The sequence below is a fragment of the Pseudomonas sp. GP01-A4 genome (genome assembly GCF_058780865.1).
The window spans coordinates 1-55,358 of record NZ_JBYSWF010000010.1; the positions used below are offsets into that span (position 1 = coordinate 1).

The 55,358-nt window shown below is 61.1% G+C and carries 58 protein-coding genes (1 of these 58 running past the window's edge); 27 read left to right on the forward strand and 31 right to left on the reverse strand.

Annotated features, from left to right (window positions below):
- Positions 1-81 precede the first annotated feature (81 nt).
- The 4 genes from AC3WKX_RS08725 to minC all read right to left on the reverse strand — a co-directional run bounded on the left by AC3WKX_RS08725 (position 82) and on the right by minC (position 2,821).
- Positions 82-717 (reverse strand): RluA family pseudouridine synthase, encoded by a 636-nt coding sequence (locus AC3WKX_RS08725; RefSeq protein ID WP_008432172.1) that lies wholly within the window; start codon positions 715-717, stop codon positions 82-84.
- Between the two features lie 96 nt (positions 718-813).
- Positions 814-1,068: a cell division topological specificity factor MinE gene (gene minE / locus AC3WKX_RS08730; protein WP_003175252.1), complete on the reverse strand. Its 255-nt coding sequence runs from the start codon at positions 1,066-1,068 to the stop codon at positions 814-816.
- 3 nt (positions 1,069-1,071) lie between these two features.
- The gene (gene minD, locus AC3WKX_RS08735) at positions 1,072-1,884 is read right to left on the reverse strand and encodes a septum site-determining protein MinD (protein WP_003209098.1); all 813 of its coding nucleotides are present in this window, start codon (positions 1,882-1,884) and stop codon (positions 1,072-1,074) included.
- A gap of 199 nt (positions 1,885-2,083) precedes the next feature.
- Positions 2,084-2,821: a septum site-determining protein MinC gene (minC, locus tag AC3WKX_RS08740; protein ID WP_003209099.1), complete on the reverse strand. Its 738-nt coding sequence runs from the start codon at positions 2,819-2,821 to the stop codon at positions 2,084-2,086.
- Positions 2,822-2,939: 118 nt separating this feature from the next.
- On the opposite strand from minC, the gene AC3WKX_RS08745 reads away from it, so the two are divergent.
- Complete coding sequence (locus tag AC3WKX_RS08745) at positions 2,940-3,875, forward strand: lipid A biosynthesis lauroyl acyltransferase (protein WP_003209101.1); 936 nt, start codon at positions 2,940-2,942, stop codon at positions 3,873-3,875.
- 32 nt (positions 3,876-3,907) lie between these two features.
- Complete coding sequence (locus AC3WKX_RS08750; RefSeq protein ID WP_087694783.1) at positions 3,908-5,059, forward strand: patatin-like phospholipase family protein; 1,152 nt, start codon at positions 3,908-3,910, stop codon at positions 5,057-5,059.
- Positions 5,060-5,171: 112 nt separating this feature from the next.
- Here the strand turns inward: AC3WKX_RS08750 and AC3WKX_RS08755 are convergent, their stop codons facing one another.
- The 8 genes from AC3WKX_RS08755 to puuE form a co-directional block, all read right to left on the reverse strand.
- Positions 5,172-5,957: an outer membrane protein OmpK gene (locus tag AC3WKX_RS08755; protein WP_102606291.1), complete on the reverse strand. Its 786-nt coding sequence runs from the start codon at positions 5,955-5,957 to the stop codon at positions 5,172-5,174.
- Positions 5,954-6,349: a hypothetical protein gene (locus AC3WKX_RS08760; RefSeq protein ID WP_146013743.1), complete on the reverse strand. Its 396-nt coding sequence runs from the start codon at positions 6,347-6,349 to the stop codon at positions 5,954-5,956. Before AC3WKX_RS08760 ends, AC3WKX_RS08755 begins: the two co-directional genes overlap by 4 nt.
- A gap of 43 nt (positions 6,350-6,392) precedes the next feature.
- Positions 6,393-7,745 carry a nucleobase:cation symporter-2 family protein gene (locus AC3WKX_RS08765; protein WP_087694784.1) on the reverse strand — a complete coding sequence of 451 codons (1,353 nt, stop codon included), beginning with the start codon at positions 7,743-7,745 and terminating at the stop codon, positions 6,393-6,395.
- 196 nt (positions 7,746-7,941) lie between these two features.
- On the reverse strand, positions 7,942-9,249 hold the full coding sequence (locus AC3WKX_RS08770; RefSeq protein WP_102606292.1) for a urate hydroxylase PuuD: 1,308 nt from the start codon (positions 9,247-9,249) through the stop codon (positions 7,942-7,944).
- Between the two features lie 50 nt (positions 9,250-9,299).
- Complete coding sequence (locus AC3WKX_RS08775; RefSeq protein WP_003209110.1) at positions 9,300-9,803, reverse strand: ureidoglycolate lyase; 504 nt, start codon at positions 9,801-9,803, stop codon at positions 9,300-9,302.
- A 137-nt stretch (positions 9,804-9,940) separates the two neighbouring features.
- Positions 9,941-10,936, reverse strand: coding sequence for an allantoicase (gene alc, locus AC3WKX_RS08780; RefSeq protein ID WP_003209112.1), 996 nt, complete (start codon positions 10,934-10,936; stop codon positions 9,941-9,943).
- 80 nt (positions 10,937-11,016) lie between these two features.
- Positions 11,017-11,532: a 2-oxo-4-hydroxy-4-carboxy-5-ureidoimidazoline decarboxylase gene (uraD, locus tag AC3WKX_RS08785; protein ID WP_102606293.1), complete on the reverse strand. Its 516-nt coding sequence runs from the start codon at positions 11,530-11,532 to the stop codon at positions 11,017-11,019.
- Positions 11,529-12,455, reverse strand: coding sequence for an allantoinase PuuE (puuE, locus tag AC3WKX_RS08790; RefSeq protein WP_008432189.1), 927 nt, complete (start codon positions 12,453-12,455; stop codon positions 11,529-11,531). Before puuE ends, uraD begins: the two co-directional genes overlap by 4 nt.
- Positions 12,456-12,917: 462 nt before the next feature.
- Here puuE and uraH point away from each other — a divergent pair, with 462 nt between their 5' ends.
- Positions 12,918-13,271 (forward strand): hydroxyisourate hydrolase, encoded by a 354-nt coding sequence (gene uraH, locus AC3WKX_RS08795; RefSeq protein ID WP_003209117.1) that lies wholly within the window; start codon positions 12,918-12,920, stop codon positions 13,269-13,271.
- Between the two features lie 126 nt (positions 13,272-13,397).
- On the opposite strand, the gene AC3WKX_RS08800 is transcribed toward uraH, so the two are convergent.
- The 3 genes from AC3WKX_RS08800 to AC3WKX_RS08810 all read right to left on the reverse strand — a co-directional run bounded on the left by AC3WKX_RS08800 (position 13,398) and on the right by AC3WKX_RS08810 (position 16,060).
- Complete coding sequence (locus AC3WKX_RS08800) at positions 13,398-14,024, reverse strand: LysE family translocator (RefSeq protein WP_008432192.1); 627 nt, start codon at positions 14,022-14,024, stop codon at positions 13,398-13,400.
- 63 nt (positions 14,025-14,087) lie between these two features.
- A complete protein-coding gene (locus AC3WKX_RS08805) occupies positions 14,088-15,434 on the reverse strand; it encodes an NCS2 family permease (protein ID WP_003212843.1) in 1,347 nt (448 codons plus the stop codon).
- Positions 15,435-15,625: 191 nt separating this feature from the next.
- Positions 15,626-16,060 carry a MarR family winged helix-turn-helix transcriptional regulator gene (locus AC3WKX_RS08810; RefSeq protein ID WP_003212841.1) on the reverse strand — a complete coding sequence of 145 codons (435 nt, stop codon included), beginning with the start codon at positions 16,058-16,060 and terminating at the stop codon, positions 15,626-15,628.
- An 82-nt stretch (positions 16,061-16,142) separates the two neighbouring features.
- Between AC3WKX_RS08810 and AC3WKX_RS08815 the strand changes: the two genes are divergently transcribed.
- Together AC3WKX_RS08815 and AC3WKX_RS08820 are read left to right on the forward strand one after the other, a co-directional pair.
- Complete coding sequence (locus AC3WKX_RS08815) at positions 16,143-17,309, forward strand: aminotransferase-like domain-containing protein (RefSeq protein WP_003212839.1); 1,167 nt, start codon at positions 16,143-16,145, stop codon at positions 17,307-17,309.
- 10 nt (positions 17,310-17,319) lie between these two features.
- Entirely contained in the window at positions 17,320-17,922 is a 603-nt protein-coding gene (locus AC3WKX_RS08820) for a glutathione S-transferase family protein (RefSeq protein WP_008432197.1), read from the forward strand.
- 101 nt (positions 17,923-18,023) lie between these two features.
- Here AC3WKX_RS08820 and AC3WKX_RS08825 read toward each other — a convergent pair whose 3' ends face one another.
- Positions 18,024-18,920 carry a LysR family transcriptional regulator gene (locus AC3WKX_RS08825; protein WP_102605285.1) on the reverse strand — a complete coding sequence of 299 codons (897 nt, stop codon included), beginning with the start codon at positions 18,918-18,920 and terminating at the stop codon, positions 18,024-18,026.
- A gap of 131 nt (positions 18,921-19,051) precedes the next feature.
- On the opposite strand from AC3WKX_RS08825, the gene AC3WKX_RS08830 reads away from it, so the two are divergent.
- From AC3WKX_RS08830 to AC3WKX_RS08840, 3 genes are read left to right on the forward strand one after another with little or no spacing between them, the layout of a single operon-like run.
- Positions 19,052-20,344 (forward strand): CitMHS family transporter, encoded by a 1,293-nt coding sequence (locus AC3WKX_RS08830; protein WP_003213142.1) that lies wholly within the window; start codon positions 19,052-19,054, stop codon positions 20,342-20,344.
- A gap of 1 nt (position 20,345) precedes the next feature.
- The gene (locus AC3WKX_RS08835) at positions 20,346-21,677 is read left to right on the forward strand and encodes an acyclic terpene utilization AtuA family protein (protein WP_102605284.1); all 1,332 of its coding nucleotides are present in this window, start codon (positions 20,346-20,348) and stop codon (positions 21,675-21,677) included.
- The gene (locus AC3WKX_RS08840) at positions 21,674-21,994 is read left to right on the forward strand and encodes an AtuA-related protein (protein WP_102605283.1); all 321 of its coding nucleotides are present in this window, start codon (positions 21,674-21,676) and stop codon (positions 21,992-21,994) included. The genes AC3WKX_RS08835 and AC3WKX_RS08840 overlap by 4 nt, the downstream gene beginning before the upstream one ends.
- Before the next feature lie 107 nt (positions 21,995-22,101).
- Here the strand turns inward: AC3WKX_RS08840 and AC3WKX_RS08845 are convergent, their stop codons facing one another.
- The 5 genes from AC3WKX_RS08845 to AC3WKX_RS08865 form a co-directional block, all read right to left on the reverse strand.
- Positions 22,102-22,473: a glutathione S-transferase N-terminal domain-containing protein gene (locus AC3WKX_RS08845; RefSeq protein ID WP_063031984.1), complete on the reverse strand. Its 372-nt coding sequence runs from the start codon at positions 22,471-22,473 to the stop codon at positions 22,102-22,104.
- Between the two features lie 102 nt (positions 22,474-22,575).
- Positions 22,576-23,121 (reverse strand): GTP cyclohydrolase I FolE, encoded by a 546-nt coding sequence (folE, locus tag AC3WKX_RS08850; protein WP_003204506.1) that lies wholly within the window; start codon positions 23,119-23,121, stop codon positions 22,576-22,578.
- A gap of 79 nt (positions 23,122-23,200) precedes the next feature.
- Positions 23,201-23,758 (reverse strand): Smr/MutS family protein, encoded by a 558-nt coding sequence (locus AC3WKX_RS08855; RefSeq protein ID WP_003213135.1) that lies wholly within the window; start codon positions 23,756-23,758, stop codon positions 23,201-23,203.
- A gap of 75 nt (positions 23,759-23,833) precedes the next feature.
- Complete coding sequence (locus AC3WKX_RS08860) at positions 23,834-24,154, reverse strand: hypothetical protein (protein WP_003213133.1); 321 nt, start codon at positions 24,152-24,154, stop codon at positions 23,834-23,836.
- Between the two features lie 130 nt (positions 24,155-24,284).
- Complete coding sequence (locus tag AC3WKX_RS08865; RefSeq protein WP_008433198.1) at positions 24,285-24,875, reverse strand: cysteine hydrolase family protein; 591 nt, start codon at positions 24,873-24,875, stop codon at positions 24,285-24,287.
- A 240-nt stretch (positions 24,876-25,115) separates the two neighbouring features.
- On the opposite strand from AC3WKX_RS08865, the gene prmB reads away from it, so the two are divergent.
- Positions 25,116-26,024 (forward strand): 50S ribosomal protein L3 N(5)-glutamine methyltransferase, encoded by a 909-nt coding sequence (prmB, locus tag AC3WKX_RS08870; protein ID WP_003213129.1) that lies wholly within the window; start codon positions 25,116-25,118, stop codon positions 26,022-26,024.
- Between the two features lie 147 nt (positions 26,025-26,171).
- Here prmB and AC3WKX_RS08875 read toward each other — a convergent pair whose 3' ends face one another.
- The gene (locus AC3WKX_RS08875) at positions 26,172-26,975 is read right to left on the reverse strand and encodes a hypothetical protein (protein WP_003213127.1); all 804 of its coding nucleotides are present in this window, start codon (positions 26,973-26,975) and stop codon (positions 26,172-26,174) included.
- 100 nt (positions 26,976-27,075) lie between these two features.
- Positions 27,076-28,038, reverse strand: a complete 963-nt coding sequence (locus AC3WKX_RS08880; protein WP_003213124.1) for an alpha/beta hydrolase — start codon at positions 28,036-28,038, stop codon at positions 27,076-27,078.
- Between the two features lie 143 nt (positions 28,039-28,181).
- On the opposite strand from AC3WKX_RS08880, the gene aroC reads away from it, so the two are divergent.
- The 4 genes from aroC (at position 28,182) to AC3WKX_RS08900 (ending at position 31,667) form a co-directional block, all read left to right on the forward strand.
- On the forward strand, positions 28,182-29,273 hold the full coding sequence (gene aroC, locus AC3WKX_RS08885) for a chorismate synthase (RefSeq protein WP_093200005.1): 1,092 nt from the start codon (positions 28,182-28,184) through the stop codon (positions 29,271-29,273).
- Positions 29,274-29,421: 148 nt separating this feature from the next.
- Entirely contained in the window at positions 29,422-30,573 is a 1,152-nt protein-coding gene (locus AC3WKX_RS08890) for an MFS transporter (protein ID WP_173883069.1), read from the forward strand.
- A 28-nt stretch (positions 30,574-30,601) separates the two neighbouring features.
- A complete protein-coding gene (locus AC3WKX_RS08895; RefSeq protein ID WP_102605282.1) occupies positions 30,602-31,147 on the forward strand; it encodes a 1,2-dihydroxy-3-keto-5-methylthiopentene dioxygenase in 546 nt (181 codons plus the stop codon).
- A 235-nt stretch (positions 31,148-31,382) separates the two neighbouring features.
- Entirely contained in the window at positions 31,383-31,667 is a 285-nt protein-coding gene (locus tag AC3WKX_RS08900) for a response regulator transcription factor (RefSeq protein WP_003216779.1), read from the forward strand.
- A 54-nt stretch (positions 31,668-31,721) separates the two neighbouring features.
- Here AC3WKX_RS08900 and AC3WKX_RS08905 read toward each other — a convergent pair whose 3' ends face one another.
- Positions 31,722-32,000: a DUF3509 domain-containing protein gene (locus tag AC3WKX_RS08905; protein WP_003216777.1), complete on the reverse strand. Its 279-nt coding sequence runs from the start codon at positions 31,998-32,000 to the stop codon at positions 31,722-31,724.
- 398 nt (positions 32,001-32,398) lie between these two features.
- Here AC3WKX_RS08905 and AC3WKX_RS08910 point away from each other — a divergent pair, with 398 nt between their 5' ends.
- The 5 genes from AC3WKX_RS08910 to AC3WKX_RS08930 all read left to right on the forward strand — a co-directional run bounded on the left by AC3WKX_RS08910 (position 32,399) and on the right by AC3WKX_RS08930 (position 38,153).
- A complete protein-coding gene (locus AC3WKX_RS08910) occupies positions 32,399-34,225 on the forward strand; it encodes a long-chain-acyl-CoA synthetase (RefSeq protein WP_102605281.1) in 1,827 nt (608 codons plus the stop codon).
- Positions 34,226-34,321: 96 nt separating this feature from the next.
- The gene (locus AC3WKX_RS08915; RefSeq protein ID WP_003216773.1) at positions 34,322-34,837 is read left to right on the forward strand and encodes an ankyrin repeat domain-containing protein; all 516 of its coding nucleotides are present in this window, start codon (positions 34,322-34,324) and stop codon (positions 34,835-34,837) included.
- A 41-nt stretch (positions 34,838-34,878) separates the two neighbouring features.
- Positions 34,879-35,409, forward strand: coding sequence for a hypothetical protein (locus AC3WKX_RS08920; protein ID WP_102605280.1), 531 nt, complete (start codon positions 34,879-34,881; stop codon positions 35,407-35,409).
- Between the two features lie 68 nt (positions 35,410-35,477).
- The gene (locus AC3WKX_RS08925) at positions 35,478-35,669 is read left to right on the forward strand and encodes a PLDc N-terminal domain-containing protein (RefSeq protein ID WP_003172956.1); all 192 of its coding nucleotides are present in this window, start codon (positions 35,478-35,480) and stop codon (positions 35,667-35,669) included.
- 396 nt (positions 35,670-36,065) lie between these two features.
- Positions 36,066-38,153 (forward strand): LTA synthase family protein, encoded by a 2,088-nt coding sequence (locus tag AC3WKX_RS08930; RefSeq protein WP_008433215.1) that lies wholly within the window; start codon positions 36,066-36,068, stop codon positions 38,151-38,153.
- 60 nt (positions 38,154-38,213) lie between these two features.
- Here AC3WKX_RS08930 and AC3WKX_RS08935 read toward each other — a convergent pair whose 3' ends face one another.
- On the reverse strand, positions 38,214-38,366 hold the full coding sequence (locus tag AC3WKX_RS08935) for a DUF3309 family protein (protein WP_003216767.1): 153 nt from the start codon (positions 38,364-38,366) through the stop codon (positions 38,214-38,216).
- Between the two features lie 329 nt (positions 38,367-38,695).
- Between AC3WKX_RS08935 and AC3WKX_RS08940 the strand changes: the two genes are divergently transcribed.
- On the forward strand, positions 38,696-39,517 hold the full coding sequence (locus AC3WKX_RS08940; protein ID WP_102605278.1) for an SDR family oxidoreductase: 822 nt from the start codon (positions 38,696-38,698) through the stop codon (positions 39,515-39,517).
- 268 nt (positions 39,518-39,785) lie between these two features.
- Complete coding sequence (gene csrA, locus AC3WKX_RS08945) at positions 39,786-39,995, forward strand: carbon storage regulator CsrA (protein WP_008433220.1); 210 nt, start codon at positions 39,786-39,788, stop codon at positions 39,993-39,995.
- Between the two features lie 3 nt (positions 39,996-39,998).
- Here csrA and AC3WKX_RS08950 read toward each other — a convergent pair whose 3' ends face one another.
- The 5 genes from AC3WKX_RS08950 to mnmC form a co-directional block, all read right to left on the reverse strand.
- Positions 39,999-40,226, reverse strand: a complete 228-nt coding sequence (locus AC3WKX_RS08950; RefSeq protein ID WP_003192759.1) for a YheU family protein — start codon at positions 40,224-40,226, stop codon at positions 39,999-40,001.
- A gap of 59 nt (positions 40,227-40,285) precedes the next feature.
- Positions 40,286-41,470 carry an osmoprotectant NAGGN system M42 family peptidase gene (locus AC3WKX_RS08955; protein ID WP_003216760.1) on the reverse strand — a complete coding sequence of 395 codons (1,185 nt, stop codon included), beginning with the start codon at positions 41,468-41,470 and terminating at the stop codon, positions 40,286-40,288.
- Between the two features lie 170 nt (positions 41,471-41,640).
- Positions 41,641-43,386 (reverse strand): N-acetylglutaminylglutamine synthetase, encoded by a 1,746-nt coding sequence (gene ngg, locus AC3WKX_RS08960; RefSeq protein ID WP_102605277.1) that lies wholly within the window; start codon positions 43,384-43,386, stop codon positions 41,641-41,643.
- Between the two features lie 3 nt (positions 43,387-43,389).
- Positions 43,390-45,162: an N-acetylglutaminylglutamine amidotransferase gene (locus tag AC3WKX_RS08965; protein ID WP_102605276.1), complete on the reverse strand. Its 1,773-nt coding sequence runs from the start codon at positions 45,160-45,162 to the stop codon at positions 43,390-43,392.
- A gap of 154 nt (positions 45,163-45,316) precedes the next feature.
- Positions 45,317-47,305, reverse strand: coding sequence for a bifunctional tRNA (5-methylaminomethyl-2-thiouridine)(34)-methyltransferase MnmC2/FAD-dependent 5-carboxymethylaminomethyl-2-thiouridine(34) oxidoreductase MnmC1 (gene mnmC, locus AC3WKX_RS08970; RefSeq protein ID WP_102605275.1), 1,989 nt, complete (start codon positions 47,303-47,305; stop codon positions 45,317-45,319).
- A gap of 141 nt (positions 47,306-47,446) precedes the next feature.
- Here mnmC and pap point away from each other — a divergent pair, with 141 nt between their 5' ends.
- The 3 genes from pap (at position 47,447) to AC3WKX_RS08985 (ending at position 51,395) form a co-directional block, all read left to right on the forward strand.
- Positions 47,447-48,964, forward strand: a complete 1,518-nt coding sequence (gene pap, locus AC3WKX_RS08975) for a polyphosphate:AMP phosphotransferase (protein WP_102368465.1) — start codon at positions 47,447-47,449, stop codon at positions 48,962-48,964.
- A 102-nt stretch (positions 48,965-49,066) separates the two neighbouring features.
- Positions 49,067-50,251 carry a thiolase family protein gene (locus tag AC3WKX_RS08980; RefSeq protein ID WP_003216747.1) on the forward strand — a complete coding sequence of 395 codons (1,185 nt, stop codon included), beginning with the start codon at positions 49,067-49,069 and terminating at the stop codon, positions 50,249-50,251.
- Between the two features lie 187 nt (positions 50,252-50,438).
- The gene (locus AC3WKX_RS08985) at positions 50,439-51,395 is read left to right on the forward strand and encodes a DMT family transporter (RefSeq protein ID WP_003216745.1); all 957 of its coding nucleotides are present in this window, start codon (positions 50,439-50,441) and stop codon (positions 51,393-51,395) included.
- Here the strand turns inward: AC3WKX_RS08985 and AC3WKX_RS08990 are convergent.
- Positions 51,392-52,780: a class II fumarate hydratase gene (locus tag AC3WKX_RS08990; protein ID WP_003216744.1), complete on the reverse strand. Its 1,389-nt coding sequence runs from the start codon at positions 52,778-52,780 to the stop codon at positions 51,392-51,394. The two genes, AC3WKX_RS08985 and AC3WKX_RS08990, sit on opposite strands and share 4 nt — an antisense overlap.
- A 193-nt stretch (positions 52,781-52,973) precedes the next feature.
- Here AC3WKX_RS08990 and AC3WKX_RS08995 point away from each other — a divergent pair, with 193 nt between their 5' ends.
- The 4 genes from AC3WKX_RS08995 to AC3WKX_RS09010 all read left to right on the forward strand — a co-directional run.
- Entirely contained in the window at positions 52,974-53,492 is a 519-nt protein-coding gene (locus AC3WKX_RS08995) for a DUF2059 domain-containing protein (protein WP_003216742.1), read from the forward strand.
- A 6-nt stretch (positions 53,493-53,498) separates the two neighbouring features.
- Entirely contained in the window at positions 53,499-53,792 is a 294-nt protein-coding gene (locus tag AC3WKX_RS09000; protein ID WP_003216739.1) for a BolA family protein, read from the forward strand.
- Positions 53,793-54,066: 274 nt separating this feature from the next.
- Entirely contained in the window at positions 54,067-55,011 is a 945-nt protein-coding gene (gene trhO / locus AC3WKX_RS09005; protein ID WP_003216738.1) for an oxygen-dependent tRNA uridine(34) hydroxylase TrhO, read from the forward strand.
- A 3-nt stretch (positions 55,012-55,014) separates the two neighbouring features.
- Positions 55,015-55,358, forward strand: the 5' portion of a protein-coding gene (locus AC3WKX_RS09010; protein ID WP_008433236.1) for a DsbA family protein. It continues 292 nt past the right edge of the window; the window shows 344 of its 636 coding nt (coding positions 1-344); the start codon lies at positions 55,015-55,017; the stop codon falls past the right edge of the window.

A 55,358-nucleotide genomic window follows, 5' to 3' on the forward strand; every position in this document is an offset into this window, starting at 1 on the left:
GTGTGTCAGTCGCCGAATGAGCTAACTGATCCACCGCATTCGCGAGCAAGCCCGCTCCCACATTTTAATTGCGTTTACAGGTTAAAACGGCGCGGGGCACTCGAAGCGCAGACGCTCGCCGCTCTGGGGATGGGTGAAGCTCAACATGCTGGCGTGCAGACACAGGCGTGGCCAGGCAGCCAAGGCCTGTTCATGGGCGTACAAGCCATCGCCCAGCAACGGATGCCCGATGGACAGCATATGCACGCGCAGTTGATGTGAGCGGCCGGTGATCGGTGTCAGCTCAACCCGGCACCAGTCGCCGCAACGCTCCAGGACTTTCCAGAAGGTCAGCGCGTTCTTGCCGAACTCGTGGTCCACCACGTGCCGTGGCTTGGTCGGTGGGTCGTAGCGCAAGGGCAAGTCGATGCTGCCGCTGTCCAGTTCCGGTTGGCCCCAACAGAGTGCGGTGTAGGCCTTTTCGGTTTCCCGGTCATGAAACTGGCGGGACAGTTCACGGTGGGTATCCGCGTCTCGGGCCAGCAGGATGATCCCGGACGTTTCCCAGTCCAGGCGATGGACGATGCGGGCTTCGGGATAGCCGTTTTCCTGCAGGCGGGTGATCAGGCAGTCCTTGTTGTCGTCGGCGCGACCGGGCACCGAGAGCAGCAGGGTAGGCTTGTTCACCACCAGGACAGCAGCGTCCTGATGAAGGATATGGACATTGGACAACGGCATTAAAACAGCCTCGTAACAAACGCCAACGGCGGCTCGCTCACCCGGCCCCGTGAGGGGAGCCAGGTAACCGAGCCGCCGTGGCGACCGCCTTTTCGATCAACGATCAGGCAGGGTGATATTGAGTTCCAGAATCGAGCAGCTGCCGTCATTTTCCAGGGCGACATGCACGTCATCGTTACCGATGTTGACGTACTTGCGGATCACTTCCACCAGTTCCTTCTGCAGGGCTGGCAGGTAATCCGGGGTGCTGCGTTGGCCGCGTTCGTGCGCCACGATGATCTGTAGACGCTCTTTCGCTACCGACGCGGTACTTGGCTTTTTGTTGGCGCGAAAGAAGTCGAGAAATTTCATTGTTTAGTTGCCTCCAAAGATACGCTCGAAGAATCCCTTCTTCTTAACATCGAGGAAGCGATGTTCCACGGTCTTGCCCAGCAAGCGATCTACCGCATCGCTGTACGCCTGGCCGGCGTCGCTCTGGTCGTCAAGAATCACCGGCACACCTTGGTTGGATGCCTTCAGGACGGCCTGGGATTCCGGGATCACACCCAGCAGGGTCACGGCGAGGATTTCCTTCACGTCTTCAACGCCGAGCATTTCGCCATTGCTGACGCGCTCAGGGTTGTAGCGGGTCAGCAGCAGGTGTTCCTTGATCGGATCTTCACCTTTCTCGGCGCGCTGGGACTTGCTGGCCAGCAGGCCGAGCATGCGGTCCGAGTCACGTACCGAGGAGACTTCAGGGTTGGTCACGACGATGGCTTCGTCGGCGAAGTACATCGCCAGGTGAGCACCGGTCTCGATACCCGCCGGGGAATCGCACACCACGTATTCGAAGGTTTCCTTCAGTTCGGCGAGGACCTTGCCCACGCCTTCCTTGGTCAGCGCGTCTTTGTCGCGGGTCTGGCTGGCGGCCAGTACATACAGGTTCTCAAGGCGCTTGTCCTTGATCAGGGCCTGTTGCAGGTTGGCTTCGCCATTGACGACGTTGACGAAGTCGTAAACCACGCGGCGTTCACAGCCCATGATCAGGTCGAGGTTACGCAAGCCGACGTCGAAGTCGACGATAACTGTCTTGTGGCCGCGCAGAGCGAGGCCGGTACCGATAGCGGCGCTGGTGGTGGTCTTACCCACACCACCCTTGCCGGATGTAACCACGAGAATCTTGGCCAAGGTGTTTCACCCCTAAGGAAAAAGGACTTTTTAGTCCCTGAAAAACATCTCTTGTCACTCGCTGCAGGCGGGCAGCTCTTGTAGGAGAAAGCACGGTTTGCCTGGGCAAACCCCACCTTAAAATTATTCCTACACAAGTTTTGCCGTTTTCGCTGTGCTATCAGAGTCCAGAGATGCTTGGAAAATGCGGCAGTATCCGTTAAAGACGAACGATGTTCAACACATCGCCCGACAGGCTGACTTGTACCCCGGCCCCCCACAGCGGATCGCGGCGCAAATCTTCCGAAACCTTGTACTGGCCTGCGATGGACACTAGCTCAGCGGTCAACTGCTGGCAAAAAATACGGGCCTTGGTGTCACCTTTTATGCCGGCCAGGGCACGACCACGCATGGGGCCGTATACATGGATGTTTCCATCGGCGAGAAGTTCCGCCCCCGGGCTGACCGGGGCGATGACGACAAGGTCGCCACCCTGGGCGTAAATCTGCTGCCCGCCCCGTACGGGAGAGGTGATGATCTTTGTCGGCTTGATCGTCGGCTCCGGCGGTTTCTCCGGTTTTTTCTTCTCTTCGCCGACCAACGGGTCGAGCGGACGCTCGCGGGCACCCGACGGCGGCAGTACTGGCAGTTCAATGGCGATTGCCGCGGCGATGTCTTCGATACGGCTGGCACGGATCGCCAGGGTGCGCAGGCCATGCTGGCGGCACACGCGCATCAGCCCGGGCAGGTCGACCGCGCCCTGGCCGGCCGGGAGCTTGTCCAGGGCCAGCACCAGCGGTGCATTGTTGAAGAAGTTCGGCGCCAGGGCGACCTTGGCGGCGAGCTGGCGGTCCAGGGCATCAAGGTCGTTGCGGGCCAGTTCCAGCACGGTAATGGCGAGCATGCTGCCTTTCAACTGGAACACGGGATCTTGGTCTAGCGGTTCGGTTTGGCTCATGGTCGGCAAAGCGGCTTGTCACGAAAAGTGTCGAGACTTATAACGAGAACATCCGCTAGCCGCAAGCCGGGTCGAACCGTTGTAGAATGCGCGGCCGTTGTCTTTACCGGAATCTTGAATGGATCGCCCGCGTTTTCGAGCTGTATTTTTTCATCCGCGCTTCTGGCTGTTATGGCTGGGGCTGGGTTTGCTGTGGCTGATTGTGCAGTTGCCGTACCGGGCTTTACTGGGGATTGGCCGTGCCTTGGGGGCGGGAATGTACCGGGTGGCCGGTGAACGTCGACGTATCGCCGCACGAAACCTGGAACTGTGCTTCCCGGAAAAGTCCGCTAAAGAGCGTAAACATTTGCTCAAGGAAAACTTTGCCTCCACCGGCATCGCGTTCTTCGAGATGGCCATGAGCTGGTGGTGGTCCAAGCCGCGCCTGGCGCGCCTGGCCCATGTCGAAGGGCTGGAGCACCTCAAGCAGGCGCAACTGGAAGGCAAGGGCGTGATCCTCATGGCCCTGCATTTCACCACCCTGGAAATCGGCGCCGCCTTGCTCGGGCAGAAGCACACCATCGACGGCATGTACCGCGAGCACGGCAACCCCTTGTTCGATTTCGTCCAGCGCCGTGGCCGCGAGCGGCACAACCTCGACTCCCTGGCCGTAGAGCGCGAAGACGTGCGCGGCATGCTCAAGCTGCTGCGGGCCGGTCGTGCGATCTGGTACGCACCGGACCAGGACTACGGCGCCAAGCAAAGTATCTTCGTGCCATTGTTCGGCATTCAGGCCGCCACCGTGACCGCCACCAGCAAGTTCGCCCGCCTGGGCAAGGCTCTGGTGGTGCCGTTCACCCAGGAGCGCCTGGCCGACGGCAGCGGTTATCGCCTGGTGATCCATCCGCCGCTGACCGACTTCCCCGGTGAAACCGACGAGATCGATTGCCTGCGCATCAACCAGTGGGTCGAAGCCTCCGTGCGCGAATGCCCCGAGCAATACCTGTGGACGCACCGCCGCTTCAAGAGCCGGCCGCCAGGTGAACCTAAACTGTATGAAAAACGCCGCCGTTGATCTGAAGTCCCCAAGCACCATGGAGTGATGCAATGCGCCCAGCTGAACCGGTCACAGGCTTGATTCTTTCCGGCGGCGGGGCGCGGGCCGCCTATCAGGTGGGGGTACTGGCGGCGATAGCCGAGCTGTTGCCGCCGGGCGCGGCCAATCCGTTTCCGGTGATCGTCGGCACCTCGGCCGGGGCGATCAATGCAGTGAGCCTGGCCAGTGGCGCCATGGACTTTACCGCCGCCATCCAGCGCCTGACCGCCTTCTGGCAGGGCTTTCGCAGCCACCTGGTGCTGCGCAGCGACTGGCCCGGGGTGATCAGCCAGGCCAGTCGATTCCTTATCCACAGCTTGCTGGGGATGGGGGCGCAGGTGCCAGTGGCGCTGCTCAACAGTTCGCCGCTGCGGGACTTGTTGCGCGACAAACTGCACCTGGAAGGCATCGCGCAGTCGATCCGCGAGAAACACCTTCATGCTGTGGCGGTGACCGCGTTCGGGTACGAGTCCGGGCAAGCCGTGACCTTCTATCAGGGCGGCGGCACCATCGATGCCTGGTTGCGGCATCGGCGCATCGGCATTCCCACCCAATTGACCGTTGAACACTTGCTGGCCAGCTCGGCGATTCCGTTGCTGTTTGCGCCGGTCAAACTCGGCCAGGAATATTTTGGTGACGGGGCGGTGCGCCAGTCGGCGCCGATCAGTCCTGCGTTGCACCTGGGCGCCAGCCGCGTGCTGGTGGTGGGGGTCAGTGGCAACCCGCGTGGTAACGATCCATCGAACCCGGCGCGCACCTTCACCGGCCAGGAGCCGACGTTGGCGCAGATCGGCGGGCACATGCTCAACAGCACGTTCATCGACAGCCTGGAAAGCGATATCGAATTGCTCGAGCGCCTGAACCAGTTCAGCCACGTGTTGCCGGCCAACGCGGCGATACAAGGTTTGGCGCCAGTGGAAGTATTGGTGATCGCTCCCAGTCAGCCAATCGACGAAATCGCGGCACGTCACCGCCAGGAATTGCCGGCGGCATTGCGCCTGTTTCTGCGCGGGCCGGGGGCGACCAAAACCAGTGGCGCGGGAGTGCTCAGCTACCTGCTGTTCGAGGCGGGGTATTGCAGCGAATTGATCGAATTGGGAAGGCGGGATGCGCTGGCCAAGCGCGAAGAGTTGCAGCGGTTTCTAGGCCTGACACCGGACTGAATGTGGGAGCGGGCTTGCTCGCGAATGCGGTGTGTCAGTCGCCAGATGTATTGACTGACCCACCGTATTCGCGAGCAAGCCCGCTCCCACATACAGAGGATAGGCGGTGTGGTTAGAAGTGGTACTTCACCAACAGGCTCGCAGTGTCCTGGTTGGTCTCGAACGCGCCGCTGTCCTGGATCCCGTACTTGTTCTTCCAGTAGTCGTATTCGATACCGACATACAACTGCTTCTCGCCCCAATGCAACGCCTTGCCCAGGTCATATTTGATCTGCGGGTTGAAGTGCAGGTTGGCGTGGTAAGTGCCGCGGGCGTTCTTGTCGTTATCCACCACCCAGTCCATGAAGCCGTCGATCAGCACATTGGAGTTGCCCACCGGGATCGTGTACGACCACACCGGTGTGATCTGCCATACGCCGTCACCCGAGCGATTGCCTTCGGTCTGGCGCTGGTAGAAGTTCAGCTGGAAGTAGTCGAAACCAGGGATTGCCAGGTCGAAGCCCGGGCCGAGCAAGTACGACTCGTTGTCGCCTTCGCCGAGCTCGTAAGTGAACGCCAGCAACACGTCCTTGATCGGACCGAACGACAAGTCCTTGTCGAAAATCTTGCCGAACGACAAGCGTGGGCTGAACTCGCCGTAGTAAGTACTTGGGCCGACATTGCCGTCTTCCTTGCCGTTGTAAAAGATGCGGTCGAGGAAGAAGAAGTTGTCGCCGTACTTCCACGCATCGGCGTGTTCGAAGGTCACGGTTTGCTGGATCTGCGGGTTAACAGTGAAGTTCTTGCCCCACAGATAAGTCAGGCTGTTGTTCTGCCACTGCAGCAGATCACCGGCCATGGCCTGGCCCCCGGCCAGCAGGGATCCTGCCAGCATCAGGCTGTTCACGGTACGTTTCATTCGGTTGCTCCCGAGGTAAAGGTTTCTGGTTTTTTTTCTAAGCGGACGCTCTGGTGTGGCGTCTTTTGGCTTGCCGCAAAAATCGTCTGTTCGGTCAGCTTTGATGCTTTTAGCAAGAGCTGCGCCAAGGTGTTTAAAAAGCCAAAAAATCCCCGTCGGCTGTGATGAACACAGTCGAATTCGGAGAGTTTTTGCACACGTTGGCTGCGGACGTGGGGCCGGGATAAGTTGGCCTTGCAGTCAGCTTTTACATTCGCTGTTTTTTTTTGAGTCGATTTGAGCGGGCGCCGAGAATACTGACTCCCAGGCCTGTGCTCAAGTGCGCCGTTAAAGAGCGCGCGGGGCGAGAATGGGGCACGGCGCGTGGCCGGCCACGGGTGAATGGCGTACATGGTGTGTTCCCTGATCGTTATTGTTTTTGTTGTGACGCAGGAATCAATGTGGGTGTGCGTGAGCGCTTGGGGCAGCGCGTTCGGCGCCACCCAGGATGTTGAATAACAGGTTCAGCGACAGCGCGCTGATCGTGGCCATGGCGATGCCGCTGTGAGTGATCGGGCTCATCCATAGCGGCAACTGTGCAAAGAATTCGGGACGTACCACCGGGATCAATCCCATGCCGATACTCACCGCCACCAGCAACTGGTTACGACGGTCGGCAATGTCGGCTTCCTGGAGGATCTTGATCCCGGTGGCTGCCACCATGCCGAACATGGCAATCGCCGCCCCGCCCAGCACTGCGGGTGGAATCGACGCTACCAAAAAGGCGGCCTTGGGCAGCAGGCTCAGCACAATCAGGAACGCGCCGGCCACGATCGTCACCGAACGGCAGCGCACGCCGGTCATCTGCACCAGGCCGATGTTCTGCGCGAACGAGGAGTGGGTGAAGGTGTTGAAGAACCCGGCAAAAAACGATGCGCCGGCGTCACACAACAGGCCACGGCGGAGCATTTTCGGCGTGACTTCCTGGCCGGTGATCTTGCCCAGGGCGAGGAACATCCCGGTGGACTCGACGAAGATGATCACCACCACCAGGCACATCGACAGGATCGGTGCCAACTCGAACTTGGGCATGCCGAAATGCAGTGGCGTCACCACTTGCACCCACGGGGCGCGCGCCAGGCCGCTGAGGTCGACCATGCCGATCATCCCGCACAGCCCGTAGCCGAGGGCCATGCCGATCAGCACCGAGATATTCACCCAGAAGCCGCGCATGAAACGGTTGATCAGCAGGATGGTGGCCAGCACCAGCGCGGCAATCGCCAGGTAAATCGGTGAGCCAAACGTGGACGCCGCTGCGCCACCGCCGGCCCAATTGACCGCGACGGGAAACAGCGAAAGACCAATGGCGGTGATCACGGTACCGGTCACCAGCGGTGGAAAGAAGCGCACGACCTTGGACATGAACGGCGCGATCACCATGCCGAAAAAACCGGCGGCGATGGTCGCACCGAAGATCCCCTGCAGACCGATGCCGGGCATGCCGGCCATGGCCACCATGCTGCCGACAGCGGCGAAACTGGCGCCCATCATCACCGGCATACGAATGCCTACCGGGCCGATACCGAAGGACTGGACCATGGTTGCGATGCCCGCCACCAGCAGGTCGGCGTTGATCAGGAAGGCGATTTCTTCACGGCTCAGGCCCGCGGCCTGGCCGATGATCAAAGGCACGGCGACGGCGCCACCGTACATCAGCAAGACGTGTTGCAGGCCTACCAGAATCAGTTGCAAGAGGGGCAGCCGCACCATGGCGGGCGCGGCAGGAGTCTGCGTTTCTAGCTGGGACATGCAACACCTCGGATCTTTTTATTGTTGTGTTGTTCGGCATTCAATTGCCGGGTGGAACTCATTCGTCAAAGCACACCGCAGATCCCATGTGGGAGCGGGCTTGCTCGCGAACGCGGTGGTTCAGTCACCTGAAGTGTTGAATGACACACCGCATTCGCGAGCAAGCCCGCTCCCACACTAGTCCTGCGTTAATCAGTCAGTTGGTACGCGCCCCCTGAGTGATCCAGGTGCCAATCAAGTCCCGTTCCTGCTGGGTCATCTGGGTGATATTGCCCAGCGGCATGATCTGGCTGGCCACGGCCTGTGCCTGGATGCGCGGGGCCATTTGCTGGATCTGCTGCGGCGTATCAAACATCACCCCGGCCGGTGCGGTGCTGAACAGCGGGCTTGTCGGTTTGGCCGAATGGCACACCGCGCAGCGCTCCTGGATCACCCCGTGGACCTTGTCAAAATCAATCGAGGCCTGGGCCGGTGCTGCTTCGGCAGGTGCCGGTGCAGGTGCCGGTGCCACTGGAGCAGCCGGTTTAAGCCCGCCACCCAACGCCGTTTCCGGCAGCGGCTGGTACTCGATGGCCGCTGGCGCCTTGGCCACTTCCGGTGCAGTCGCCACCGGTTTTGGGCCGGTCACGTAGGCCAGGCAAATCATTGCCAGTGCGCCCACCGGCAAGGTCCAGGCGTATTTCTGGCTGTTGTGACGGGTGTTGAAGTAGTGACGCACCAACACCGCCGCCACCGCGATGCCCGCCAGGATCAGCCAGTTGTATTGGCTGCCGTAGGTGCTCGGGAAGTGGTTGCTGATCATGATGAACAGCACCGGCAAGGTGAAGTAGTTGTTGTGGCGCGAACGCAGCAAACCCTTGGCCGGCAGTGCCGGGTCGGGCGTGCGGTTTTCGGCGATGGCCGCCACCAGCGCACGCTGGGCCGGCATGATGATGCGGAACACGTTGCCCACCATGATGGTGCCGATCACGGCGCCCACGTGCAGGTACGCACCACGACCGCTGAACACCTTGCTGAAGCCGTACGCGGCGGCAATCAACAGCACGAACAGGATCAGGCCGAGCAGGGCGGGGCGCTTGCCCAGTGCCGAGTCGCACAGAAAGGAGTAGATGAACCAGCCGGCCAGCAGCGAGCCGAGGCCCAGCAACACACCTTCCGGACCGCTGAGGCTGCTGCCCGGGGCCAGCAGGTACAAGGTCGGGTTGGCGTAGAACACCACGCACAGCAGCGCGATGCCGGACATCCAGGTGAAGTAGGCTTCCCATTTGAACCAGTGCAGGTTGTCCGGCATGGTCGGTGGGGCCAGTTTGTATTTTTCCAGGTGGTAGATACCGCCACCGTGGATCGCCCACAAGTCACCGGCGAGGCCGTCCTTGGGGTTGACGCGGTTGAGGTTGTTTTCCAGCCAGACGAAGTAGAACGAAGCGCCGATCCAGGCGACGCCAGTGATCATGTGAACCCAGCGCACGCTCAGGTTCAGCCATTCCATCAAATGTGCTTCCACAGTCTTTACCTCTCGCCTGTCACTCTGTCGTCGAGTGATCAGACCTTCTCTTATTGGTGGGGGGCGAGGATCAACCGCTCATCCTCTTTAAAAAAATGCTCATCGCAGTTATTGCCTGTGCCACTGCGATCAACCACCAGGAAGTCATCCCGCTTTTCGATCGTCAGCACCGGGTGGTGCCAGACGCCGCGATGGTAATTAATGCCCTGCCTGCCGTTGGTAACGAAGGCGCGGACCAAGCCCGATACAGGTTCATCGCCAAGTGGCGCGACCACGATCAGAAAGGGGTTGCCGAGCAGCGGGATGAAAGCCTGGCTGCCCAGCGGGTGTCGTTCCAGCATGCACACGGTCAGCGGCATGTCCTGCGCGTCGGCGCGGAAGATGCTGATGATCGCGTTATCTTCTGGCGTGGCGGTTTCAACCGTCGCCAGTTTATGAAAGCGCATGGTCGACCCGTTGTTGATCATGAAGTGATCGCTGCCATCGGTTTCGATAACGTCTCCGAAAGGGGCGAAGGCTTCTTTGGTCAGGGGTTCGATCATCAGTGTGCGCATGGCTGTCTTCTTAATCTTGTGTATGGATCGTTCCCACGCTCTGCGTGGGAACGCCGCCCTGGACGCTCTGCGTCCGCTCTTGTGACGCAGAGCGTCACGGTATGCATTCCCACGCAGAGCGTGGGAACGATCGGGTGTTACTTCGAGACCTTACCGAGAACCCGCAGGCGGCTCACACCACCATCCGGGAACACATTCAGACGAATGTGGGTGATCGGGCCCAGCGCCTTGATCTGCTCGGCAAATGTGTGTTCAGCGTGCATTTCCAGTTTCTGCGCCGGCAGCAGTTCGCGCCAGAACAGCGATTGGGTTTCGATCTGGCTGTCGGTGCCGCCCTTCACGAATGCGCCCTGGATCGAGCAAGTGTCCGGGTAGTTGCCCTTGAAGTGCAGGGTGTCGACCACGATCTTCTCGATCTCGCCCGGGTGGCCCAGTGCGACGATCACCCAGTCATTGCCCGGCGTACGACGACGAGCAGTTTCCCAGCCATCGCCCATGTTGATGCCACGGCCCGGGTTGAGGATGTTGCTCATGCGCCCGAAGTGTTCATCGGAGCAGGCCAGTGCGCGGCCGCCGTTCAATGCAGCAGCCAGGTCCACCTGTTCGTTGTCGCCCACCGCCGACCAGTCGCGGAACGGAATGCCGTACACACGCAGACGGGCCACGCCACCATCCGGGTAGATGTTGAAACGCAGGTGGCTGAAGGCCTGGTCGTTGTTGATCTCGTGGAAGTGATGGCTGTTGCCTTGCAGCTCCACCGCCGACAGCACTTCAACCCATTGGGTGTTGTCATCCGGCTCGCCGGACGCCAGGAAGCAGGCTTCCAGGGACGCCGATGGCGGGAAGTTGCCGGTGAAGAATGAAGTGTCGATGTCCACGCCTTTGATCGAACCCGGTACGCCCAGGCGGATCACGGCGCTGTCGTAGCCTTCGAAGCGCTTGCGGCGCGACTCCCAGCCGTCCATCCACTTGCCGTTGTCATCGAAAACGCCCTCCTTCCACACGGCCGGGGTCGGCTGGAACAGACGGTTGGCGTCGGCGAACCAGTCATCGGTGACAGAGATGATCTTGGTGCCCAGGCGGGCGTCGGCCAGGTTGACGAACTTTTCGAAAGGTACGGGTTGCGCTTTCATTCTTCTTGTCTGCCTTAAAGTAAGTGGCTTGGGATGCTCGCCAGGCCCTGGGCGTTCATGAATCGCTCGGGCCAGGTCTGCTAAAGGGTCAGTAATCGGAACAACGCGATTTTATTGATCTCGGCCAGCGCGCATTTGAACTCGGCTTCCACCGAGTTGTGAATGCGCGTTTCAAACGCGGCAAGGATCTGGTGCCGGTTGCTGCCTTTTACCGCCATGATGAAGGGAAACTTGAACTTGGCCTTGTAGCCATCGTTCAGCTCGGTGAAGCGCGAAAACTCGTCGCTCGAGCATTGGTGAATACCGGCGCCAGCCTGTTCATTAGTGCTGGCTTCGGTCAACTGGCCCTGGACGGCCGCTTTGCCCGCCAGGTCCGGGTGAGCGTTGATCAGGGCCAGTTGACTGGTGTGATCGGCGCTCAACAGGATGTCGCTCATGCGCTGGTGCAGGGTTTCAATCTCGTCGATCGAAGCGTCCTGGCCCAGGTCGAAGGCCTTTTCGGCCACCCATGGCGAATGTTCGTAGATGTCGGCGAAGGCTTTCACGAATTCGTCGCGGCTCAGGGTCGACGGTTTCAGGGTTTGGAACGCGGTCATTTGGCGGCTCCCTGGAAAGGGTGTACGTCATGCCAGTGACGGGCGATGTCGACGCGGCGGGTGAACCACACCTGATCATGGCCCTTGGCGTATTCGATAAACCGCTTGAGGGCGGCCAGGCGTGCCGGGCGGCCGATCAGGCGGCAGTGCAAGCCGATGGAGAGCATTTTCGGTGCGTCCGCGCCTTCGGCATACAGCACGTCGAAGGCGTCTTTCAGGTATTCGAAAAAGTCGTCGCCCTTGTTGAAACCCTGGACCTGGGTGAAGCGCATGTCATTGGTGTCCAGGGTGTAGGGGATCACCAGGTGCGGCTTGCCGGTCGGGTTGTTGGGTTCCCAGTAGGGCAGGTCGTCGTCATAGGTGTCGCAGTCATAGAGGAAGCCGCCTTCCTCCATCACCAGCCGCCGGGTGTTGGGGCCGGTGCGCCCGGTGTACCAGCCCAGTGGGCGCTCGCCGGTGAGTTCGGTGAGGATGCGGATCGCTTCGAGCATGTGCTCGCGTTCCTGGGCCTCATCCATGTATTGGTAGTCGATCCAGCGGTAGCCGTGGCTGCAGATCTCGTGGCCGGCGGCGACCATCGCGCGGATCACATCCGGGTGGCGCTGGGCGGCCATGGCCACGGCGAAGATGGTCAGCGGGATATCGAATTCCTTGAACAACTTGAGGATGCGCCACACGCCGGCACGGCTGCCGTATTCGTACAGCGACTCCATGCTCATGTTGCGCTCGCCTTGCAGCGGTTGCGCCGAGACCATCTCGGACAGGAAGGCTTCCGACTCTTTGTCGCCGTGCAGGATGTTGCGCTCACCACCTTCTTCGTAGTTGAGTACGAACGACAGGGCGATACGGGCCTTGCCCGGCCAGTGTGGGTGAGGAGGGTTACTGCCGTAACCGATCAGGTCGCGTGGGTAGTCAGCGCTCACTGCAGTCTTCCTTCTTGTTCGTGGTAGCGGTGTGTGTGGCGGCCGGGCAGCGGAAAGACTGGGTGGCGTCACAACGATGACTGATTGTATACAACTTAGTGTGCACTTTGTAAGCCTGTATTTCTGCATTTTTTCCGCAGGGTCTTTGCAGAATAGCACTGCAAGAAACCTGCCTGACTGGTCAGCTAAATTGAAAAAAACCTCATTCACTGTAGGAGCGAGCTTGCTCGCGAAAAACCTGAGAGCGCCTCGTTAACCCTGAAGCGCTGCGTTATCGTTAACGATCTTCGCGAGCAAGCTCGCTCCTACAGTATCGGTGTCAGCAACGGAACGCAGGCTTGTTGAATTTATTGTGTACAATTTTTTTGAAAAGTGTCTTAATCAGCCATCGCCGACTTTTTCAGTGACCTGAAAAGGTGCGGTCTTTCACTTTTTACTGACTTCGGGAGGCGCGCAGACGCTATGGGACGTTTGACCACACACGTATTGGACGCCGCGCATGGCTGCCCTGGCAGCGCAATAAAGGTTGAGTTGTACCGTGTCGAGGGCGCACAGCTTGAGCTGGTCGCCAGCACCCTGACCAACAGCGACGGCCGCTGCGATGCACCCCTGCTGCAAGGTGATGACTACCGCAGCGGTGTCTATCAGTTGCAGTTCAGCGCCGGTGATTACTACCGCGCCCGCGGTGTGCAACTGCCCGAACCTGCATTTCTCGATGTGGTGGTGCTGCGCTTCGGCATCAGCGCCGAACAGGATCACTACCACGTACCTTTGCTGATTTCGCCTTACAGCTACTCCACCTATCGCGGTAGCTGAGTCGTCACCGCGCTACCCCCAAAGCTCTTCGTTGGTTTTTCGCCCGCTCACACTGCGGGCTTTTTTTCGCCTGCTGATTGCACCATAAAGGCGGCCCCGATCTTCAGTGCGATCGGGGCTGGATCTTCAGCGGCTCAATAGCGACGCAGCGCCGGCGCCTGTGAACAAGCCTGCGCTGATCCGGTTGAACCAGCTCTGGCCCCTGCCGCTGCGCAGGTAGCGCGCGGCACCATGGGCGCCGAGGCCGTAGGCCAGTTTGCACAGCAGGTCGAGCACGGTCCAGGTGGCGATCATGATCAGCAACTGCGGCAAAAAGGCCTGCTGGGCACTGAGGAATTGCGGCAGGAAGGCGGCGAAAAACAGGATGTCCTTCGGGTTGCTGGCGCCCAGCACAAAGGCCCGGCCAAACAGCGCACGAAAACGCGGGGTGGCGGCCACTTGCGGTACGTCGGCGACGTGGGCCGGTTGCCGGGATTGCTGCCAGCTCTGCCAGGCGAGGTAGAACAGGTACAGCGCGCCGACGATCTTCAGGGCGCTGAACAGCTGTTCCGATGCCAGCAACAACGCACCCAAACCCAGCGCCGAGGCGCTCAGCAGGCAGATCGAAGCAATCACCCCGCCGAGAAAGGCCGGGTACGAACGGCGCAGGCCGTAGTTCAGGCTGTTGCTGATCATCAGCAAGGACAGGGGGCCGGGGATCAGGATCACCACCAGCGCAGCGCCGCTGAACAGCAGCCAGGTTTCCAGACTCATTGCATTCCTCCATTCGTACAAAAGCCCCACCCGACGGGGTGAGGCAGGGTCAAGCGGGTTGGCCTACAGGAACGCGAACTTGGCGATGAAGATCGCGCAAAGCACCCACAGGCTGATGGAAATTTCCTTGTGTTTACCCGTGCCGGCCTTCAGCGCCACGTAGGTGATGAAACCCAGGGCGATGCCGTCGGCCACCGAGAAGGTCAGGGGCATCATGATCGCCGTGACGATCGCCGGAATGCTGTCGGTGGCGTCGTCCCAATTGATATGGGCCATGCCGCTCATCATCAGCATCGCCACATAAATCAACGCGCCGGCGGTGGCATAGGCCGGAATCATGCCAGCCAGCGGGGCAAAAAACATCGCTGCGATAAACAACACGCCAACCGTAACCGCCGTCAGCCCGGTGCGGCCACCAGCGGCAACCCCGGCGGCGCTTTCCACGTAACTGGTGACTGGCGGCACGCCGACCATGGCGCCGAACACGCTGGAGGCGCTGTCGGCTTTCAGGGCGCGGGAGAGGTTTTCGATCTTGCCGTCGGCATTCACCAGGCCTGCGCGCTGGGCCACGCCCATCAGGGTGCCGGCGGTGTCGAACATGTGCACAAACAGGAAGGCGAACACCACGCTAATCATGCTGACGTTGAACACGCCCATCACGTCCATGGCCATCCAGGTCGGCGCCAGGCTTGGCGGGGTGGCCAGGATGCCGTGGTACTCCACCAGGCCCAGGCCCCAACCGGCGAGGGTCACGGCGATGATGCTGATCAGGATCGCGCCGAATACCCGGTGGTAGCTGAGGATCGCAATCAACAGGAAGCAGATGGCCGCCAGCAATGGGGCGGGTTCATGCAGGGAGCCGAGCTTGATCAGGGTGGCCGGGCTTTGCACGATGATGCCGGCGGTTTTCAGGCCGATCACCCCGAGAAACAATCCGACGCCGGCGCCCATGGCATGGCGCAGGCTCACCGGAATGCTGTTGAGCAGCCACTCGCGAATGCGTGAGAGCGTCAGGATCATGAACAACACACCGGAGATAAACACCGCACCCAGTGCCGTCTCCCAGTTGTAGCCCATGGTCCCGACCACGGTGTAGGTGAAAAACGCGTTCAGGCCCATGCCCGGCGCCAGGCCTACTGGCCAGTTGGCGTACAGGCCCATCAGCAGGCAACCCAGCGCGGCGGCGATGCAGGTGGCGACAAACGCCGCGCCGTGATCGATGCCGGCGTCGGCCATGATGTTGGGGTTGACGAAGATGATGTAGGCCATGGTGATAAAGGTCGTGAGGCCAGCGATCAGCTCGGTCTTCACTGTGGTGCCATGCAAGCGGAGTTTGAACAGGCGTTCCAGCCAACCGTTGTGGGTTGGCGAGAGGTCGAGCGTAGGGGCTTCGGATTTGCGGCTTTCCACAGCAAGTACTCCTCAAGAGTTTTATTGTTATTTCCAGCGCCGGACACATGAGTGGGCAGCAGCGCTTTGAGGTACCAGCGGGTTTTGTTGACCAATAGGTCAGGAACTCGCACGAAGCGAATTATGCTTTTGTATACAAATAAAGCAAATAATGTTTTCTATTTTGTGTGCGAAAGGGGATGAAAGGCAATTCAGGATTGGCCACTGAGTGCCTTGTTTACCGCCAGCCAGCCTTCTACCGCCGTCTCGCCTGCCTCGGCAAACGCCCGTTGCAGCAGCTTTACCTGTTCGCGCCGCAGCGATTGTTCGAAACGCCGGCCTTCCTCGGTCAACTCCAGCAGGCGCTTACGCTTGTCGGTCTCGGACGCCACGCTGTCCACCAGGTGCATCTCCTGCAGTTGGCGCAACGGCATGTTCAGCGCCTGTTTGCTCACGCCGAGCAGTTCCAGCAGCTCCTTGACGCTCAAGGCCGGGTAGCGCGCGATAAAAAACACGATGCGTTGATGCACCCGGCTCAAGCCGCGGCGCTCCAGCATTTCGTCAGCCTTGGCGGTGAACGCCTGGTAGCCGAAGAAGAAGGCTTCCATGGCGGTTTGCTGGCTGGTCTGGTTTTTAAGGTCAAGCATATTGACGTATCTGCCCAAGTCGTCGTAATTTCGGTCAAGCAGTTTGACGTATTTTCCCCAAGCTTTGCTACCGGTGACCCTTATGGCCTTCTCAGAACGTGTTTCGCGTCTTAAAAGCTCCCTGATCCGTGAGATCCTCGCGGCGGCGCAAAAGCCGCAGGTGATGTCCTTCGCCGGTGGCCTGCCGGCCGAAGTGATGCTGCCCACGCTGGATTGGGAAGGCATGCCGCTGAATATCGGCCAATACGGCATGAGCGAAGGCGAGCCACAGTTGCGTGAATTGCTGGCGGCCGAGGCGCGGGTGCTGGGTATTGCCTGCGATGCGCGCCAGGTCATGGTGGTCAGCGGCTCCCAGCAAACCCTGGACCTGGCGGCCAAGCTGTACATCGACAAGGGCACCAAAATCCTCCTGGAAGGCCCGACTTACCTTGCGGCATTGCAGATTTTCCAATTGTTCGGCGCCGATTGCCTGACCGTACAGCTTGAGGCGGACGGTCCGGACCTCAGAGCCTTGCGCAGCAGCCTTGAGCAGCATCGCCCGTCCTTCGTCTACCTGATCCCGACGTTCCAGAACCCTTCGGCGGTGCGCTACAGCGATGCCAAGCGCGAGGCCGTCGCCGCGTTGCTGGACGAGTTTGGCGTAACCCTGATCGAAGACGAACCCTACCGCGAACTGACCTTCGACGGCGGCAGCGCACAACCCATCGTCAGTCGGCTGAAAAAGGCCAGCTGGATCTACACCGGCACCGTATCCAAGACCTTGTTGCCCGGCCTGCGGGTCGGCTACCTGATCGCCAGTCCGGACCTGTTCCCGCACCTGCTCAAACTCAAGCAATCAGCCGACCTGCACACCAACCGCGTTGGCCAGTGGCAGGCGATGCAATGGATCGGCACCGAGAAATACCAGCATCACCTGGTAGAGTTGCGCAGCTTTTACCGAGGCCGGCGCGACGCTTTCCAGGCTGCACTGGCGCGGCATTTCAGCGACCTGGCCGACTGGCAAATACCCCAGGGCGGATTATTCTTCTGGCTGACCTTGAAACAGCCGCTCGATACCCGCACCTTGTTGGCACCTGCGCTCGACCAGGACATCGCGTTCATGCCCGGTGAACCGTTCTTTTCCGAGCCGGACAATCATCACGGTCACCTGCGGCTCAATTTCAGCCATATCGACCCGGCGCGCTTGGACGAAGGTCTCAAGCGTCTCGCTGCGGTGGTCCGTCAAGCACAGCACGCGCAAGCGGCATAGGGGAGCCTCCATGTACAAGGTCTACGGCGATTACAAATCGGGCAACTGCTACAAAGTCAAACTCATGCTCAGCCTGTTGGGCATCGACTATGAGTGGATCGATGTCGACATCCTGAAGGGCGACACCCAGACCGCGGAGTTCCTGGCCAAGAACCCCAACGGCAAGATCCCGGTGCTGGAGCTGGAAGACGGCACCTGCCTGTGGGAGTCCAATGCGATTCTCAACTTCCTGGCCGATGGCAGCGAGTTCCTGCCCAGCGAACCGCGCCTGCGCACCCAGGTTCTGCAGTGGCAGTTTTTCGAGCAGTACAGCCACGAGCCATACATCGCGGTGGCGCGGTTTATCCAGTTTTACCTGGGGCTGCCGGAAGATCGCCTGGAGGAATATAAGAAGCTGCACAAGGGCGGTTATAAAGCCCTGAAGGTGATGGAGCGCCAGTTGCAATTGACACCGTATCTGGTGGGCGACCAATTCTCGATTGCCGACGTGGCGCTGTATGCCTACACCCATGTGGCGGATGAAGGTGGCTTTGACCTGAGCGCCTATCCAGGCGTGCAGGCGTGGTTGAAGCGCGTGGCCAGCCATCCCAAGCATGTGCCGATGCTGGGCTGAAATGCGGTAATGTGGGAGCGGGCTTGCTCGCGAAGGCGGTGTACCAGTCAGCACATGTATTGGCTGACCCACCGCCTTCGCGAGCAAGCCCGCTCCCACATTTAGTTTTGCGGTGCGCCAGGTAATTCTTCACTGAGCAACTCAAAACAGCGCTGCGCCGCTGGGCTCAACGGCTGTCCACTGCGACTGATCAACCCGATCTCCCGGTTCACCCCCGGATGATCAATGGTAATCCGCTTCAACCCCTCCAGACTGTCCGCCGCCGATTCCGGCAACACACGGATCCCCAAGCCCTGCCGCACCAACGCCAACACGGTCGACATGTAGTTGGCCTCCATCCCCGCGAGCATCGTCAGGCGTGTTTCATCGAACAACGCGTCCACCTGTTCCCGCACGCTGCTGTCGCGGCCGGTGAGGATGATCGGCTGGTCGGCCAGTTGCTCCAGGCTCAACTTTGCAAAACGAGTCAGCGGATGATCCAGCGGCACGAACGCACATAACCGATCATTCAGCACCGGTACAAACCCCAACCCGTGGCTCAGCCGCGCCCGCACACCAATACCGAAATCCACCTCGCCCGAACGCACTTGCGCATGAATGCGGTGAGCAACCAGGTCATGCAAGCGCACCTCGATCCCGGCAAAACGCTCGCGAAACAGGCGCAGGGCGGGAGGCAACGCGCCGGCGCACACGGAGGGCAGGGCGGTGATGGTCACCACGCCTCGACGTAGCGCCGCCAGGTCACGGGAGCCGGTGACGATGTTGTCCAGGTCCAGCAGCAATTTCTCCATCGGCCCGCGTGCATCCAGCCCGGCGGCGGTGATGCTGACGTGGCGCGGGCTGCGGTCGAGCAGCGCGACGCCCAGCCATTCCTCCAGTTGTTGCACCTGCACGGTCAGCGCCGAGGGCGACAAATGCAGTTCGTTGGCAGCCTTGGTAAAACTGCCCGTGCGGGCAACGGCGAGAAACGCCTGGATATGCTGGATCGAATTTTTCATTTTTATTTTGCTCGGGCGTTTTGTTTTTTCGAATGTGGGGTGCCGAATATTCCAATTTACAAAGCCTAACGCGATTCCAATACTCCAGGGAAAACAATAACCGGCCGAAAACGCCGTTCTGGAGCTACCCCATGCTCGCTACCCTGGGTGTCATCACCATCCTGTGCCTGCTCACTGCCGTCATGAGCAAACGCCTGTCGCCACTGGTGGCCCTGATTGCCTTGCCGATCATCGCCGCGCTGCTGGGCGGTTTCGGCCTGCAAACCAGCGCCTTCATCATCACCGGCATCAAGAACGTCGCCCCCGTGGTGGGGATGTTTGTGTTCGCGATCCTGTTCTTCGGGATCATGACCGATGCCGGCATGCTGGATCCAATCATTGATCGCATCCTGCGCACGGTAGGGACGCGTCCTACAAGGATTGTCGTCGGTACCGCGACCCTGGCCCTGCTGGTGCACCTCGACGGCTCCGGCGCGGTGACCTTCCTGGTGACGGTGCCGGCGATGCTGCCGCTGTACACGCGGCTGGGAATTGATAAACGCATCCTCGCGTGTGTGGCGGCGATGGCGGCCGGGGTCAACTTCCTGCCGTGGACCGGCCCGGTACTGCGTTCCTCGGCTGCGCTGCACGTGCCGGTGGCGGACTTGTTCCAGCCGCTGATCCCGGTGCAGATCGTTGGCCTGGTCTTTGTATTCGCCTGCGCCTGGTGGCTGGGCCACCGGGAAGAAAAACGCCTGGGCCTGGGCGCTGGTTCCAGCGTGGACGCCGTGCCGCAACGGGTGCTCAGCGACGATGACATTGCCCTGCGTCGCCCGCGGCTGTTCTGGGTCAACCTGGTCCTGACGGTACTGGTGATGGTGGTGATGATCGCCGGTTGGGTCGACCCGGTGGTGATGTTCATGCTCGGCACGGTGGTGGCGCTGTGCATCAACTACCCGAACGTCGACGCCCAGCGCGCGCGGATCGACGCCCACGCAAAAACCGCCCTGACCATGGCCAGCATCCTGCTCGCCGCCGGTGTGTTCACCGGCATCATGCAAGGCACCGGCATGCTCAAGGCCATCGCCGAAGTGGCGGTGGCGCAGATTCCGGCGGGCCACGGCAAGTTGATCCCTGCGGTGGTGGGCTTCCTGTCGATGCCGCTGAGCATGCTGTTTGACCCGGATTCCTACTACTTCGGCGTGATGCCGGTGATCGCCGAAGTCGGCAAGGCCTTGGGCGTCGACCCGCTGCAAGTGGCTCAGGCCTCGTTGCTGGGCGTGCACACCACCGGCTTTCCGGTCAGCCCGTTGACGCCTGCGACCTTCCTGTTGGTGGGCCTGTGCAAGATCGAATTGGCCGATCACCAGCGCTTCACCATCCCCTTTCTGTTTGCCGCGTCGGTGTTGATGACCCTGACGGCTTTGCTCCTTGGAGTGATTTGAAATGAAAACCTTGCGCATCGGTTCCGGTGCCGGCTACTCCGGCGACCGTATCGAACCTGCGGTGGAATTGGCCGAACAGGGCGACCTGGATTACCTGGTCTTCGAATGCCTGGCCGAACGCACCATCGCCCTGGCGCAACAGGCGCGGATCAGCGATCCACAAGGCGGTTACGACCCGCTGTTGAGTGAGCGCATGCGCCGCGTGCTGCCCTTTGTCGGCCAGCCCGACGGGCGCCGGCGCCTGCGGGTAATCACCAATATGGGCGCGGCCAATCCGGTGGCGGCGGCGGTTGAAGTGCGGCGGATTGCCAGTGAACTGGGGCTTAACCTCAAGGTGCTGGCGGTGGTTGGCGATGACGTGCTTGAGACCTTGCGTGCCCAGCCGGAGCAGTTGCTCGACAACGGTCAGACCCTTGGCTCGTTGGGCGAGCGATTGATTTCCGCGAACGCCTATTTGGGCGCCGACGGCATTATCGACGCCTTGCGCGCCGAGGCCGACGTGGTGATCACCGGCCGGGTGGCAGACCCTTCGTTGTTCCTGGCGCCGCAGATGTTCGAATTCGGCTGGGCTGCGGATGATTGGCAACGGCTGGGGCGCGGCACGCTGGTGGGGCATTTACTGGAATGTGCGGGGCAGGTCAGCGGTGGCTACTTTGCCGATCCGGGTTTCAAGGACGTGGACGATCTGGCACGCCTTGGCTTTCCACTGGCCGAGATTGACCCAGACGGCGAGGTCTTGATCACCAAGGTCGCAGGTTCCGGTGGGCGGGTCAGCCGTGCCACGTGCACCGAACAATTGATCTACGAAGTGCACGACCCGGCGGCCTACCTCACACCGGACGTGTGCGCGGATTTTTCCCAGGTGGCGTTTACCGAAGAAGCCGTGGACCGGGTGCGTGCCCACGGCGCGAGCGGACGGCCACGTCCCGAAGCGTTGAAAGTCAGCGTCGGTTATCTGGACGGCTGGATCGGTGAGGGGCAGATTTCCTACGGTGGCCCGGGCGCGGTCGCTCGTGCGCAACTGGCTCGCGATGTGGTCCTGAAACGCTTGGAGTTGACCGGCGTGCGCATACAGGACGTGCGTGCCGAATTGATCGGCGTCGACTCCCTGCACGGCCCGCGCAGCACGGTTGAACCGTGGGAAGTGCGCCTGCGCATCGCCGCCCGCTGCGCAGAACGCAGCGAGGCGGTCCGTGTCGGCAATGAAGTGGAAACTCTCTACACCAACGGCCCGTCCGGCGGCGGTGGCGCCAGCAAGAGCCTGCGCCAGGTGGTGGCGGTGGCATCGTTGCTGCTGCCTCGTCACGCGGTCAACCCGAGGATCGAAGCATGAAGCTGCACACCCTGGCCCACTCCCGAACGGGAGACAAGGGCGACACCTCGAACATCTCGATCATCGCGTATCGGTCCGAGGACTATCCGCTGCTCTGCGAGCAACTCACGGCTGAGGTGGTAGCGGCGTTTTTTGCGCCGTTACTGGAGGCGGGCGCCGCACCGGTGCGGCGTTATGAACTGCCCAATGTGCAGGCACTGAACTTCGTGTTGCCGGGGATCCTGCGGGGCGGGGTGACGCGGTCGCTGGCGCTGGACGCCCATGGCAAGTGCCTGGGCTCAGCGTTACTGGATCTTGAATTGGCAATACCAAACTAATGTGGGAGCGGGCTTGCTCGCGAAGGCTGAGTGTCAGCCAATACATCTGCGACTGATACTCCGCCTTCGCGAGCAAGCCCGCTCCCACACTGGATCCTCGCTGTTTGTCAGACCGCCGCAAACCGCTTGTCGAGGTAATCGATGATCACCTTGGAGTCGTACATCCAGGTGGTCTGGCCGTTCTCTTCGATGCGCAGGCATGGCACCTTGATCTTGCCGCCTTGCTCCAGCAGGGTCTGGCGGTCCTGCTCGTTGTTCTTCGCATCCTTCAAGGCCACCGGCACGTTCAGGCGGTGCAGGGTGCGGCGGGTCTTCACGCAGAACGGGCAGGCGTGGAATTGATACAGGGTCAGGTCCTTGGCCGCTGCGTTCACCTGCGCCTGTTGTTCGGCAGGGCGCTGCTTTTTGCGCGGACGGGTCAGGAAGTCGCCGGCGATGATGACGTGGCCGAGGCCCACTCGAAGTGCTTTGACGAACATGGCTGAAACCTCTTGCCCTAGACTTAAGGGGGCGCAGCTTACCTGATTTTTCACAGGCGAAAAAAACCGGCGATGAACGCCGGTTTTTCCAGGTGCCGCGTATTACTTGATCAGGCTGAGAAACTCGCTGCGGGTCGCCGCGTTTTCGCGGAACTCACCCAGCATCACCGACGTGATCATCGACGAATTCTGCTTCTCCACACCGCGCATCATCATGCACATGTGCTTGGCCTCGATCACCACTGCAACGCCCAGGGCGCCGGTGACCTGCTGGACCGCATCGGCGATCTGGCGGCTGAGGTTTTCCTGGATCTGCAGGCGGCGGGCATACATATCGACGATACGCGCGACCTTCGACAGGCCCAGCACTTTGCCGCTCGGGATATACGCGACGTGAGCCTTGCCGATGAACGGCAGCAGGTGGTGTTCGCACAGCGAGTACAACTCGATGTCCTTGACCAGCACCATTTCGCTGTTGTCAGAGCTGAACAAGGCACCATTGGTGACTTCTTCAAGGGTCTGTTCATAACCGCGGCAGAGATACTGCATGGCCTTGGCGGCACGTTTTGGCGTGTCGAGCAGGCCCTCGCGGGAAACGTCCTCGCCGAGCTGGCCGAGGATCGCGGTGTAATTCTGTTCCAGGGACATGAAACTACCTAGTGGGATTTTCGCAAAGGGCAAGGGTACGGCGGCCAACACATCGCTGCAAGCCTGACGATGGCACTTGTTACTCGTCGCGGCCTTCCATCATGGTGCGCTTGAGCATCACATACACCGCCCCAGCGCCGCCGTGACGTGGCTGGCATGAGGTAAAACCCAGCACCTGGGAGTGCTGGCGCAACCAGGTGTTGACGTGGCTTTTGATCATCGGCCGCTTGCCGTCCAGGCGCACGGCCTTGCCGTGGGTGACGCGCACGCAGCGGATTTCGAATTTGGTGGCTTCGGCGAGGAACGCCCAGAGGGTTTCGCGGGCTTTTTCGACGGTCATGCCGTGCAGGTCGAGACTGCCCTCGAACGGGATCTGGCCGACCTTGAGCTTGCGCATCTGGCTTTCCTGCACGCCGTCGCGGGCCCACATCAACTCGTCTTCGGGACCTACATCGATAACGAATTGATCCGACAGGCCGTCCACGGTGGTGGCGTCCGTGCGCACGGTCGCGGCCTGGCGCAGCTTGGCGATCTGGGCGCGATCGGTCTTGGGTTTGCCGGTGTCGGCGCGATCATGCTTGATCGGCTTGACGCCGCGCAGCTCGTTCTTGAATAGGGAAAAATCGTCGTCTTGCATGTCAGCCTCCGCGAAGGGCGGGCAGTTTACCTAATCGCGGCGGCTTGATGCGCAACAAACGCTATCTGTGCGCCATCAGTCGTGCTTTTTCATCAGGTGCGAAGCGATGTTCAGTGACAGCGGTTGGCGCATGCGCCGACGGCAACGGCGCCACAGCCATACGCCGAACCACAGCACCAGCAGGCCGATGACCAAGAGTATTGCAGAACCGCCAGGGCTGGCATTCAGCTCGCCCAGGGCCGGTGAGTGTCCAACCAAACCAGCGCCGCCAGCAATTGCCAGTAGTACGCCACCTATCGCCAACAGCGCGGCAAAGCCGGCGCCGATGCGCAGACGCCAGTTGCTCGGGCCCTTGGGGCGCAAGCGACGAGCATCAAAACCATCGGATATCTTCATTCCGACCTTTCCTCCAGGGTATCGGCCCTTCGACCGGAAGATACACAGGTTGTTCCGGGTACAGAGGCAATTGCAGCAAATGACAGGTATTTGCGGATGAGCGGGCGGCTACCCGCTCATCGAAGGTCGATCAGATCAGATCTTTGGTCAAGGCGAGGGTGGCGAAGTTGTCAGCCATGATGGCCATTTCAGTCTGCTGCACGTGGTCGGCGCTGAGGATGCCGCCCTTGTAAGGCAGGTCGCGGGTGGCGCAGGCGTCTTCCACCAGGGTGCAGCGAAAGCCCAGGTTTTTTGCCGCACGCACCGTGGTGCTGACGCTGGAGTGGCTCATGAAGCCGCAGACGATCAGGTCCAGGGAACCGAGGTCTTGCAGGTGTTTCTCCAGGCCGGTGCCGTGGAAGGCGCTGGGCAGCAGCTTGCCGATGATGGTTTCGTCGGCCTGTGGCTCAAGGCCAGGAATGAACTCACCGCGCTCGCCCTGAGGGTCAAACAACCCGCCGACAGTGCCCAGGTGGCGCACATGCACGATCGGGCGCCCGGCGTTGCGCGCGGCAGCCGCCAGTTGCTTGATATTTTCGACAGCAGCGTCCATGCCCGAGAGGGCGAGGGGACCACTGAGGTATTCCTTCTGGGCGTCGATGATCACGAGGGTCGCATGGTTCAGGTTCGCCGCTGCGTAACCACGACCGCTGAGTTGAAACATCGTCTTTGGAACGGACATTCTGGGGCTCCTGTGAGTGGGGCTTTTGTGACATTGTCCTCTGGCTGAGCGCTTCTGTGAATCGCTACCATCGTAAGGTACGCCGTTGTTGGCGTGCAGCGATGTCAATAGGGCACTACGTTTAGGCAAAAACCACGTTTAAGATGAAATCCGACGTGCGGCAAAGGGTTTTTTCGTACATCGTCGGTACAGCTTAAGACTGTTAGAATCGCCGGTCGTTTTTTCCAGGAGCTTGCCCCCGTGATCACTTCCCGCCTGCGCACCTTGCGCGACCACATCCGATGGGCCGTCAGCCGTTTCCATGGGGAAGACCTGTTTTTTGGCCATGGCACCGACAACGCCTGGGACGAAGCCCGGCAACTGGTGCTCGGCGCCTTGCACCTGCCATGGGAAATTGCCGACAGTTACCTGGATTGCAACCTGGAAGAAGAGGAAATCTCCCATGTGCAACGGTTGCTGCACCGCCGTATCCACGAGCGTGTGCCGACCGCTTACCTGTTGAAGGAAGCCTGGTTCTGCGGCATGTCGTTTATCGTTGATGAGCGTGTATTGATTCCCCGCTCACCGATTGGCGAACTGATCGAAAACCGCTTCGAACCGTGGCTGGGCACACCGCCGGCACGCATTCTGGACCTGTGCACCGGTTCCGGTTGCATCGGTATTGCCTGCGCCTACGAGTTCCAGGACGCCGAAGTGGTACTGGGCGACCTGTCCTTCGAAGCGCTGGAGGTGGCCAACCAGAACATCGAGCGCCATGGCGTCGATGAGCGCGTGTATACCGTTCAGGGCGACGGCTTTGATGGTTTGCCGGGCCAGCGTTTTGACCTGATCGTGTCCAACCCGCCGTATGTCGACGCCGAAGACTTTGCCGACATGCCGGATGAATACCAGCACGAGCCGGAGCTGGGCCTGGCCTGTGGTGACGACGGCTTGAACCTGGTTCGGCGGATGCTGGCCGAGGCGGCAGATCACTTGACCGAGAAGGGCTTGCTGATTGTCGAAGTGGGCAACAGCCAGGTTCACGTCGAGGCGTTGTACCCCGAAGTGGACTTCGCCTGGCTGGAGTTCCAGCGCGGCGGGCATGGCGTGTTCATGTTGACGGCCGAGCAATGCCGGGCGCATCAGGCGGTGTTTGCCGCCAGGGTTTAACCGCTTCCAAGTGGGTAACGCGGTCAGTGTGGGAGCGGGCTTGCTCGCGAATGCGGTGGCTCAGTCAAGATATCCGGTGACTGACACACCGCATTCGCGAGCAAGCCCGCTCCCACATTTTGATCCGGTTTCAATTGATAAACCGGATTATCGATGCGTCGCAATCCAGATCAACAACCCCGCCTGAAACACGGTAAACGCCACCAGGCACGTAATCGTGAAGCGCAACCCGCTGTCTTCGCGCTTGAACTTGGTGACCTTTTCCTCTTCCTTGCGCAGTTTCACTTCCTGTTCCGCCAGGTTCTGCTCGGCCTGTTGCAGCATCTGCGCCGCTTCCAGAATCTCCACGAACTGCAGCTTTTCGGTGTTCCAGCTGTCCAGCACATCGCTGACCTTGCCCGGCTGCACGTTGCCCTTCAAATGCTGGACATCGGCGTACGCCACATCAAAGCCCTGGATACGCAGGAAGTGATCCCGGCGCAGGCGCGTGGCTTCGTTGAGGGCGTCCTTGTTGGCCAGGTCGACGCCGTCGACGCGGTAGTGCGACCACTTCTTTTTCGCCCAGGCGGCGCCCTGGGCTACCAGGAAACGGCCGATGCCGCGGTTAGCCGGCTCGATCTCCAGGCTGTTGCCCGGGCCAAAGTGCACCCGATGGGTCGCGTGATCGACCCAGATATCCAAATGGTTCTGTTCCCGGCGCACCCGCTGGCCCGGCAACTGAATGACCATGCGCAGCAGGCTGTGGTCCTTGTTGTTGCGTTCGGCCCAGCCAAACTGCACAAAGCGCAGGGGCCGCACGCCCGTGGCACGGTCGGTGGCCAAAGGGGCCAGGCGCAGCATCTTGAAATGTTCGGCCTGCACCTCCGCCCACGGTAACGCGGCCGATGCGGCGGCCTCGGTGTCAGCCGTGGTGTCGGCGGTAGGTTCGGGTGTTGCTTCGGTGTTCGTCATTCGGCGCGATCCTGTCCAAGCTCTGCGGGCCGACAGGCTTTTTGCTGTCGACCCATGGCTTATCGGCCGTTTTGCTCAGGACTGGAGGGGCAATACTCGCTTAACTGGCGCGAAGTCCGTCGATAAAGCGAACCAGGCGGGTGCCCAGTTCAGCCGCCAGCGGCAACTGCGGGTCGTTATAGGACTCCAGTTGCTGCTTCACGTTGTTGGGCACGATGCGCATCACGTGGTTCATGCCTTCGATCACCGTCAGCTCGGCGTCGGGCTTGGCCTTCTGCAATTGTTGCGCATCGGCCACGCCGACCTGCAGGTCATTGGTGCCCTGGACGATCAGCGCCGGCATGGTCAATTTGGCAAAGGCCGCCGAAGGGTCGGCGCGGAACAGGCTGATCAGATAGGGCTGCACGCTGGGGCGGAAAATGCCCTCAAGGGGGGTGGGCACATCGGCGTCCACCTGGCCGGCCTTGAGGTGATCGAGAATCTGGTTGCTGCGCAGTAACAGCGCTGGAGGCATATGGTCGGCCAGTTGCTGGCGGATCACCTGGTCCACCGGGCGCGCGCTGCCCGACAGGGAAATCACCCCGGCCGGGTTGAGCTGCGGGGCGGCGAGGGCGGCCACCAGTGCACCTTCGCTGTGGCCCAGCACAATCAGCGGGCCCATGCGTGGGTCGGCCTTGAGCAACTTGCCCCAGGCCACGGCGTCGGACACGTAGGCATCCAGAGTCAGGTTGCGTTCATCGGGGGTGGCGGCAAGGCTGGCGGCCACGCCGCGCTTGTCGTAGCGCACGCTGGCGATGTTGTGCCTGGCCAGCACCCAGGCCAGGCGCTTGAGGCTGTCGTTGCGTGCGCCGTCGGCGCTGTTGCCGTTGCGGTCGGTGGGCCCGGAGCCGGCGATGATCAGCACCACCGGCACCGGCTTGTCGGATTTGGGCAACAACAGCGAACCAAACAGCTCGCCACTGCCGGTGTCCAGGCTGATGGGCCGTTGCAGCACGACAGGGGAGGCGGCGAAGCCAAGGCTGGAAAACAGAGTGAGGGTCAAAAGCAGAACTCGCAGCATCATCGCGCCATCATGAGGAAGGTGCCGGTTGGACCAACGTCTACCGGTAAGGTTTCGAGGATGAACTAGTCGGTTAGCCTGCGTATACTGGCCGCCTTAAGTTATTACGGTTGACTTGATTCAACTGATTTCACGGAGCGCCCTGCATGTCCGGCAATACCTACGGCAAGCTGTTCACTGTTACCACCGCGGGCGAAAGCCATGGCCCGGCGTTGGTCGCCATTGTCGACGGCTGCCCGCCGGGCCTCGAGTTGTCCCTGGAAGACCTGCAGCGTGACCTCGACCGCCGCAAGCCCGGCACCAGCCGCCACACCACCCAGCGCCAGGAAGCCGACGAAGTCGAAATCCTCTCCGGCGTGTTCGAAGGCCGCACCACCGGCTGCGCCATCGGCCTGCTGATTCGCAACACCGACCAGAAGTCCAAGGACTACTCGGCGATCAAGGACCTGTTCCGCCCGGCCCACGCCGACTACACCTACCACCACAAATACGGCGAGCGCGACTACCGTGGCGGTGGCCGCAGCTCGGCGCGGGAAACCGCGATGCGCGTGGCGGCCGGTGCGATTGCCAAGAAGTTCCTGGCGACCCAGGGCATCGTGATCCGCGGCTACATGAGCCAGCTGGGCCCGATCGAAATCCCGTTCAAGACCTGGGACAGCGTCGAAGACAACGCTTTCTTCTGCCCAGACCCGGATAAAGTGCCGGAGCTGGAAGCCTATATGGACCAGTTGCGCCGCGACCAGGATTCCGTCGGCGCCAAGATCACCGTGGTTGCCGAAGGCGTGATGCCGGGCCTGGGCGAGCCGATCTTCGACCGCCTCGATGCCGAACTGGCCCACGCGCTGATGAGCATCAACGCGGTCAAGGGCGTGGAAATCGGCGCCGGGTTCGATTGTGTGGCCCAGCGTGGCACCGAGCACCGTGACGAGATGACCCCGGAAGGTTTCCTCAGCAACAACGCCGGCGGCATTCTCGGCGGCATCTCCTCCGGCCAGCCGATCGTTGCGCACCTGGCCCTCAAGCCGACGTCCAGCATCACCACGCCTGGCCGCTCGATCGATGTGCACGGCAACCCGGTGGACGTGATCACCAAGGGCCGTCACGACCCGTGCGTCGGCATCCGCGCCACGCCGATTGCCGAGGCGATGATGGCCATTGTGTTGATGGACCACCTGCTGCGTCATCGTGGGCAAAACGCCGACGTAAAAGTCAGTACTCCGGTATTGGGCCAGCTGTGATCGTGTGTGGCGAGCGAGCTCGCTCGCGCTGGGCTGCGCAGCGGCCCCAAAGCCTGCAACCCGGTAGGACCTGGAGAACTGCTGCGCTTCCATGGGGGCCGCTTCGCGACCCAGCGCGAGCAAGCTCGCTCGCCACAAGTCACTTATGCTGACGCAAGGTCTTCCATACTGGCGACTCTCCAGCTTCTACCTGTTCTATTTCGCCCTGCTGGGGGCGACGGCGCCGTTCCTGGCGCTGTACTTCGATCACCTTGGGTTCTCCAGCGCGCGCATCGGCGAGCTGGTGGCCATCCCCATGCTGATGCGCTGCGTGGCGCCCAACCTGTGGGGCTGGCTGGGGGACTACACCGGCCGGCGCCTGGCCATCGTGCGCTTTGGCGCGGTGTGCACCCTGGTGAGTTTCTCGTTGATCTTTGTCAGCAAGACCTACGCCTGGCTGGCGCTGGTGATGGCCTTGCACGCGTTCTTCTGGCACGCGGTCCTGCCGCAGTTTGAAGTCATCACCCTCGCGCACCTGCAAGGCCAGACCTCGCGCTACAGCCAGGTGCGGTTGTGGGGCTCCATCGGTTTTATCCTCACCGTGGTGATCATGGGCCGCTTGTTCGACTGGCTGAGCCTGGATATCTACCCGGTGGTGGTCGTGGTGATCATGGCCGGCATCATCGGCGCCAGCCTCTGGGTGCCGAATGCGCAGCCCCTGAGCCAGGGGAATCGCCTGGCCGGTGACGGCTTTTTGCGGCAACTGCGCAGCCCCGGCGTGCTGGCGTTCTATGCGTGTGTGGCGCTGATGCAGATGAGCCATGGTCCGTACTACACCTTCCTCACCCTGCACCTTGAACACCTCGGTTACAGCCGTGGCGTGATCGGCATGTTGTGGGCGCTGGGCGTGGTGGCGGAAGTCTTGATGTTCCTGGCCATGAGCCGGATTCTCACGCGCTTTTCGGTACGCCGGGTGTTGATGGCGAGTTTCCTGCTGGCCGCACTGCGCTGGTTGCTGCTGGGCTCCTTTGCCGAATTCTTCTGGGTGCTGTTGCTGGCGCAGGTGATGCACGCGGCGACCTTCGGCAGCTTCCACGCGGCGGCCATCCAGTTCGTGCAACGCAGCTTTGGTGCTCGCCAGCAAGGGCAGGGCCAGGCACTGTATGCGGCACTGGCCGGTACCGGCGGTGCGCTGGGCGCACTCTATTCAGGTTACAGCTGGAACCTGCTGGGGCCGACCCTGACCTTCAGCATTGCCAGCGTCGCGGCCCTGGCCGCCGCCCTAATCATTGGCATTCGATTGCAAGAGGAGCGGCCATGAGCGGCTCCCGTGACAGAGGAAGAGTTTGATGAGCTATCTCGCGGTTTACCACGTCTGCACCCCCGACACCCCGAACAAGGTCCTGACTCACCAGGACGATATCGCCTCGACCCTGGCCGAGCTGGGTGTGGGGTTCGATCGCTGGCAGGCGACTACCCGACTTGAGCCCGGGGTCAGCGAGGTTGAGATTATCGCCGCCTACCAGGCGCCCATCGACAAGCTGATGACCGAGCGCGGCTACACCACCGTTGATGTGCTCCGCGTCAGCAACGATCACCCGCAGAAAGCCCAATTGCGCGCCGAGCGACTCGACGAACACCGCATGGCCCAAGACCACGTGCGTTTTTTCGTAGCGGGTCGTGGGCTGTTTACCTTGCACATCGAAGATTATGTGTACGCGGTGTTCTGCGAGAAAAACGACCTGATCTTGGTGCCGAGCGGCATCCCGCACTGGTTTGATATGGGGGAGAACCCGCACTTTGTGGCGATCCGCCTGTTCAGTGACCCTGAAGGGCTGGCGGTCATGCTGACGGGCGACGCGATCGCCGAGGGTTTTCCTCGGCTTGATGACTAAGTTCGTCCGGCAATGCCTCCTGAACAGGGGGCATTTTTTTAACTTCAATTCCTTCAGGTTGGAAATCGCTGTAGGAATAAACTTGAAAGTTTGTGGGTAACAGCTGTTTATCGTTGACCTTACTTGTTACTTCCACTCTTTGTGTAACTCTCTCTGGTCTCAATATTTATTCGCCTGTCAATAGGAGTAATCCGACTTCGGGCGTTACAAGACCTATATGAAGAGAGGGGCCTGCATGAGCGGTTCGGAGCCACAGGAACAACCGTCCACGCAAACGGACAGCGCGCCGGTTGCCAACCGCAAGGCGCGTGCGATGTTGTCGGGTAAACCCCTGACCCCAAAGGAACGGGAAATCCTGCATTGGGCGGTCGAGGGCAAGACGGTGTGGGAAATCAGCAGGATTCGCTCCATCTCCCAGGCCACGGTGAAGTTTCACCTGCGCAACATCTACGGCAAGTTGCAGGTGACTAACCGGGTCCAGGCCGTGAACGAGGCGGTGAAACAGGGATTGTGCAAATAAAAAAAGGCCGTGGTGCGCAACGGCACCACGACCTGTTCGGGTCCTGCATGACGGTCAAGCCGAATGGTAGGTCGGCAGGGCAAAGCGGTTCTGGCTTTGCAGCATCGAAATCTGTGGCAGGTCGCTGGCTTGTTCAGCCAGGTCGCGGCGAATGGCGCTGATGACCCACGTCAGTTGGTCGGCCGTGTGCAGTTGCTGATAAGAGATCGAACGTTTGATCTGCTTGCCTTCGCTGTTACGCAAGGTCAGCAGGATGCCGCCATCAGGACGCGCCTGGGTGGTGACGTCGAAATTGGAGAACACAGAAGAAAATTTATCTTGGATCAGGCTCATGTCTATCAGCTCCGTTAGCTCATGTTTTGCAGCGTGGAGTGATAGGTGCAGTGATTGTGCCAGTACTGACTATCTTAAAAAATCGTTATAAATCAATCAGTTATAAAATTTTAAGATTTCCAGTTTCGTGCAATTTGCATGAATGGCCATCGTGCATCCTGCATTTTGCGGGGTTTTGCCAAGTGTTTCACAGCTGGCACGCAAGGCAGGTCTTCCATAGTGACCACCTGGCGGTGCGCTAAATTCCTTTTCCTTTCGGGATACAAAACTTTTCAAATCCTGCGTGTACAGCCGAAGAACGGCTGGCGTATTTTCCTGCAAGGCATTCGGCGCGGGTCTTACAGTGCGATGGGTGCCTTGAGGGTCATACGAACAATAAGAAAAAGGACGTTCCCGCCATGAACCACCCGCCAAGTGACATGATCACCTGGGGCATGATGCTGCGTAAGGTGCCCACCATTGTCCGTGCACTGCCGCGCCTGGTGCGCGGAATCCGCGTTGCCAACATCACCGATCCCGACCAGCCGTGCGGCCTGGGCTGGACCTTTGAACAAGCCACCCAACGCAACCCCGACGGCGCCGCGCTGCTGTATGGCGACACGGTGCTGAGCTACCGCCAGGCCAACCAGCAGGCCAACCGCATGGCTCACTACCTGCAGCAGCAGGGGATCGGCAAGGGCGACGTGGTGGCGTTGTTTATCGAGAACCGCCCCGAGTTGTTGCTCAGCGTACTGGCCGTGGCCAAGGTGGGCGGCATTTGCGCGATGCTCAATACCTCGCAAACCCAGTCGGCGCTGGTACATAGCCTCAACCTGGTGGCACCGGCGGCCATCGTGGTGGGAGCCGAGTTGGTAGGGGCCTACGAGGCCGTGCGCAGCCAGGTGGCCATCGAGGCGGATAAAACCTGGTTTATTGCCGATCAGCAGCACAGCCATGTGCCGCCGGATTACGTCGACCTGATGGCTGCCAGCGCCGACTGCCCGGTGGAAAACCCCGCCAGCACCCAGCAGATTTTTTTCAACGACCCTTGCTTCTATATCTACACCTCCGGCACCACCGGCTTGCCCAAGGCCGGCATTTTCAAGCATGGCCGCTGGATGAAGTCCTCGGCCAGTTTCGGCACCATCGCCCTGGATATGGGGCCCGAGGATGTCGTCTATTGCACCTTGCCGCTGTATCACGCCACTGGCCTGTGCGTGTGCTGGGGTTCGGCGATTGCCGGGGCGTCGGGGTTCGCGATTCGCCGCAAGTTCAGCGCCAGCCAGTTCTGGGACGATGTGCGCAAATTCAATGCGACCACCCTGGGTTATGTCGGCGAGCTGTGCCGCTACCTGATCGACCAGCCTGCCCATGGGCGCGACCTGGACAACCGGGTGACGAAGATGATCGGCAACGGCCTGCGCCCAGGGGTTTGGGCTGAGTTCAAGCAGCGCTTTGGCGTCGATCATATCTGCGAGCTGTACGCCGCCAGTGACGGCAACATCGGCTTCACCAATGTGCTGAACTTCGACAACACCATTGGCTTTTCCCTGATGCACTGGGCACTGGTGGACTACGCCCATGACAGCTGTGAGCCGATTCGCGGCGCCGACGGTTTCATGCGCGAAGTGCCCAAGGGGGGCCAGGGGCTGCTGCTGGCCAGGATCGATGACAAGGCACCGTTCGACGGCTACACCGACCCCGAGAAGAACCGCAAGGTGGTGCTCAGCGACGTGTTCGAGAAGGGCGACCGTTATTTCAACACCGGCGACCTGTTGCGCAATATCGGCTTCGGCCACGCCCAATTCGTTGACCGGCTGGGGGACACCTACCGCTGGAAAGGTGAAAACGTCTCCACCACCGAAGTCGAGAACATCTTCCTGCAGCACCCGCAGATTTCCGAAGTGGTGGCCTACGGCGTGGAGATTGAAAACACCAACGGCCGCGCGGGCATGGCGGCCATTACGCCTGCCGAATCCCTGGCTTCCCTGGACATGCGCGAGTTGCTGACCTTTGCCCACGGGCAATTGCCCGCGTATGCGGTGCCGTTGTTCCTGCGGATCAAGGTGAAGATGGAAACCACGGGTACCTTTAAATACCAGAAGGTGAAACTCAAGGAGGAAGCGTTCGACCCGGGCAAGGCCGGTGATGATCCGATCTTTGCCTGGCTGCCTGGGTCGGACAGTTATGTGCCGGTCACCGGGCAACTGTTGGCGGATATTCAGGCGGGCAAGTTCCGTTATTGATTCTGCCTATCGCCGCTTTTGGGAAAAAAGGCATGACAGTGGGGAACTCCATCGCGAGACTGGGCGCCTTATGAAACACCAGACAAGGAGCCCCACATGTCAGACCAAGCCAAACAAATGACCGAAGACGAAGCCGCCGAATTTGCCGAGCAGGTGTTCGACGTGGCGCGCAAGGGCGATGCCGCGATGCTGGCGGCGTTGCTGGCCAAGGGCTTGCCGCCGAACCTGCGCAACCACAATGGCGATACGCTGTTGATGCTGTCGGCCTACCATGGCCATGTGGACGCGGTGAAAGTGCTGCTGGAATTCAAGGCCGACCCCCAGATTGCCAACGACAAGAACCAGCTGCCGATTGCCGGCGCGGCGTTCAAGGGCAACCTGCCGGTGGTCAAGGCATTGATCGAAGGCGGAGCGTTGGTCGAAGGCGCATCCTCTGATGGTCGCACCGCCTTGATGATGGCGGCGATGTTCAACCGTACCGAAATGGTGGACTACCTGATCAGCCAGGGCGCCAATCCCAAGGCCACCGATGCCCAGGGCGTGACCGCGCTGGCAGCCGCGCAGACCATGGGGGCGGTGGATACGGCGGCGCAGTTGGAAAAACTGGTGTAGGCTTTGCGCCCTCAAAATCAGCCCCGCCACAGGACCACCCCATGAAAACCGCACTCGTCGAACTCATCAGCAAAATCAGCTCCGGCTGCATGAGCGAACCCGAGATCGCCAAGGTGGCTGACGAAGCGGCCCAGGCCTACGCCGATCCCGACGCTTTCCTGGCCGCCAACCCCGACATCAACTACGACGACACTTTCCCGATTCCCCTGGGTGAGTGGATCGTCGTCGGCAGCCTGCCTGACACCGTGCTGTTCCAGGCCGACACTTACCAGGACCTGTTCGCCCAGATCGTCGCCTCCTTTGGCCCCGGCGTGGCGTTCAACCTCAAGCCCAAGCAACTGGCCAAGACCGAAGCCCTGACCGCGCTGAACCGCATCCAGATCCAGATGAGCGCCCTCAACCCGGAGAACGGCGGCTACGTGCTGATGAACTTCAGCCAATTGCTGGACGACGAGATCCAGGCTGTGCTGGTCTACGGCAACGACGTGCCACGGGTGCTGGAGTTGTGTGCCGAAACCGGCATAAAGGGCGAACCATCGCTGGAAGCCCTGCGGGTTGCGGTACACGTCTGAAATAAAACGGAACCCCCGGCCACGGCTGACTATCCTAAGCAGGCAAGCCCTCACTTAGGAGCGACACCATGGGTTCCACTTTTAATGGTCTGATCGGGTTGATCATCCTCGCGCTGGATATCTGGGCGATCATCAACGTGTTCAAAAGCGGCGCGAGTACCGGCGCCAAAGTGTTGTGGATCCTGTTGATCCTGCTGCTGCCGGTACTGGGCTTGATCATCTGGGCGATCGCCGGGCCGCGCGGTAACGTGCGGATCTGATCCAAACAACGCTATCCAGAGCGGGCACAGTAAGTGTGGGAGCGGGCTTGCTCGCGAATACGGTGTAACAGTCACCTGATGTATCGACTGATTTACCGTATTCGCGAGCAAGCCCGCTCCCACATCTGTTTCCGTACGCCCGTTATTGTGTTTCGAGATATTCGCTGCACAGAATTTTCACATTCCATCCAAGACAATTCGCCGGCTATTTTTCCTGCCGGATGCTCTAAGACGAGTCTCAAACACTGGCCGGATTGAGTAATCAATGGCGTTGCCGGCGTTGATCGGGCACCATTTGCGCCATTGCGTTCACCGTCTACCCCAGCCTGACTGGGCGAGGGCGGGGCGCCGCTGTATTCATTCGCAACTTAAACTTCCAATGGGTCCTAAAACGACATGGCAAACCCGGACGCCCTGAATCAGCAGCGAGCTTCTAATCGCTTGCTGCAACCGACCGTCAAATCCCATCTGGCGTACACGCTGCTTTGTGCCTTGATCATGATGGTGATGTTCTCCCTGCTGCGCCTGGCGCTGCTGGTCTACAACCGCGAGATGATCCTCGACACACCGGCCTCGACTTTCCTTGAAGCGTTCGCCAACGGCCTGCGCCTGGATATCCGCCTGGTGATGTACGTGCTGGTGCCGTTGCTGCTGGCGTTGTTCAGCGTACGGGCCATGGCGGCGCGCGGGTTCTTCCGCTTGTGGCTGACGGTCGCGTCCAGCATCGCGCTGTTCCTGGGCCTGATGGAAATGGACTTCTACCGCGAGTTCCACCAGCGCCTCAACGGTCTGGTCTTCCAGTACGTGAAGGAAGACCCGAAAACCGTGATGAGCATGCTCTGGTACGGTTTCCCGGTGGTGCGCTACCTGCTGGCCTGGGCCGTGGGTACGCTGATCCTGAGCATCGCCTTCAAAGGCGCCGACCGTGCAACGCGCCCACGCGGCCCGTTCAGCGGTGGCAGCATCGGCACTCGCCAGGTAGCGCCGTGGTACACGCGCATCGCGGTGTTCGTGGTCTGCCTGCTGGTCGCCGTGGTCGCCATCCGTGGCACCCTGCGCCAGGGCCCGCCACTGCGTTGGGGCGACGTGTACACCACCGACTCGAACTTCGCCAACCAGTTGGGCCTCAACGGTACCTTGTCGCTGATTGCGGCGGCGAAATCGCGCTTCTCCGAGGAGCGTTCGAACATCTGGAAAGCCACCCTGGAGCAGCCGCTGGCCACCCAGACCGTGCGCGACATGCTGGTATTGCCGACCGAGAAACTGGTCGACACCGACACCGCCGCGGTACGCCGTGACTTCACGCCGCCGGCCGAGAAGACCCTGCCGATCAAGAACGTCGTGGTTATCCTGATGGAAAGCTTCGCCGGTCACTCGGTGGGCGCCCTGGGCCGCCCGGGCAACATCACGCCGTACTTCGACAAACTGTCCAAGGAAGGCCTGCTGTTCGACCGCTTCTTCTCCAACGGCACCCACACCCACCAGGGTATGTTCGCCACCATGGCCTGCTTCCCGAACCTGCCGGGTTTCGAATACCTGATGCAGACCCCGGAAGGCAGCCACAAGCTGTCGGGCCTGCCGCAGTTGCTCAGCGCCCGCAAGTTTGACGACGTGTACGTCTACAACGGCGATTTCGCCTGGGACAACCAGTCGGGCTTCTTCAGCAACCAGGGCATGACCAACTTCATCGGTCGTAATGACTTCGTCAACCCAGTGTTCTCGGATCCAACCTGGGGCGTGTCCGACCAGGACATGTTCAGCCGTGGCCTGGAAGAGTTGAAGGCACGTGAAGGCGGCAAGCCGTTCTATGCGCTGCTGCAAACCCTGTCCAACCACACGCCGTACGCGTTGCCGACGCCATTGCCGGTCGAGAAGGTCACCGACCGTGGCAGCCTCAACGAGCATTTGACGGCCATGCGTTACTCCGACTGGGCCTTGGGCCAGTTCTTTGAAAAGGCCCGCAAGGAGCCGTACTTCAAGGAAACCCTGTTCGTGATCGTGGGCGACCACGGCTTCGGCAACGAGCAGCAGATCACCGAGATGGACCTGGGCCGCTTCAACGTGCCGATGCTGATGATCGCACCGGGCATGCAGGAGAAGTTCGGCGAGCGTGACCACACCGTGGGCACCCAGATCGACATCGTGCCGACCATCATGGGCCGTCTCGGCGGTGACACCCTGCACCAGTGCTGGGGTCGCGACCTGCTCAACCTGCCGGAAGGTGACAAGGGCTTTGGCGTGATCAAGCCGTCGGGCAGCGATCAGACCGTCGCCTTGCTCACCGGTGACCGCGTGCTGGTACTGCCCAAGGAAATGCCGCCGAAGTTGTGGGAATACGAACTGGGCGCCAACCCGACCGGGAAAGTGATTCCAGAGTCGCCGGACGAGGCTGCGTTGAAGCAGAAGCTCGAATCGTTCCTGCAGACCGCTACCAAGAGCCTGCTGGACAACACTGCCGGTGTAGTGGACGGCAAGCCGGACTAAACACCCGCGCATAAAAAAAGAGGCCTTTCAAGGCCTCTTTTTTTTGCACGCTGGAACGCGTTATATCTTGCCGAGCAACAACAGAATCAGCAGCACTACCAACACAGTACCGAGAATACCCGATGGCCCGTAACCCCAATTGCGTGAGTGAGGGAACACTGGAAGACCGCCGACCAGCAGGAGGATCAGAATAATGATAAGAATGAGGCTCATGTTTTGTTTTCCTTATTGTCTTCTGAAAAGACCTGTTATTTAACGGATAGGCCCGACAACTGATACGGACGCCTTAATAACTCCGACCAATGTGTTTGGCAGAAAATTCCGTGTTTTTTTAAAGCTTTTCGCTAACTTGCTTATTTCCTTTAAACGCGTTGCAAATAGCCAACCTTAGTTCAAATAAATTGAACTTGGCGGGTTTCCCGCTATCCGACCCGGCCCACGGTTTGCCTGGGGCATTCAGCAGTCTGATGGTGCGTGGGTGCGGGAAAAACCTTCGCTACACTGCGGCTCACTTCTTCCGTGAACCACAAGGCTACTTTCCTATGCAAAATCGCATGATGATCACCGGCGCCGGTTCTGGCCTGGGTCGCGAAATCGCTCTGCGCTGGGCCCGCGAGGGTTGGCAACTGGCCTTGTCGGACGTCAGCGAAGCGGGCCTGCAAGAAACCCTCAAGCTTGTACGCCAGGCCGGCGGTGACGGTTTCACCCAGCGCTGCGACGTGCGCGACTACAGCCAGCTCACCGCGTTCGCACAGGCCTGTGAGGTAAAGCTCGGTGGCATCGACGTGATCGTCAACAACGCCGGTGTCGCATCGGGCGGGTTCTTCAGTGAACTGTCCCTGGAAGACTGGGACTGGCAGATCGCGATCAACCTGATGGGCGTGGTCAAGGGCTGCAAGGCCTTCCTGCCGCTGCTGGAAAAGAGCAAGGGCCGCATCATCAACATCGCGTCCATGGCCGCCCTGATGCAGGGCCCGGCCATGAGCAACTACAACGTGGCCAAGGCCGGCGTGGTGGCGCTCTCGGAGAGCCTGCTGGTGGAACTCAAGCAACAGGAAGTCGGCGTGCATGTGGTGTGCCCATCCTTCTTCCAGACCAACCTGCTGGACTCGTTCCGCGGGCCGACGCCCGCGATGAAGGCCCAGGTGGGCAAGCTGCTGGAAAGCTCGCCGATTACCGCCGCACAGATCGCCGACTACATCTACCAGCAGGTGGCTGAAGGGCAATTCATGATCCTGCCCCACGAGCAGGGGCGCATGGCCTGGGCACTGAAACAGAAGAACCCGCAACTGCTGTATGACGAGATGACCGTGATGGCGGACAAGATGCGGGCGAAAGCCCAGTCGCAGGCGGTAAAAGGTTGAATTTCAGGTGAGCACCTGATGTGGCGAGGGAGCTTGCTGTGGCGAGGGAGCAAGCTCCCTCGCCACAACAAGCTCTCTAGCCACAGAGAGTGCCTGCAAATTTGAACATATCGTTTGGTTCTTGGGTGTAATTCGAGATTATTCACTGCCTGTCTGTAGGGTAATTTACCCTGATGTGTAAGGTATGCCTGTTTAACCTGAAGGCCATTGATGGTGCCACGCAGGGAGCGCATGGTCGGGGTTCGGTAACTTAAAAAGGACGAACCCCATGCTGGTATTAAGCCGCGCGGTAGGTGAAATAATTTCGGTGGGTGACCAGATCACCTTGCGCATTCTGGAAGTGAACGGCACCCAAGTGAAGCTGGGTGTGGAAGCGCCGGTGGGGGTCAATGTGCACCGGGCGGAGGTCTATCAGAAGATCCTCAGTCGCCACGGGCAGCAGGCCAACACCCATCCAGTGCCTGTGCCCAATCCTTGAGTCTCAGTCGAACAGGTGCTTGGGCACATCGTGCTTGAGCATCAACTGGCACTGCTCGCTCTCGGGGTCGAAAACAATCAGCGCCTGGCCCTTGGTCAGCGCCTGGCGTACCCGCAGCACCCGGGTTTCCAGAGGTGTGTCGTCACCATTGTCGGTGCCGTCGCGGGTCACGAAGTCTTCGATGAGGCGTGTCAGGGTGTCGACTTCAAGTGCATCGTAGGGAATCAGCATACAAGCCTCGGCTAGGGAATCCCGGCGATGCTACTGCGCCGGGATCCGAGTTGCCAGTCTCAGGTTTTTTGGCCCACCAGGCTGTCCACCGACGGCACGCGGGTATCACTCTCCATTTGTGTGTCGTGTTCGATCTGGTGACTGAACCGGTCGAGGGAGCCCTTGGCCGGCTGTGCATCGCTGGCGAACACCGGCGGGCTGAGGATGTACGCGCCCAGCAGGCGACTCAGCGCGGCGAGGCTGTCGATGTGCGTGCGCTCATAACCATGGGTGGCATCGCAACCGAATGCCAGCAGCGCGGTGCGAATGTCGTGGCCGGCGGTCACCGCCGAATGCGCGTCGCTGAAGTAGTAGCGAAACAGGTCGCGGCGCACCGGCAACTCATTCTCCGCCGCCAGGCGCAGCAGGTGGCGGGACAGGTGATAGTCATACGGCCCGCCGGAATCCTGCATCGCCACACTCACCGCGTGCTCGCTGGAGTGCTGCTCGTGGGCTACCGGAGCGATATCGATCCCGACGAACTCACTCACATCCCACGGCAATGCCGCCGCCGCACCACTGCCGGTTTCTTCGGTGATGGTGAACAGCGGATGGCAGTCGATCAGCAGCGGCTGGCCGCTGTCGACAATCGCCTTGAGCGCCGCCAGCAGCGCGGCAACCCCGGCTTTATCGTCCAGGTGACGGGCGCTGATGTGGCCGCTCTCGGTGAACTCCGGCAGCGGGTCGAAGGCGACGAAATCGCCGACGCTGATACCCAGGGAGTCACAGTCGGCGCGGGTGGCGCAGTAGGCATCCAGGCGCAGTTCGATGTGGTCCCAACTGATGGGCATTTCATCCACGGCCGTATTGAACGCGTGACCGGAGGCCATCAACGGCAACACGCTGCCACGGATCACGCCGTTATCGGTGAACAGGCTGACGCGGCTGCCTTCGGCAAAACGGCTGGACCAGCAGCCGACCGGCGCGAGGGTCAGGCGGCCATTGTCCTTGATCGCCCGCACGGCGGCGCCGATGGTGTCCAGGTGCGCGGAAACGGCGCGGTCGGGGCTGTTTTTCTGGCCCTTGAGGGTGGCGCGGATGGTGCCGCGCCGGGTCATTTCAAAGGGAATGCCCAGTTCTTCAAGGCGCTCGGCGACGTAGCGCACGATGGTGTCGGTAAACCCGGTGGGGCTGGGAATGGCGAGCATTTCCAGCAGCACTTTTTGCAGGTAAGCGAGATCCGGTTCGGGGATGGTTCGGGTCATGGAAACTCCTGATGAGTTTAGGGCATCGATGGTTTCGATGAAAGGGGCGCCTCAGAGATTGTGTTGGCTGTACCGGCGTCTTCGCGAGCAAGCCCGCTCCCACATTTGGAATGCATTCCCCTGTGGGAGCGGGCTTGCTCGCGAAAGCGCCAGTCAAGGCAACACCTTTCTCAAGCCGTCGGTTGGCTATGCGGGAACAACAGGTCCACGAACTTTTCAGCCGTCGGCTGCGGTTCATGGTTGGCCAGCCCGGCCCGTTCGTTGGCTTCGATAAACACGTAGTCCGGTTGGTCGGCGGCCGGCACCATCAGGTCCAGGCCCACCATGGGAATGTCGAGGGCACGGGCGGCGCGCACGGCGGCGTCCACCAGGGTCGGGTGGAGGATGGCGGTGACGTCTTCCAGGCAACCGCCGGTGTGCAGGTTGGCGGTACGCCGCACCGCCAGGCGTTCGCCACGGGGCAGGATGCTGTTGTAGTCGTAGCCGGCGGCCTTCAGGGTGCGCTGGGTTTCAGCGTCCTGGGGGATTTTGCTTTCGCCATCGGTGGCGGCCTGGCGTCGGCGGCTCTGGGCTTCGATCAACGCGCCAATGGAATGCTGGCCATCGCCGGTGACTTCCGCCGGGCGGCGAATGGCGGCGGCGACCACTTCAAAGCCGATCACCAGAATGCGCAGGTCGAGGCCTTCGTGGAAGCTTTCCAGCAGTACACGGGTGTCGAATTGGCGGGCCGCCTCAATGGCTTTTTGCACGTCTTCAATGGTCTGCAAATCCACCGCCACACCCTGGCCTTGTTCGCCATCCAGCGGCTTGACCACAATACGCTGGTGCTCGTCGAGAAACTCCAGGTTGTCATCGGCACTGCCGGCCAATTGCTGGGCCGGAAGGTTCAGGCCTGCGGCCTTGAACACCTTGTGGGTCAGGCTCTTGTCCTGGCACAAAGTCATGCTGATGGCGCTGGTCAGGTCGCTGAGGGATTCGCGGCAGCGCACCCGGCGGCCACCGTGGCTCAGGGTGAACAAGCCGGCATCGGCATCGTCCACTTGCACGTCGATCCCGCGCCGATGGGCTTCCTCGACAATGATCCGCGCATAGGGATTGAACTCCGCCTGCGGGCCAGGGCCGAGGAACAGCGGCTGGTTGATCCCGTTCTTGCGCTTGATGGCGAAGGTGGTCAGCGCGCGAAAGCCAAGCTTGGCGTAGAGACTTTTTGCCTGGCGGTTGTCGTGCAGCACCGACAGGTCGAGGTAGCTCAGGCCGCGGCTCATGAAGTGTTCGATCAAGTGGCGTACCAGCACTTCACCCACCCCGGGGCGGGTACATTGCGGGTCGACCGCCAGGCACCAGAGGCTGCAGCCGTTCTCCGGATCGTGAAAGGCCTTCTGGTGGTTCAGGCCCATCACGCTGCCGATCACCGCGCCGCTGTCTTCATCCTCGGCCAGCCAATACACCGGGCCGCCTTGATGACGTGGCGTCAGCAGTGCCGGGTCCACCGGCAACATGCCGCGCCCCTGGTACAGCTGGTTCACCGCTTGCCAGTCCGCCTCGGTTTGTACCCGGCGAATCCGGAACCCGCGAAACACCCGGGTTGCCGGGCGATAGTCGGTGAACCACAGGCGCAGGGTATCGGACGGGTCGAGAAACAACTGCTGGGGATCAATCCCGAGGATCTGCTGCGGCGCCGCCACATACAGCGCGATATCCCGCTCGCCGGGCTGCTCGTTGAGCAACTCCAGGGCCAGGCTCGCCGGGTCCGGGAAGGTGTGGCCGATCAACAGCCGGCCCCAACCGCAATGCACGGCAATCGGCGTGGGGTCCAGTTCGCTGCCGTCTTCGGCGAAGCGGGCTTGCAGGCGCTCGTAGGAGGGCGCCTGGCCTCGCAGCAAGCGTTGGCTGTAAGCCGTGGCATGAGGTTTCATGAATCAGATTCCTTGTTCGCTGAGCCACAGGTTCAGCGCCGCCAGTTGCCACAGCTTGGAGCCGCGCAACGGGGTCAGTTGGCCTTGGGGATCGGTGAGCAGGCGGTCGAGCATGGCCGGGTTGAACAGGCCGCGGTCCTGGCTTGGGTCCAGCAGCAGCTCACGCACCCAGTTCAAGGTGTCACCCTGCAAATGCTTGAGGCCGGGCACCGGGAAGTAGCCTTTCTTGCGGTCGATGACCTCGCTCGGGATCACCCGGCGCGCCGCTTCCTTGAGCACTTGCTTGCCGCCGTCCGGCAATTTGAATTTGCCCGGCACGCGGGCCGACAGTTCTACCAGGCGATAGTCGAGAAACGGCGTGCGCGCTTCCAGGCCCCAGGCCATGGTCATGTTGTCGACGCGCTTGACCGGGTCATCCACCAGCATCACGGTGCTGTCCAGGCGCAGGGCTTTGTCCACCGCCGCATCGGCGCCGGGCTGGGCGAAATGCTCGCGCACGAAGTCACCGGCGGCGTCATTCGCGGTCAACCATTTCGGCGCGACGGTAGCGGCATAGTCGTCGTAGCTGCGGTCGAAAAATGCGTCGCGGTAGGCCGCGTACGGGTCGCTTGCGCCATCCACCTGCGGGTACCAGTGGTAACCGGCGAACAGTTCATCGGCGCCCTGGCCGCTTTGCACCACCTTGCAATGCTTGGCCACTTCCCGGGACAGCAGGTAGAAGGCAATGCAGTCATGGCTGACCATCGGCTCGCTCATGGCACGGAACGCCGCCGGCAATTGCTCGATGATTTCGCTTTCGGCGATACGCAGTTGGTGGTGACGGGTGCCGTAATGCTTGGCGATCAAGTCCGAATACTGGAATTCGTCGCCGCGCTCGCCGCCAGCGTCTTCAAAACCGATGGAGAAGGTCGACAGGTCCTGCACGCCGACTTCCCGCAACAGGCCCACCAACATGCTGGAATCGACACCGCCGGAAAGCAGCACGCCCACATCCACCGCCGCCCGCTGACGAATCGCCACGGCTTCGCGGGTGCTGTCGAGCACGCGGTCGGTCCAGTCTTCCAGGGTCAGGTTGGCTTCGTCGGCGTGGGGGCCGTAGGGCAGGGTCCACCAGGTTTTCTGTTCAGTCTTGCCGTCGGCGTCGATGCGCATCCACGACGCGGGCGGCAGTTTTTCAATGCCCGCCAGCAAGGTGCGCGGCGCCGGCACCACGGCGTGGAAATTCAGGTAGTGATTGAGGGCCACCGGATCGAGGATCGGGTTGATATCGCCACCCTTGAGCAGCGCCGGCAATGCCGAAGCAAAACGCAGGCGCTGGCCGGTGCGCGACAGGTACAGCGGCTTCACGCCGAGGCGGTCACGGGCGATAAACAGGCGCTTAGCATCGCGCTCCCAGATGGCGAAGGCGAACATCCCGTTGAGCTTTGGCAGCAAGGCTTCGCCCCAGGCGTGGTAGCCCTTGAGCAGCACTTCGGTGTCGCCACCGGAATAGAAGGCGTAGCCCAGGGCTTCCAGCTCTTCACGCAATTCCGGGAAGTTATAGATCGCGCCGTTGAACGCCAGGGACAGGCCCAGTTGGGCGTCGACCATCGGTTGGGCAGAGCCGTCCGACAGGTCCATGATTTTCAAGCGTCGATGACCCAGGGCAATCGGCCCCTGGGCATGAAAGCCCCACGCGTCAGGACCGCGTGGCGCCAAGTGATGGGTGATTCGTTCCACCGCTGCCAGGTCGGCAGGTTGGTGATCGAAACGTAACTCTCCAGCTAATCCGCACATAAATTCCTTACCGGTTTTTCCGTTGGGGAGGGATAGAAATGCAGCCCGCCAAAACAGCGGGTACCCAGAGACTGACCCGGGTAAATTGTGGGAGTTTTAGAACAATACGTTATAAGGCAAAGAGCCTTGACGGGTTGCGAGCCCGCCATGGCCCTCAGGATTTGCCTGGGTTACCGCGGATCAGGGCACGCAGCGCGAACCGATTGGGGTGACAGGCTTCGCTGACATTGCGCGGCAGCGGCAGGGGCTCATTGTCGAGCCAGGCGGCCAGCAGCTCTGCGCAGAGTGGCGCGGTGACCAGCCCCCGTGAGCCATGGCCACTGTTGATATACACGCCGTGCAACCACGGGCACGGCGCATCAGGGACCTGCCGGGCGTCTTTGCCGAGGGCGGCGTAGGTGTGATCAAACGCCTCTCGCTGCGCCAGCGGCCCGACGATCGGCAGGTAGTCCGGGCTGGTGCAACGGAAGGCGGCGCGGCCTTCAAGCTGTTCGGGTGCCAGGCTGTCGGCGCCCAGGCGTTGCAGCAAATCGAGGGAGATTTCCCGCAGCATCTCCAGATTGCCCGCGTGCTCGGCCACCGTGGGCGTAAGGTCATCGCTCTTGAAGTCGAAACTGGCACCGAGGGTGTGCTCGCCCAGGCGTGGCGGGGCGACGTAGCCCTCGGCGCACACCACCGTGGCCAACGCCTGGCTTTGCGCCGTTTGCGGCAGGCGAGTGATTTGCCCGCGGATGCGCTTGAGGGGCAAGTCAGCGCTGAAGGAAAACCGCTTGATCTCGGCGGCGCCGGCCAGCACGACCACACTGGCTTGAGCCAGAACCGTATCGCCCTGCAACGCCTGCCACTGACCGTCGACCTGCTTGAGCTCAAGGGCGTCGTGGTGCTGGAGCACTTCGATCAGCGGTTGCCTGGCTTGCCATTCGCACAGCGCCGGCGGGTGAACCCAGCCGCCCTCGGGGAAGAACAAGCCGCCGTGCTCCAGCGTTATCCCGGCGCGCACCTGTGCCTGCTCTTTATCCAGCAGGTGCAACAGGTCCGGGGCAAAAGCGCCGGCCAGTTGTGCCTGGCGCTCGGCTTCCTTGGCGTTGAAGGCCAGTTGCAGCACGCCGCAGCCATCCCAGTCCACGCCACGTTGCAGGTGTTCCAGCAGGCGCCGCGTGTGGCCGAAACCGCTGAGAATCAACTGCGAAAGTGCCGTGCCATGGGCGGAAAGCTTGAGGTACAACACCCCTTGCGGGTTGCCGGAAGCTTCCTGTGCGAGCGCCGCGTGGCGTTCCAGCAAACTGACGCGCCAGCCGCGTGCCGCCAGGCTGGCCGCCGTGGCGCAACCGGCCAGGCCACCACCGATGACCAGTGCATGGCGTTCACCGGAAACCGCAGGTGGGCGCGCAAACCAGGGTTTTGCCGCGGCAGGCGCAGGCGTTTCAGCGGGCCAGCCGAGAAACTCACCCCGCAGGATTTCCCACTTGTGGCCGATGCCGGGGGTGCGCTTCATCTTGAACCCGGCGGCGTTGATCAACCGCCGTACCCAGCCGGTGCTGGTAAAGGTGCTGATGGTCGAGCCCGGCGCCGCCAGCCGCGCCAGTTCGGCGAACAGCTCGGCAGTCCACATGTCGGGGTTCTTGGCCGGGGCGAAACCGTCGAGGAACCAGGCGTCGACCTGCGCGTCCAGCTGCGGCAATTGCTCCAGGGCGTCGCCGATCAGCAACGTCAGGGTGACTCGACCGTTATCCAGTACCAGCCGCTGGAAGCCTTGGTGAATCGCGATGTATTGCGCCAGCAGTTGCTCGGCGAAAGGCGCCAGTTCCGGCCAGAGGGCGAGGGCGCGCTGCAGGTCGGCGTGGCTCAGCGGGTACTTTTCCACGCTGACAAAATGCAGGCGTGCGCCCGCCACCGCGTGTTGTTCGAACAACTGCCAGGCGCACAGGAAATTCAGGCCGGTGCCGAAGCCGGTCTCACCGATCACCAAGCGCCCACCCACCGGCAGCGCCGCAAAACGTTCCTGCAGACGGTTCTGTTCGAGGAATACGTAGCGGGTTTCTTCAAGGCCCGACTTGTCGGAGAAGTACACGTCATCGAAGACCCGCGAGTGCGGGCGACCTTGGTCATCCCAGTCAAGCTGGGCGTGGGATACGGGGTTCATGAGCGGCTCGGCAAAGGCAAGGCGGCCATTCTAGCTGATCAACAGGGTTGTCATTGATCCATGGCAAGCCGCTGTGGAATTTCCTGCCACGTGTTGTTGCCCAATCCGCTAGTCTTGATCACTTCTGGAACGGAGCCGCCCATGTTCGAATCTGCCGAAATCGGTCACGCCATCGACAAAGACACCTACGACGCCGAAGTGCCGGCCCTGCGTGAAGCCTTGCTGGAAGTGCAGTACGAACTGCAACAGCAGAAGCGCTTCCCGGTGATCATCCTGATCAATGGCATCGAAGGTGCGGGCAAGGGTGAAACCGTCAAATTGCTGAATGAATGGATGGACCCGCGCCTGATCGAGGTGCGCACCTTCGACCAGCAGACCGACGAAGAACTGGCCCGCCCGCCGGCCTGGCGCTACTGGCGCCAGCTGCCGGCGAAAGGTCGCATGGGGGTCTTTTTTGGTAACTGGTACAGCCAGATGCTGCAGAGTCGCGTCCATGGCGAGATCAAGGATGCGCGGCTCGACCAGGCCATCGCCGGTGCCGAGCGCCTGGAAAAGATGCTGTGTGACGAAGGCGCGCTGATCTTCAAGTTCTGGTTTCACCTCTCCAAGAAGCAAATGAAATCCCGGCTCAAGGCCTTGCAGGACGACCCACTGCACAGCTGGCGCATCAGCCCGCTGGACTGGCAGCAGTCCAAGACCTACGACAAGTTTGTGCATTTTGGTGAGCGGATCCTGCGCCGCACCAGTCGTGACTATGCGCCTTGGTATGTGATCGAGGGTGTCGATGCGCACTACCGCGGGCTGACCGTCGGCAAGATCCTGCTCGAAGGCCTGCAAAACGCCTTGAAAGTGCCCAAGGGTAAAGCCAGCGGCATGAACCCGGCGCCGCTGCCATCGGCGGTTGACCAGATGAGCCTGCTGAACAGCCTGGACATGAGCCTGAGCCTTGAAAAGGACGATTACGAAGAACAGCTGATTACCGAGCAGGCACGGTTCTCCGGGCTGATGCGCGACAAACGCATGCGCAAGCACGCGTTGGTGACGGTGTTTGAAGGCAACGACGCGGCGGGCAAGGGTGGGGCCATCCGGCGTGTGGCGGCAGCCCTCGATCCCCGGCAGTACCACATCGTGCCGATTGCCGCGCCCAGTGAAGACGAGCGCGCCCAGCCTTACCTGTGGCGTTTCTGGCAGAAGATTCCGGCGCGGGGCATGTTCACCGTGTTCGACCGCTCCTGGTATGGCCGGGTGTTGGTGGAACGCATCGAAGGCTTCTGCACGCCGACGGACTGGATGCGCGCCTACGGCGAGATCAACGACTTCGAAGAGCAACTGCGCGACGCCGGGGTGATCGTGGTCAAGTTCTGGCTGGCGATCGACAAGCAGACGCAGCTGGAGCGGTTCCAGGCCCGCGAGGAAATCCCGTTCAAACGCTTCAAGATCACCGAGGACGACTGGCGTAACCGCGAGAAGTGGGACGACTACCGGGCGGCGGTGGGCGACATGGTGGACCGCACCAGCACCGAGATTGCGCCGTGGACGCTGGTTGAAGCCAACGACAAGCGCTGGGCGCGGGTGAAGGTACTGCGCACCATCAACCGGGCGCTGGAGGAAGCGTTCGACAAGACCGACAAGCATGACAAGAAGGACAAGAAGAAGTAACGCCATGCTTTTGCATACGCGGGGTGAATGATTGTCGCGGTTGAAGAGGGCGGGATCTATGCTCGATCCATCTCTCAACAACCACAACAATTGAGGTAGCCCATGCGTGAAGTAGTGATCGTCGACAGCGTGCGAACCGGCCTGGCCAAGTCCTTTCGCGGCAAGTTCAACCAGACCCGTCCCGATGACATGGCTGCCCATTGCGTGAACGCGTTGCTGACCCGCAACGGCATCGACCCGGCCACGGTCGAGGACTGCATCGTCGGCGCCGGTTCCAACGAAGGTGCCCAGGGCTACAACATCGGCCGCAATGTGGCGGTGTTGTCGCAACTGGGTACCGGTACGGCGGGCATGACCCTCAACCGTTTCTGTTCCTCGGGGTTGCAGGCGATTGCGATCGCCGCCAACCAGATTGCTTCCGGTTGCAGCGAGATCATTGTCGCCGGTGGGGTCGAGTCCATCAGCCTGACCATGAAGAGCGTCAACACCGATAACCTGATCAATCCGTTGCTCAAGGAGCAGGTGCCGGGCATTTACTTTCCCATGGGGCAGACGGCGGAAATCGTTGCGCGGCGGTATCACGTCAGTCGTGAAGAGCAGGATCTGTATGCGCTGCAAAGCCAGCAGCGTACGGCTCAGGCCCAGGCTGACGGGTTGTTCGATGATGAAATCGTGCCGATGGCGGTGAAGTACAAGGTTGAGGACAAGAACACTGGCGCGGTGCAGGTGTTGGAGGGGGTGGTGGATCGGGATGATTGCAATCGTCCGGATACGACGTTGGCCAGTCTTGCGGGATTGAAGCCGGTGTTTGCGGAGGATGGGTCGGTGACGGCGGGGAATTCGTCGCAGTTGTCTGATGGGGCTTCCATGACACTGGTGATGAGCCTGGAAAAAGCGCTGGAACTGGGGCTTAAGCCCAAGGCGTTTTTTCGCGGGTTTACGGTGGCGGGGTGTGAGCCGGATGAGATGGGGATCGGGCCGGTGTTTTCGGTGCCCAAGTTGCTCAAGGCCCGTGGGCTGGCAGTGGCGGATATTGATTTGTGGGAGTTGAATGAGGCGTTTGCCTCGCAGTGCCTTTATGCGCGTAATCGGCTGGAAATTGATAACGCCAAGTACAACGTCAACGGTGGGTCGATTTCCATCGGGCATCCGTTTGGGATGACGGGGTCGCGGCAGGTGGGGCATCTGGTGCGTGAGTTGCAGCGGCGCAAGTTGCGTTACGGCATTGTCACTATGTGTGTGGGCGGCGGCATGGGGGCCACCGGCTTGTTCGAAGCCGTACGCTGACTCAGTGTGGGAGTGGCGGTGCGACGATTCGACTTGCTCGCGAATGCGGCGGGGCAGTCGATGAAAATGTTGGCTGATAGACCGCCTTCGCGAGCAAGCCCGCTCCCACATTTGATCAGCACCGTATCCCAATCCGTTCACATCCCCCTAGAATGCACCTCCTCCACCTCAGGCATTCGGGGCACTCATGCACATCTCATCGGGCCGTTGGGTCTACGGTTTATCCCTGGCCCTGCTGACCGCGCTGCTCTGGGGCATTCTGCCGATCAAACTCAAACAGGTCTTGCAGGTGATGGACCCCGTCACCGTCACCTGGTTTCGCCTGGTCGTCTCCGGCAGTTGTCTGTTTATCTATCTCGCCGCCGTAAGGCGCCTGCCCAGCTGGCGTTCCCTCGGACCAAAAGGTGGCTGGCTGGTAGCGATCGCCGTGTGCGGCCTGATGGGCAACTACGTGCTCTACCTGGTCGGCCTCAAACTGCTGAGCCCCGGCACCGCGCAACTGGTGGTACAGGTGGGCCCGATCTTCCTGATGATCGCCAGCGTCTTCGTGTTCAAGGAACGCTTCAGCCTCGGGCAGGGCATGGGCCTACTGGTGCTGATCATCGGCTTCGGCCTGTTCTTCAACCAGCGCCTGACCGAGTTGTTGACCTCCCTGGGAAGCTACACCGCCGGGGTGCTGACGATTCTCCTGGCCACCACCATCTGGACCTTCTACGCCCTGGGCCAGAAGCAGTTGCTGACGGTATGGAATTCGTTGCAGGTGATGATGGTGATCTACCTGTCCTGCGCGCTCTTGCTGACGCCATGGGCGCACCCGATGGAAGCGCTGCAACTGAGCCCGCTGCAAGGCTGGCTGCTGCTGGCCTGCTGTTTCAATACGCTGATTGCCTACGGCGCATTCGCCGAAGCCCTGGCCCACTGGGAAGCCTCGCGGGTCAGCGCCACCCTGGCGCTGACGCCATTGGTGACTTTCGTCGCGGTGGCGCTGGCCGCCTGGATGTGGCCCGAGTATGTGCACGCCGAAGACATCAATGCCCTCGGCTACGGCGGTGCCGTGTTGGTGGTGCTGGGGTCTGCGACCGTGGCGTTGGCGCCGTCGCTGTTCGCCGGGCTCAGGGCCCGGCGTGCACGATTGGCGTCTTAATGACCAGCTTCCAGCATGTTTTCCGGACGCACCCACTGGTCGAACTCTTCGTCCGTGAGATAGCCCAGCTTCAGCGCTGCTTCCCGTAGGGTCAGCCCTTCGGCATAGGCCTTCTTGGCAATCTCGGCGGACTTGTCGTAGCCGATGTGCGGGTTCAGCGCAGTCACCAGCATCAGGCCACGCTCAAGGTGCGCGGCCATTTGCTCGGCGTCGGGTTCCAGGCCGGCGATGCAGTGCTCCTGGAAGTTGCTGCAACCGTCGGCCAGCAGGCGGATCGATTCCAGCAGGTTGTGGATGATCACCGGCTTGTACACGTTCAACTGCAAGTGGCCCTGGCTGGCGGCGAAGCCAATGGTCACGTCATTGCCCAGCACCTGGCAAGCCAGCATCGACAGCGCTTCGCACTGGGTCGGGTTGACCTTGCCGGGCATGATCGAGCTGCCCGGTTCATTCGCCGGCAACTTGACTTCCGCCAGCCCGGCACGCGGGCCGGAGCCCAGCAGGCGCAGGTCGTTGGCGATTTTCATCAGGGCCACGGCCAGGGTCTTCAAGGCGCCGTGCAGGGTGGTCAATGGCTCATGGCCCGACAGCGCGGCGAATTTGTTCGGTGCGGTGACAAACGGCAGGCCCGACAGCGCGGCCAATTCCGAGGCAATCGCCTCGCCAAAACCGTGGGGTGAATTGAGCCCGGTGCCGACGGCAGTACCACCCTGGGCCAGTTCACACACGGCGGGCAGGGCGCTGCGGATCGCGCGTTCGGCGTAGTCGAGTTGCGCTATAAAGGCCGAGACTTCCTGGCCGAAGGTGATGGGCGTCGCATCCATCATGTGGGTGCGGCCGGTTTTCACCAGCTTCATGTGGCGCGCCGACAACTCTGCCAAACCACCAGACAGTTCACGGATCGCCGGCAACAGCTTCTCGGTGACCGCCTGCACGGCGGCGATGCTCATGGCGGTGGGGAAGCAGTCGTTGGAGCTCTGGGAACGGTTGACGTGGTCGTTGGGATGCACCGGGCTCTTGCCGCCACGGGGCTTGCCCGCCAGCTCGTTGGCACGGCCGGCGATCACTTCGTTGGCGTTCATGTTGCTCTGGGTGCCGCTGCCGGTCTGCCACACCACCAGGGGAAACTGGTCGTCGTGTTCGCCGGCGAGCACTTCGTCGGCGGCCTGTTCGATCAACCGGGCAATGTCGGCGGGCAGGTCGCCATTGCGGTCGTTGACCCGGGCCGCAGCCTTCTTGATCAGGGCCAGGGCGTGCAACACAGCCAGGGGCATGCGCTGGTCGCCGATGGCGAAGTTCACCAGCGAGCGTTGGGTCTGCGCGCCCCAGTAAGCGTCATCCGGGACTTGCACTTCTCCCAGGCTGTCGGTTTCGATACGGCTCATCGGGCACACTCCTTCAGGTTCGTTTGCGCAGTTTAGGCCCTGATCGTCCGGTGGGGTTCCCTTAAAAGACTTTTCATCGGATTAAGCCCCGCAAAACCAGGCCCCACAAGGCGTGGGGTTGAGCCGCGGCGTTTTTTAGGCGCAGAATGGGCGCCCTTGGGGTCTTACCTCGCCTGCTAGAAAAGGAAACTCGATGACTCGTCTTCGTGCCATCTGTACCGCGGTTGCTCTGGTATGTGCCAGCGGCCAGGTTTTTGCCGATACCGCCAGCCACAACGCCAGTGCCGAAGCCTTCCTTACCCTGGCCCATGCCGACAAGCTGGGTACCCCGGTGTACATGCAAGTGCAACAAATGTTCGCCCAGCGTTTCGAGCAGACCAAGGCGCCTGCTTCCAAGCAAACCGTCCTGGACACCTACCAGGCCAAGGCCAACACCGCCCTGGACCAGGCCATCGGCTGGAACAAGCTCAAGCCGGACATGATCAAGCTCTACACCGACAACTTCAGCGAATCCGAGCTCAAGGACCTGGTTGCGTTCTACCAGTCGCCACTGGGCAAGAAAGTCCTGGAGAAAATGCCCCAGCTGACCCAGCAATCGGCCCAGATGACCCAGGCCAAGCTGGAAAGCGCGGTACCTGTGGTGAACAAGCTGCTGGAAGACATGACCAACGAGCTGACGCCAAAAGCCCCGGCCCCGGCCAAGAAGAAGTAAACAGGAATGACCATGCAACAGCGTATCGAATCGGCACTCGTCGCCCTGAGCCCGGAACACTTGAGCGTGCTGGATGAAAGCCATATGCACAGCCGTGGGTTGCAGACCCACTTCAAGGCCGTGCTGGTCAGCCAGCAGTTCGAGGGCCTCAACCGCGTCAAGCGCCACCAGAAGGTCTATGCCACGTTGGGTGACCTGATGAGCGAATTCCATGCGTTGGCGCTGCATACCTACACGCCTGAAGAATGGGCGAAAATCGACGCAGCCCCGGCCTCGCCGACCTGCGCCGGCGGTCACTGACACTGTGGCACATCAGCTTGATGTGGCGAGGGAGCTTGCTCCCGCTGGGCTGCGCAGCAGCCCTTCTGCCAATCACCGCGATCTTTCTGAAAGGTTGCAACTGCCTGGTTGGGGCCGCTCCGCAGCCCAGCGGGAGCAAGCTCCCTCGCCACAGTAAGAGGCGGTCCATAATCGTCGCCATTTTTGTTAGAATCCGCAACGCGCCGCTCAGTCGGCGCGTTTTTTTTGCATCCGGTTCACCCTTTACGAGGGTAGCCACCTGGAGAGAACACCCATGACTCAACCGATTGTCGTGGCGGCACTGTATAAGTTCGTCACCCTCGAAGATTACGTCGCCCTGCGCGAGCCACTGCTGCAGGCGATGGTCGACAACGGCATCAAAGGCACCTTGCTGATCGCCGAAGAAGGCATCAACGGCACCGTTTCCGGCAGCCGCGAAGGCATTGATGGCTTGATGGCCTGGCTCAAGAACGACCCGCGCATGGACGACATCGACCATAAAGAGTCGTACTGCGACGAGCAGCCGTTCTACCGCACCAAGGTCAAGCTCAAGAAAGAAATCGTGACCCTGGGCGTCGAAGGCGTCGACCCGAACAAGAAAGTCGGCACCTACGTCGAGCCGCAGGACTGGAATGCGCTGATCAGCGACCCTGAAGTGCTGCTGATCGATACCCGCAACGACTACGAAGTGTCCATCGGCACCTTTGAAGGCGCGATCGACCCGAAGACCACCAGCTTCCGCGAATTTCCCGACTACATCAAAGCCAACTTCGACCCGGCCAAACACAAGAAAGTCGCCATGTTCTGCACCGGCGGCATTCGTTGCGAAAAGGCCTCGAGCTATATGCTCAGCGAGGGTTTCGACGAGGTGTATCACCTCAAGGGCGGCATCCTGAAGTACCTCGAAGAGGTGCCGCAGGAAGAAACCAAGTGGCAGGGCGACTGCTTTGTGTTCGACAATCGCGTGACCGTGCGCCACGACTTGAGCGAAGGCGACTACGATCAATGTCATGCCTGCCGCACACCGGTCAGCGTCGAGGACCGTGCATCCGAACACTATGTAGCTGGCATCAGTTGCCCGCATTGCTGGGATAAGCTTTCAGAGAAGACCCGTCGCAGCGCGATCGACCGGCAAAAGCAGATTGAACTGGCCAAGGCCCGCAATATGCCGCACCCGATTGGCTACAACTACAAGCAATCCCCATCCTCCGAGGCCTGAGCCATGTCCGCACGCCTGCTCTATGTAATGGATCCGATGTGCTCCTGGTGCTGGGGTTTCGCCCCGGTGGCCAAGGCGCTGGTTGAGCAGGCCCAGGCCGCAGGCGTGGAGCTGCACCTGGTGGTGGGCGGCTTGCGCACCGGCAGTGGCGCGGCGCTGGAGCCGACGACCCGGCGCTATATTCTTGAGCATTGGCAGGCCGTGACCGACGCCACCGGCCAGCCGTTCAAGCGTGAAGGTGCACTGCCTGATGGTTTTGTCTACGACACCGAGCCGGCTTGCCGCGCCGTGGTCACTGCCCGCAGCCTGGCGCCGGATTGCGCCTGGAAACTGCTGGGCCTGATCCA

Coding starts and splice junctions, on each gene's coding strand:
- csrA (WP_008433220.1), top strand. CDS start 39,786: ATGCTGGTATTAAGCCGCGCGGTAGGTGAAATAATTTCGGTGGGTGAC.
- mnmC (WP_102605275.1), bottom strand. CDS start 47,305: ATGAACCCCGTATCCCACGCCCAGCTTGACTGGGATGACCAAGGTCGC.
- AC3WKX_RS08760 (WP_146013743.1), bottom strand. CDS start 6,349: ATGTACGCCATTCACCCGTGGCCGGCCACGCGCCGTGCCCCATTCTCG.
- alc (WP_003209112.1), bottom strand. CDS start 10,936: ATGAAAGCGCAACCCGTACCTTTCGAAAAGTTCGTCAACCTGGCCGAC.
- AC3WKX_RS08830 (WP_003213142.1), top strand. CDS start 19,052: ATGCTCGCTACCCTGGGTGTCATCACCATCCTGTGCCTGCTCACTGCC.
- AC3WKX_RS08995 (WP_003216742.1), top strand. CDS start 52,974: ATGACTCGTCTTCGTGCCATCTGTACCGCGGTTGCTCTGGTATGTGCC.
- AC3WKX_RS08775 (WP_003209110.1), bottom strand. CDS start 9,803: ATGCGCACACTGATGATCGAACCCCTGACCAAAGAAGCCTTCGCCCCT.
- AC3WKX_RS08900 (WP_003216779.1), top strand. CDS start 31,383: ATGAGCGGTTCGGAGCCACAGGAACAACCGTCCACGCAAACGGACAGC.
- ngg (WP_102605277.1), bottom strand. CDS start 43,386: ATGAAACCTCATGCCACGGCTTACAGCCAACGCTTGCTGCGAGGCCAG.
- AC3WKX_RS08910 (WP_102605281.1), top strand. CDS start 32,399: ATGAACCACCCGCCAAGTGACATGATCACCTGGGGCATGATGCTGCGT.
- AC3WKX_RS08930 (WP_008433215.1), top strand. CDS start 36,066: ATGGCAAACCCGGACGCCCTGAATCAGCAGCGAGCTTCTAATCGCTTG.
- AC3WKX_RS08905 (WP_003216777.1), bottom strand. CDS start 32,000: ATGAGCCTGATCCAAGATAAATTTTCTTCTGTGTTCTCCAATTTCGAC.
- AC3WKX_RS08935 (WP_003216767.1), bottom strand. CDS start 38,366: ATGAGCCTCATTCTTATCATTATTCTGATCCTCCTGCTGGTCGGCGGT.
- AC3WKX_RS08815 (WP_003212839.1), top strand. CDS start 16,143: ATGGCCTTCTCAGAACGTGTTTCGCGTCTTAAAAGCTCCCTGATCCGT.
- AC3WKX_RS08745 (WP_003209101.1), top strand. CDS start 2,940: ATGGATCGCCCGCGTTTTCGAGCTGTATTTTTTCATCCGCGCTTCTGG.
- pap (WP_102368465.1), top strand. CDS start 47,447: ATGTTCGAATCTGCCGAAATCGGTCACGCCATCGACAAAGACACCTAC.
- AC3WKX_RS08955 (WP_003216760.1), bottom strand. CDS start 41,470: ATGACCCGAACCATCCCCGAACCGGATCTCGCTTACCTGCAAAAAGTG.
- AC3WKX_RS08800 (WP_008432192.1), bottom strand. CDS start 14,024: ATGAGTCTGGAAACCTGGCTGCTGTTCAGCGGCGCTGCGCTGGTGGTG.
- AC3WKX_RS08810 (WP_003212841.1), bottom strand. CDS start 16,060: ATGCTTGACCTTAAAAACCAGACCAGCCAGCAAACCGCCATGGAAGCC.
- AC3WKX_RS08985 (WP_003216745.1), top strand. CDS start 50,439: ATGCACATCTCATCGGGCCGTTGGGTCTACGGTTTATCCCTGGCCCTG.
- AC3WKX_RS08845 (WP_063031984.1), bottom strand. CDS start 22,473: ATGTTCGTCAAAGCACTTCGAGTGGGCCTCGGCCACGTCATCATCGCC.
- AC3WKX_RS09000 (WP_003216739.1), top strand. CDS start 53,499: ATGACCATGCAACAGCGTATCGAATCGGCACTCGTCGCCCTGAGCCCG.
- AC3WKX_RS08840 (WP_102605283.1), top strand. CDS start 21,674: ATGAAGCTGCACACCCTGGCCCACTCCCGAACGGGAGACAAGGGCGAC.
- AC3WKX_RS08860 (WP_003213133.1), bottom strand. CDS start 24,154: ATGAAGATATCCGATGGTTTTGATGCTCGTCGCTTGCGCCCCAAGGGC.
- folE (WP_003204506.1), bottom strand. CDS start 23,121: ATGTCCCTGGAACAGAATTACACCGCGATCCTCGGCCAGCTCGGCGAG.
- aroC (WP_093200005.1), top strand. CDS start 28,182: ATGTCCGGCAATACCTACGGCAAGCTGTTCACTGTTACCACCGCGGGC.
- AC3WKX_RS08755 (WP_102606291.1), bottom strand. CDS start 5,957: ATGAAACGTACCGTGAACAGCCTGATGCTGGCAGGATCCCTGCTGGCC.
- AC3WKX_RS08925 (WP_003172956.1), top strand. CDS start 35,478: ATGGGTTCCACTTTTAATGGTCTGATCGGGTTGATCATCCTCGCGCTG.
- AC3WKX_RS08915 (WP_003216773.1), top strand. CDS start 34,322: ATGTCAGACCAAGCCAAACAAATGACCGAAGACGAAGCCGCCGAATTT.
- minE (WP_003175252.1), bottom strand. CDS start 1,068: ATGAAATTTCTCGACTTCTTTCGCGCCAACAAAAAGCCAAGTACCGCG.
- AC3WKX_RS08835 (WP_102605284.1), top strand. CDS start 20,346: ATGAAAACCTTGCGCATCGGTTCCGGTGCCGGCTACTCCGGCGACCGT.
- AC3WKX_RS08820 (WP_008432197.1), top strand. CDS start 17,320: ATGTACAAGGTCTACGGCGATTACAAATCGGGCAACTGCTACAAAGTC.
- AC3WKX_RS08895 (WP_102605282.1), top strand. CDS start 30,602: ATGAGCTATCTCGCGGTTTACCACGTCTGCACCCCCGACACCCCGAAC.
- AC3WKX_RS08865 (WP_008433198.1), bottom strand. CDS start 24,875: ATGTCCGTTCCAAAGACGATGTTTCAACTCAGCGGTCGTGGTTACGCA.
- AC3WKX_RS08950 (WP_003192759.1), bottom strand. CDS start 40,226: ATGCTGATTCCCTACGATGCACTTGAAGTCGACACCCTGACACGCCTC.
- AC3WKX_RS08825 (WP_102605285.1), bottom strand. CDS start 18,920: ATGAAAAATTCGATCCAGCATATCCAGGCGTTTCTCGCCGTTGCCCGC.
- AC3WKX_RS08750 (WP_087694783.1), top strand. CDS start 3,908: ATGCGCCCAGCTGAACCGGTCACAGGCTTGATTCTTTCCGGCGGCGGG.
- AC3WKX_RS08940 (WP_102605278.1), top strand. CDS start 38,696: ATGCAAAATCGCATGATGATCACCGGCGCCGGTTCTGGCCTGGGTCGC.
- AC3WKX_RS08965 (WP_102605276.1), bottom strand. CDS start 45,162: ATGTGCGGATTAGCTGGAGAGTTACGTTTCGATCACCAACCTGCCGAC.
- AC3WKX_RS08725 (WP_008432172.1), bottom strand. CDS start 717: ATGCCGTTGTCCAATGTCCATATCCTTCATCAGGACGCTGCTGTCCTG.
- minC (WP_003209099.1), bottom strand. CDS start 2,821: ATGAGCCAAACCGAACCGCTAGACCAAGATCCCGTGTTCCAGTTGAAA.
- AC3WKX_RS08880 (WP_003213124.1), bottom strand. CDS start 28,038: ATGATGCTGCGAGTTCTGCTTTTGACCCTCACTCTGTTTTCCAGCCTT.
- AC3WKX_RS08990 (WP_003216744.1), bottom strand. CDS start 52,780: ATGAGCCGTATCGAAACCGACAGCCTGGGAGAAGTGCAAGTCCCGGAT.
- AC3WKX_RS08980 (WP_003216747.1), top strand. CDS start 49,067: ATGCGTGAAGTAGTGATCGTCGACAGCGTGCGAACCGGCCTGGCCAAG.
- AC3WKX_RS08855 (WP_003213135.1), bottom strand. CDS start 23,758: ATGCAAGACGACGATTTTTCCCTATTCAAGAACGAGCTGCGCGGCGTC.
- AC3WKX_RS08920 (WP_102605280.1), top strand. CDS start 34,879: ATGAAAACCGCACTCGTCGAACTCATCAGCAAAATCAGCTCCGGCTGC.
- uraH (WP_003209117.1), top strand. CDS start 12,918: ATGGGACGTTTGACCACACACGTATTGGACGCCGCGCATGGCTGCCCT.
- AC3WKX_RS08875 (WP_003213127.1), bottom strand. CDS start 26,975: ATGACGAACACCGAAGCAACACCCGAACCTACCGCCGACACCACGGCT.
- AC3WKX_RS08765 (WP_087694784.1), bottom strand. CDS start 7,745: ATGTCCCAGCTAGAAACGCAGACTCCTGCCGCGCCCGCCATGGTGCGG.
- trhO (WP_003216738.1), top strand. CDS start 54,067: ATGACTCAACCGATTGTCGTGGCGGCACTGTATAAGTTCGTCACCCTC.
- uraD (WP_102606293.1), bottom strand. CDS start 11,532: ATGACCGCGTTCCAAACCCTGAAACCGTCGACCCTGAGCCGCGACGAA.